44 protein-coding genes are annotated in these 46,607 nt (G+C 67.0%); 18 read left to right on the top strand and 26 right to left on the bottom strand.

Annotated features, from left to right (window positions below; genetic code table 11):
• Positions 1–1,505, bottom strand: a 1,505-nt coding sequence (gene pepN / locus AB1634_00740; GenBank protein ID MEW6218045.1) for an aminopeptidase N, incomplete at its 3' end; no start/stop codon positions are given.
• Between the two features lie 146 nt (positions 1,506–1,651).
• Here pepN and AB1634_00735 point away from each other — a divergent pair.
• Positions 1,652–2,086, top strand: coding sequence for a hypothetical protein (locus AB1634_00735; GenBank protein MEW6218044.1), 435 nt, complete (start codon positions 1,652–1,654; stop codon positions 2,084–2,086).
• Here the strand turns inward: AB1634_00735 and AB1634_00730 are convergent, their stop codons facing one another.
• From AB1634_00730 to AB1634_00720, 3 genes are read right to left on the bottom strand one after another with little or no spacing between them, the layout of a single operon-like run.
• A complete protein-coding gene (locus AB1634_00730; GenBank protein ID MEW6218043.1) occupies positions 2,087–3,076 on the bottom strand; it encodes a methyltransferase in 990 nt (329 codons plus the stop codon). It abuts the gene before it with no gap.
• Positions 3,077–3,091: 15 nt separating this feature from the next.
• Complete coding sequence (locus AB1634_00725) at positions 3,092–3,397, bottom strand: cytochrome c (protein ID MEW6218042.1); 306 nt, start codon at positions 3,395–3,397, stop codon at positions 3,092–3,094.
• The gene (locus tag AB1634_00720; protein MEW6218041.1) at positions 3,394–4,143 is read right to left on the bottom strand and encodes a DUF72 domain-containing protein; all 750 of its coding nucleotides are present in this window, start codon (positions 4,141–4,143) and stop codon (positions 3,394–3,396) included. The genes AB1634_00725 and AB1634_00720 overlap by 4 nt, the downstream gene beginning before the upstream one ends.
• 380 nt (positions 4,144–4,523) lie before the next feature.
• Between AB1634_00720 and AB1634_00715 the strand changes: the two genes are divergently transcribed.
• Genes AB1634_00715 through AB1634_00680 form a run of 8 tightly spaced genes read left to right on the top strand, consistent with a single transcriptional unit; the run spans position 4,524 to position 12,805 of the window.
• Positions 4,524–5,192 carry a PTS sugar transporter subunit IIA gene (locus tag AB1634_00715; protein MEW6218040.1) on the top strand — a complete coding sequence of 223 codons (669 nt, stop codon included), beginning with the start codon at positions 4,524–4,526 and terminating at the stop codon, positions 5,190–5,192.
• A 24-nt stretch (positions 5,193–5,216) separates the two neighbouring features.
• The gene (hyfB, locus tag AB1634_00710; protein ID MEW6218039.1) at positions 5,217–7,265 is read left to right on the top strand and encodes a hydrogenase 4 subunit B; all 2,049 of its coding nucleotides are present in this window, start codon (positions 5,217–5,219) and stop codon (positions 7,263–7,265) included.
• Positions 7,262–8,206, top strand: a complete 945-nt coding sequence (locus AB1634_00705; GenBank protein MEW6218038.1) for an NADH-quinone oxidoreductase subunit H — start codon at positions 7,262–7,264, stop codon at positions 8,204–8,206. Before hyfB ends, AB1634_00705 begins: the two co-directional genes overlap by 4 nt.
• Positions 8,207–8,209: 3 nt before the next feature.
• A complete protein-coding gene (locus AB1634_00700; GenBank protein MEW6218037.1) occupies positions 8,210–8,875 on the top strand; it encodes a formate hydrogenlyase in 666 nt (221 codons plus the stop codon).
• 15 nt (positions 8,876–8,890) lie between these two features.
• The gene (locus AB1634_00695) at positions 8,891–10,339 is read left to right on the top strand and encodes a hydrogenase 4 subunit F (protein ID MEW6218036.1); all 1,449 of its coding nucleotides are present in this window, start codon (positions 8,891–8,893) and stop codon (positions 10,337–10,339) included.
• The gene (locus AB1634_00690; protein MEW6218035.1) at positions 10,336–11,916 is read left to right on the top strand and encodes an NADH-quinone oxidoreductase subunit C; all 1,581 of its coding nucleotides are present in this window, start codon (positions 10,336–10,338) and stop codon (positions 11,914–11,916) included. Before AB1634_00695 ends, AB1634_00690 begins: the two co-directional genes overlap by 4 nt.
• Positions 11,913–12,422 carry an NADH-quinone oxidoreductase subunit NuoB gene (gene nuoB / locus AB1634_00685; protein ID MEW6218034.1) on the top strand — a complete coding sequence of 170 codons (510 nt, stop codon included), beginning with the start codon at positions 11,913–11,915 and terminating at the stop codon, positions 12,420–12,422. Before AB1634_00690 ends, nuoB begins: the two co-directional genes overlap by 4 nt.
• A 47-nt stretch (positions 12,423–12,469) precedes the next feature.
• The gene (locus AB1634_00680) at positions 12,470–12,805 is read left to right on the top strand and encodes a TusE/DsrC/DsvC family sulfur relay protein (GenBank protein MEW6218033.1); all 336 of its coding nucleotides are present in this window, start codon (positions 12,470–12,472) and stop codon (positions 12,803–12,805) included.
• A gap of 284 nt (positions 12,806–13,089) precedes the next feature.
• On the opposite strand, the gene ettA is transcribed toward AB1634_00680, so the two are convergent.
• From ettA to AB1634_00665, 3 genes are all read right to left on the bottom strand, one after another.
• Positions 13,090–14,775, bottom strand: a complete 1,686-nt coding sequence (gene ettA, locus AB1634_00675) for an energy-dependent translational throttle protein EttA (protein ID MEW6218032.1) — start codon at positions 14,773–14,775, stop codon at positions 13,090–13,092.
• A gap of 117 nt (positions 14,776–14,892) precedes the next feature.
• Complete coding sequence (locus AB1634_00670) at positions 14,893–15,375, bottom strand: hypothetical protein (GenBank protein MEW6218031.1); 483 nt, start codon at positions 15,373–15,375, stop codon at positions 14,893–14,895.
• A 43-nt stretch (positions 15,376–15,418) separates the two neighbouring features.
• Positions 15,419–16,429, bottom strand: a complete 1,011-nt coding sequence (locus AB1634_00665; GenBank protein ID MEW6218030.1) for a glucosaminidase domain-containing protein — start codon at positions 16,427–16,429, stop codon at positions 15,419–15,421.
• A 221-nt stretch (positions 16,430–16,650) separates the two neighbouring features.
• Between AB1634_00665 and AB1634_00660 the strand changes: the two genes are divergently transcribed.
• The 3 genes from AB1634_00660 to AB1634_00650 all read left to right on the top strand — a co-directional run bounded on the left by AB1634_00660 (position 16,651) and on the right by AB1634_00650 (position 18,306).
• On the top strand, positions 16,651–17,676 hold the full coding sequence (locus AB1634_00660; protein ID MEW6218029.1) for a tRNA-dihydrouridine synthase family protein: 1,026 nt from the start codon (positions 16,651–16,653) through the stop codon (positions 17,674–17,676).
• 74 nt (positions 17,677–17,750) lie between these two features.
• The gene (locus tag AB1634_00655; GenBank protein ID MEW6218028.1) at positions 17,751–18,020 is read left to right on the top strand and encodes an AbrB/MazE/SpoVT family DNA-binding domain-containing protein; all 270 of its coding nucleotides are present in this window, start codon (positions 17,751–17,753) and stop codon (positions 18,018–18,020) included.
• A gap of 28 nt (positions 18,021–18,048) precedes the next feature.
• Positions 18,049–18,306: a hypothetical protein gene (locus AB1634_00650; protein ID MEW6218027.1), complete on the top strand. Its 258-nt coding sequence runs from the start codon at positions 18,049–18,051 to the stop codon at positions 18,304–18,306.
• A 4-nt stretch (positions 18,307–18,310) separates the two neighbouring features.
• On the opposite strand, the gene AB1634_00645 is transcribed toward AB1634_00650, so the two are convergent.
• Complete coding sequence (locus tag AB1634_00645; GenBank protein ID MEW6218026.1) at positions 18,311–19,231, bottom strand: hypothetical protein; 921 nt, start codon at positions 19,229–19,231, stop codon at positions 18,311–18,313.
• A 106-nt stretch (positions 19,232–19,337) separates the two neighbouring features.
• On the opposite strand from AB1634_00645, the gene AB1634_00640 reads away from it, so the two are divergent.
• The 3 genes from AB1634_00640 to AB1634_00630 all read left to right on the top strand — a co-directional run bounded on the left by AB1634_00640 (position 19,338) and on the right by AB1634_00630 (position 20,501).
• Positions 19,338–19,745 (top strand): amidase family protein, encoded by a 408-nt coding sequence (locus AB1634_00640; protein MEW6218025.1) that lies wholly within the window; start codon positions 19,338–19,340, stop codon positions 19,743–19,745.
• Positions 19,746–19,915: 170 nt separating this feature from the next.
• On the top strand, positions 19,916–20,125 hold the full coding sequence (locus AB1634_00635) for a type II toxin-antitoxin system VapB family antitoxin (protein ID MEW6218024.1): 210 nt from the start codon (positions 19,916–19,918) through the stop codon (positions 20,123–20,125).
• A complete protein-coding gene (locus AB1634_00630) occupies positions 20,112–20,501 on the top strand; it encodes a PIN domain nuclease (protein ID MEW6218023.1) in 390 nt (129 codons plus the stop codon). The genes AB1634_00635 and AB1634_00630 overlap by 14 nt, the downstream gene beginning before the upstream one ends.
• Positions 20,502–20,673: 172 nt before the next feature.
• On the opposite strand, the gene AB1634_00625 is transcribed toward AB1634_00630, so the two are convergent.
• The 18 genes from AB1634_00625 to AB1634_00540 form a co-directional block, all read right to left on the bottom strand.
• Positions 20,674–21,813 carry a cytochrome c3 family protein gene (locus tag AB1634_00625; GenBank protein ID MEW6218022.1) on the bottom strand — a complete coding sequence of 380 codons (1,140 nt, stop codon included), beginning with the start codon at positions 21,811–21,813 and terminating at the stop codon, positions 20,674–20,676.
• A gap of 263 nt (positions 21,814–22,076) precedes the next feature.
• Positions 22,077–22,622 (bottom strand): DUF3782 domain-containing protein, encoded by a 546-nt coding sequence (locus AB1634_00620; GenBank protein MEW6218021.1) that lies wholly within the window; start codon positions 22,620–22,622, stop codon positions 22,077–22,079.
• 219 nt (positions 22,623–22,841) lie between these two features.
• Positions 22,842–24,164, bottom strand: a complete 1,323-nt coding sequence (locus tag AB1634_00615; protein MEW6218020.1) for an ATP-binding protein — start codon at positions 24,162–24,164, stop codon at positions 22,842–22,844.
• Positions 24,165–24,482: 318 nt separating this feature from the next.
• Positions 24,483–25,028, bottom strand: a complete 546-nt coding sequence (locus tag AB1634_00610; GenBank protein MEW6218019.1) for an AAA family ATPase — start codon at positions 25,026–25,028, stop codon at positions 24,483–24,485.
• Positions 25,029–25,086: 58 nt separating this feature from the next.
• Complete coding sequence (locus tag AB1634_00605; protein ID MEW6218018.1) at positions 25,087–27,072, bottom strand: DNA topoisomerase IV subunit A; 1,986 nt, start codon at positions 27,070–27,072, stop codon at positions 25,087–25,089.
• A complete protein-coding gene (locus tag AB1634_00600; protein ID MEW6218017.1) occupies positions 27,069–28,904 on the bottom strand; it encodes a toprim domain-containing protein in 1,836 nt (611 codons plus the stop codon). Before AB1634_00600 ends, AB1634_00605 begins: the two co-directional genes overlap by 4 nt.
• A gap of 85 nt (positions 28,905–28,989) precedes the next feature.
• Entirely contained in the window at positions 28,990–29,985 is a 996-nt protein-coding gene (locus tag AB1634_00595; protein ID MEW6218016.1) for a diguanylate cyclase, read from the bottom strand.
• Between the two features lie 223 nt (positions 29,986–30,208).
• Entirely contained in the window at positions 30,209–31,372 is a 1,164-nt protein-coding gene (locus AB1634_00590; protein MEW6218015.1) for an ATP-binding protein, read from the bottom strand.
• Between the two features lie 75 nt (positions 31,373–31,447).
• Positions 31,448–33,232, bottom strand: coding sequence for a V-type ATP synthase subunit A (locus AB1634_00585; protein ID MEW6218014.1), 1,785 nt, complete (start codon positions 33,230–33,232; stop codon positions 31,448–31,450).
• Positions 33,207–33,863 carry a hypothetical protein gene (locus AB1634_00580; protein ID MEW6218013.1) on the bottom strand — a complete coding sequence of 219 codons (657 nt, stop codon included), beginning with the start codon at positions 33,861–33,863 and terminating at the stop codon, positions 33,207–33,209. The genes AB1634_00585 and AB1634_00580 overlap by 26 nt, the downstream gene beginning before the upstream one ends.
• A gap of 23 nt (positions 33,864–33,886) precedes the next feature.
• Positions 33,887–36,091, bottom strand: a complete 2,205-nt coding sequence (locus tag AB1634_00575) for a TonB-dependent receptor (GenBank protein ID MEW6218012.1) — start codon at positions 36,089–36,091, stop codon at positions 33,887–33,889.
• Between the two features lie 146 nt (positions 36,092–36,237).
• A complete protein-coding gene (locus tag AB1634_00570) occupies positions 36,238–36,909 on the bottom strand; it encodes a hypothetical protein (GenBank protein MEW6218011.1) in 672 nt (223 codons plus the stop codon).
• Positions 36,910–36,919: 10 nt separating this feature from the next.
• Positions 36,920–37,381, bottom strand: a complete 462-nt coding sequence (locus tag AB1634_00565) for an ATP synthase subunit C (GenBank protein ID MEW6218010.1) — start codon at positions 37,379–37,381, stop codon at positions 36,920–36,922.
• The gene (locus tag AB1634_00560) at positions 37,369–39,168 is read right to left on the bottom strand and encodes a V-type ATP synthase subunit I (GenBank protein ID MEW6218009.1); all 1,800 of its coding nucleotides are present in this window, start codon (positions 39,166–39,168) and stop codon (positions 37,369–37,371) included. The genes AB1634_00565 and AB1634_00560 overlap by 13 nt, the downstream gene beginning before the upstream one ends.
• Complete coding sequence (locus AB1634_00555) at positions 39,150–39,770, bottom strand: V-type ATP synthase subunit D (GenBank protein ID MEW6218008.1); 621 nt, start codon at positions 39,768–39,770, stop codon at positions 39,150–39,152. The genes AB1634_00560 and AB1634_00555 overlap by 19 nt, the downstream gene beginning before the upstream one ends.
• Before the next feature lie 72 nt (positions 39,771–39,842).
• The gene (locus tag AB1634_00550) at positions 39,843–40,262 is read right to left on the bottom strand and encodes a DUF6516 family protein (GenBank protein MEW6218007.1); all 420 of its coding nucleotides are present in this window, start codon (positions 40,260–40,262) and stop codon (positions 39,843–39,845) included.
• Positions 40,249–40,545, bottom strand: coding sequence for a hypothetical protein (locus tag AB1634_00545; GenBank protein ID MEW6218006.1), 297 nt, complete (start codon positions 40,543–40,545; stop codon positions 40,249–40,251). Before AB1634_00545 ends, AB1634_00550 begins: the two co-directional genes overlap by 14 nt.
• Before the next feature lie 307 nt (positions 40,546–40,852).
• A complete protein-coding gene (locus AB1634_00540) occupies positions 40,853–42,220 on the bottom strand; it encodes a V-type ATP synthase subunit B (protein MEW6218005.1) in 1,368 nt (455 codons plus the stop codon).
• Positions 42,221–42,888: 668 nt separating this feature from the next.
• Here AB1634_00540 and AB1634_00535 point away from each other — a divergent pair.
• The 3 genes from AB1634_00535 to AB1634_00525 form a co-directional block, all read left to right on the top strand.
• Complete coding sequence (locus AB1634_00535; protein ID MEW6218004.1) at positions 42,889–43,314, top strand: peptidylprolyl isomerase; 426 nt, start codon at positions 42,889–42,891, stop codon at positions 43,312–43,314.
• 122 nt (positions 43,315–43,436) lie between these two features.
• Positions 43,437–45,152, top strand: coding sequence for a bifunctional sulfate adenylyltransferase/adenylylsulfate kinase (locus tag AB1634_00530; GenBank protein MEW6218003.1), 1,716 nt, complete (start codon positions 43,437–43,439; stop codon positions 45,150–45,152).
• Between the two features lie 88 nt (positions 45,153–45,240).
• Positions 45,241–46,607 (top strand): carbohydrate binding domain-containing protein (locus AB1634_00525; GenBank protein ID MEW6218002.1); only part of this gene is annotated, 1,367 nt, incomplete at its 3' end.

Raw genomic sequence — 46,607 nt, 5'->3', positions numbered from 1 at the left:
TCCTGGCCCTGGCTGCCCACCAGACCCACCGCCACCGGGATGAGGAAAGGGGCCTTCCTCCTCTGGCCCGGGCTGGGCGGGCAGTCCTGCTCCAGGACCAGACGCAGCCGGCGGCGGCGCGGATCATAGGTGTGCTCGACCCGCACCTCCGGGGTGCCAGCCTGGGTGTACCAGCGCCGGAACTGGCCGAGATCCTGGCCAGAGGTCTCGGCCATGGCGGCCAGGAAGTCGTCGATGGTCACCGCCTGTCCGTCGTGGCGGCGGAAAAAGAGGTCCATGCCGGCCATGAAGGCCGCCTCACCGACCACCAGGCGGAGCATGCGCGCCACCTCCGCGCCCTTCTGGTAGACGGTGCTGGTATAAAAATTGTTGATCTCGATATAGGACTGGGGCTGGACCGGGTGGGCCAGGGGGCCGGCGTCTTCCGGAAACTGGCTGGTGCGCAGATGGCGCACGTCGTTGATCCTCTTCACCGGCCGGCAGACGGTGTCAGCGGTGAATTCCTGGTCCCGGAAGATGGTGAGCCCCTCCTTGAGGCTCAGCTGGAACCAGTCCCGGCAGGTGATGCGGTTGCCGGTCCAGTTGTGGAAGTACTCGTGGGCGATGACGGCGGTGATGCTCTGGAAATCGGCGTCGGTGGCGGTCTCGGGCTTGGCCAGCACATACTGGGCGTTGAACAGGTTGAGGCCCTTGTTCTCCATGGCGCCCATGTTGAAGTCATCGATGGCCACAATCATGTAGAGGTCGAGATCGTATTCGCGGCCAAAGACCCGCTCGTCCCAGGCCATGGCCTTCTTCAGGCTGGCCAGGGCGTGGTCGGTGCGGTCCAGGTGCTCGGGCCGCACATACAGCTTCAGCTCCACCCGCCGGCCGGAGGCGGTGACGAAGGCGTCCTCTGCCGCGACCAGGGGGCCGGCCACCAGGGCGAACAGGTAGCAGGGCTTGGGGAAGGGATCGTGCCAGCGGGCATAGCTGCGGCCATCCGGCCAGGAGCCGGCTGCCGCCAGGTTGCCGTTGGCCAGCAGCACCGGCCAGCGCTCGGGGTCGGCGACGATGGTGGTGGTGAAGACCGACAGCACATCCGGGCGGTCCAGAAAGTAGGTCAGGCGGCGGAAGCCCTCCGGCTCGCACTGGGTGCAGAACAGGCCCCCTGAGGTGTAGAGCCCTTCCAGGGCGGTATTGGCCGCAGGGTTGACCCGGGTGCTGACCTCGAGCAGGAACCGCTCCGGCGGCTCCTGCACCGTGAGCTGTCCGGGGCGGACCTGAAAACGGTCCGCTGCCAGGGGCTCGCCGTCCAGGGACAGCCCGGTGAGCACGAGGTCCCGCCCCGCCAGGACCAGGGGCGTGGGGCCCGCGGTCAGCCTGCGGAACTGAAGCCGCGCCCTGATGCGGGTCGCGTCCGGATCCAGCTCCACCAGAAGGTCCGTGGTGTCGATGGCAAACGCCGGCGGGCGGTAGTCCCGAAGGCGGACCGGCCGCGGCCGGGCGGTTGCGGTGCGTGGCATGTCGTCCTCCTGGTACAAGACGGAAAGGAGGGCGGACCGGACGCCCTCCGGGATGACAGACTTCTTTGTTCCGTGCTACAAGGAATCACCCTGCCGGCGGGCGTCGCCGGCAGCCGCATCCCTCACCCATGCCACAGGAGACCGTCATGGACAAGCTGACCCACAACGCGCATGCCCGCCTGCAGGAGATGTGTGACTGCTACACCGACACCGATTTCGCGGCCGAGATGGCCCGTGCCGCCGCCGAGCCCGGCGCGGACCTCACCGAAGGCGGCCTCAAGTACCTGGCCCTGGCCCTGCTCCACGCCCTGAGCGAGAAAGCGGTCAAGCTCAGCTTCAAAAGCAAGAAGGGCACGGTGACGGCCAAGCTGGTCACCGAGGACGGTAAATCCACCCTGCCGGCCCCCTCCCCTGCCCTCTTTGCCGAGCTGGTCGCCACCCTCCGGTCCATCCTGCACCTGGAAGACTCCGGTGCGTCCCCCCTGGTCCTGGGCCTGCGCAGCGGCCAGGTGGACGTGGCGGTGAAGATCAAGAAGGACAAGGACAAGGAGTCGGTGAAGATCACCTTGCCGCCGCTGTAGCTATACCGTGCCGGCCACGATCCCTGAGTCGTTGGGGCCCACAAAGGCCAGGCGGCGGATATCCTTCAGGCCAGCCTCCTGGAGCATGGCCCGGAGATCCCCCTCCGAGTAGGAACGGCCGTTGCCGTTGTTGACCAGCATGTTGAGGGAGAACAGGGCCGGGAAGAGCGGCGCGGCGTGGCTGTCGTCCAGCAGGAACTCGTGCACCATGACCAGGCCGCCCGGGGCCAGGGCATCGCGGGTCTTCCTGATCAGCCGCTGGCAGGCCTCGGGGCCGTTGCTGTGCAGGATCTGGGACAGCCAGGCCACGTCACACCCGGCGGGCAGGGGCGTCTGGTTGAAATCGCCGGCGGCAAAGTCGATACGGCCAGCGAGCCCGAAGCGCTCCACCGTAGCCCGGGCAAAAGGCTCGGTGGTCGGCCGGTCGAAGATGACCGCGGTCAGGCCCGGGTTGGCCAGGCAGAAGTGGATGGCGTAGGTGCCAGGCCCTCCTCCCAGATCCAGGAGCCGCCGCCGGCCGGCGAGGTCGATCTCCGCGGCCAGCCGGGGGGCAATGGCCATGGCCAAGTTGAACATGCCCAGCTGGAAGCTCTCCCGCTCCCGCTCCTCGCCGTAGCTCCGCTTCTCCACCGCCTCGCCGGTGCGCACCGCGGTGTCGAGCTGGGCCCAGCCGTCCACCAGATGGTGGTGGTGCAAGATGATGTAGCCGATGTAGCCAGGGGTGCCCTCGACCAGAAAACGGGCCGCGGCCGGGCCGTTGGTGAAGCGATCGCCGGTCTTCTGCAGCAGGCCCATGGCGGCCAGGGCATTGAGGAGCACGGTGGTGGCCCGGGGATGGGCGCCGGTGGCCGCCGCCACCTCTTCCCCGCTCCGGCCACCCTCGTTGAGGACGGTGAACACCCCCAGCCGGACGCCGGCGTGGAGGGTCGAGGCCTGCCAGTAGCCGGTGGACAGGCTCAGGATCTGACCTGCGCTGGTGATTTCGCCCATGGGGGGTGTCCTCCTTCACTGGGGGTTGACACTGGCCCGGTGGCGGGCCAGGAAGGCGGCGATCCGATTCGCCTCCTCGGCAGAGATCCAGTTGGGATCCTTGCCCCGCATGCGCTGCACAGTGGCCTGCCAGGCCGCGGCGGAGCGGCGCTCGCCCAGGGGCCGGCTGGCGCTGTGGCAGTGGGAGCAGCGATTGGCGAACAGGCTGGCATCAGGGTCCTTGCGCCAGGCGTCCTCCTGGGGGCCGGAGCCGCAGCCGGCAGCCAGAACAGGGATCAGGATCGCCAGGAAAGCCAGGCCGCTGCGCTGTCGGGTGGTCATGGAGAGCCTCCGGGGTCAGTGAGAGGGCCGGCCACCAGCTCCGCCAGCCGGCGGGCGTTGGCAAAGGCATGGCCCTGGGCGTCGTTGTCGAAATAGACATAGCCGGGCCGGCCCCAGGCGGCCAGCTTGCCGGCCCAGGCCGCCAGCTGCTCCTCGCGGTAGAGGGAGCCGTAAAGGGATTCGGCCCCGTGCAGGCGCAGATAGACAAAGTCCGCGGTCAGCTCCTCGTGGTACGGGTAGCGGCCAGCCGCGTCGGCGATGCACAGGGCCAGATTGTGGTCGGCCATGATCTTCCGGGCCAAGGCTCCCAGCCAGCTGGGGTGGCGGACCTCCAGGGCGTGGCGCCGCCGGCCGTCCAGGGCCTGGCAGAAATCGACCAGCAGCTGCTCGGCGAAAACGAGGCTGGGCGGCAACTGGCAGAGGATGGGACCCAGCTTCTCCCCCAGCTCATCCACCGCCTGATACAGCCGGGCCAAAGGCTCCGCCGGATCAGCCAGCCGCCGGACATGGGTGAGATAGCGGCTGGCCTTGACCGCCCACAGAAAGGCGGCCGGCGTCCGCCGCCGCCAGCCGGCGAAGGTGGCCGGCTGGGGCAGCCGGTAGAAGCTGGCGTTGAGCTCCACGGTGTCCAGCTGGCCGGCGTACCACTCCAGCCACCTCGCCGGGGGACAGTCCGCTGGGTATACTGTCTCCCGCCAGTGGGGATAGCTCCAGCCCGAGGTGCCGACGCGGATCAGGGCGGTCATGGCCTGGCCATTCTATGAGGTCAAAGCCGGGGCCGTCAATCGGCAAGACGGCTGTCCAGAGGGGGCCAAAGGGAGCCATGCTCAAAGAAGCCGCATTCCTGCTTGTCTCCCTGGCCGCCGGCGGCCTGGGCCTCTGGGGACTGAAGCGCCTCCTCGGCGACTCGTGTACCCCTTGACTCCTCCCCCCGGGGAGCTTTCCGCCCCCTGCTTCGTCCGGCTGCGCCCGCATTGGCAAACGCCGGTCCGCGGTGACACGGCCCCCCTTTCCTGGCTCCAGACATTGGACGGCACGGGGGTTTGCCATTGACATCCGTCCGTTGTCTGGGTAGAGTCCCGGTTTGTCCAAACGAAGGGAGACATGTCAGGCGCTGGGGGCAGATGTGAATCTTTCGGTCAAGGATGCCGCGAATCTGCTCGCGGTGTCCGAAAAGACGATCTACCGCTGGATCAAACGGGGGGTTCTGGCGGCCTATCGGGTGCACGAGCAGTACCGGTTCAACCGGGCGGAGCTCCTGGAATGGGCGACATCGCAGCGCATCAACGTGGCGCCGGAGATGCTCGACGAGCCGGAGGAGCCGCCGCCGCTCATGCCGTCTCTCGCCGAGGCTCTGGAGGCGGGCGGCATCCACTACCGGGTGGAGGGCGACAGCCGGGACGCCGTCCTGGCCCAGGTGGTCCGGCACCTCGCCCTGCCCGAGACAGTGGACCGGGAGTATCTCACCCGGCTGCTCATCGCCCGGGAGCGGTTGGCGTCCACCGGTGTGGGCAATGGCGTTGCCGTGCCCCACGTGCGCAACCCCTCGGTGCTCCACGTCACCCAGCCTCTGGTCGCCCTCTCTTTCCTGGAGCACCCCGTTGACTTCCACGCCATCGATGGCGTACCCGTGCACACCCTCTTTTGCACCATCTCACCGACCCTGCGCTCCCATCTGACGCTCCTGTCCCACCTCGGCTTCGCCCTGCGCCATCCGCAGGTCAAAGCGGTCCTGGCCCAGCAGCCGAGCCGCACAGAAATCCTCGCCGCCATCCGGCAGCTTCCCTGGAGCTGAACCTTCCCAACAAGGTGACTGGCAGTGAATGTCCTCCCGGTGAACGTCGCCGCAGCATCGGTGCTGCTGCTCCTGGTCTTCAGCCTGCTGGCAGCGATTCTGCGCCGCTGGCAAGCCGTTCTGGTCGTGGTCTCCTTCCTGACCAGCGCGCTGGCCTCGCTGCTGGCGGTCGCGGCCGGGGTGTGGAGTGTGGGCGCCAACTCCACCGGCCGGATCGTTCTCCCCATCGGTCTGCCGGATTTGCCGTTCCATTTGCGCCTCGACCCCTTGGCCGGCTTCTTTCTGACCGTGGTCGGCCTCTTGGCCTTCTTCGTCTCCCTCTACTCCATCGGCTATGTCCGGGGCTATCTCGGCCGCCGCTCGATCACCAGCCTGGTCATCTTCTACTGTCTGTTCCTGGCTGGGATGTTCATGGTGGTCCTGGCCGACGATGCCCTCTTCTTCCTCGTTTCCTGGGAGATCATGGCCGCCGCCTCCTACTTTCTCGTGCTGTTCGAGAACGAGCGGGTCGAGAACCGGCGGGCTGCCTTCCTTTATATGGTCGTGGCCCACGTGGGCGCCATCGCCATCCTGCTGGCCTTTGGCGTTTTGGCCGGCTGCGCCGCCGGCTTCGGCAGCTTTGTCGGCTACACCTTCGACGCCATGCGGCAGGCCACCTTTCCGGTTCCATGGGCGACCGCCGCGTTCCTGCTGGCCTTTTTCGGCTTTGCCGCCAAGGCCGGCGTGGTGCCGCTCCATGTCTGGCTCCCCGAGGCGCATCCGGTGGCGCCGTCCAATGTCTCGGCCCTCATGAGCGGTGTGATGCTCAAGACCGCCATCTACGGCATCATCCGGGTGACCTTCGATCTCATCGGCACCTTCCCCTGGTGGTGGGGAGCGCTGGTGCTGGTCTTCGGCCTCCTGTCCGCGGTCATGGGGGTGCTCTACGCCCTTATGCAGCATGATCTCAAGCGCCTGCTCGCCTACCATTCGGTGGAGAACATCGGCATCATCCTCATCGGTCTTGGCCTGGCCATGATCTTCACCTCCTTCCAGCTGCCGCTCCTGGCCGCCCTGGGGCTCATTGCCGGGCTCTACCACACCATGAACCATGCCCTGTTCAAGGGGCTCCTGTTCATGGGCGCCGGTGCCGTGCTCCACGCCACCGAAGAGCGGAACATGGAGGAGATGGGCGGCCTTATCCACCGGATGCCCTGGACCGCCGCCCTCTTCCTGGTGGGCTGCGTTTCCATCTCGGCCCTGCCGCCTTTGAACGGCTTTGTCTCCGAATGGCTCACCTTCCAGGCCTTTCTGCTGTCACCCTCCCTGCCCAGCCAGGTGATGAAGCTCCTGATCCCGCTGGGCGCTGCCCTCCTGGCGCTCACCGGCGCCCTGGCAGCGGCCTGCTTCGTCAAGGCCTTCGGTGTCACCTTCCTCGGCCACTGGCGGGGCCACCGGCGACCCACCGAAATCCGGGAGGCCGGCTGGACCATGCGGCTGGGCATGCTGCTGGCTGCCCTCTCCTGCCTGGGGCTGGGGGTTATGCCCACCCTGTTCATCGAATGGATGGACATCCTGGCCGAGCAGCTGGTGGGTGCCAGGCTGGCCGCCACCGCCAGCGAGCACGGCTGGATGTGGCTCACCCCGGTCTCGTACGAACGGGCCTCCTATTCCGGCGGCATCGTCTTTTGCGGCATCCTGGTGGTGGTCTCGGCGGCCTATCTTCTTTTGCATGTGAAGCCCGGCGCCATCCACCGGGTGCCGATCTGGGATTGCGGCTTCGAGAAGCTCACCGCCCGGATGCAGTACAACGCCACCTCCTTCGCCATGCCGATCCGGCGGATCTTCGGCTATCTGTTCAACATCAAGGAGCAGGCTATCCTCGCCCCGCAGAGCGGCCACAAGGCCTTCCCGGTGCGGATCCGCTACCGGCTGCGCATCCGGGACCGGGTCTGGGGCTGGATCTACAAGCCGATCGTCGAGGTGTCCTTCTGGCTGTCCCGCAAGGTGGGGCGGCTCCAGCAGGGCCGGATCCAGGCCTATCTCATCTACTCCTTTGTCACCATCCTGGTCCTTCTGGTGTTCATGCGATGAAGCCCTCTGCCTTTGTGGTCGAGCTGCTGCAGATTGCCGCCGTCGTCGGGCTGGCGCCGGCCTTCGTCGGCTGGGTGCGCATGCTCAAGTGCTGGTCCCAGGGCCGCACCTCGGCCAGCCTCTTCCAGCCCTACCGGGACCTCGCCAAGCTCATCGGCAAGGACGTGGTGCTGGCGGAGAACGCCTCCTGGATCTTCCGCTTCACCCCGTACCTCCTGTTCGGCACCGCGGTCCTGAGCGCCGGCATCATCCCGATCCTGTCCGTGGACCTGCCCATGGCGCCGGCGGCGGACATCATCGTCATCGTGGCACTCTTTGCCATCGCCCGTTTCTTCACCGCCCTGGCCGGCATGGATATCGGCACCGCCTTCGGAGGCATGGGCGCCAGCCGGGAGATGATGATCGCCTCCCTGGCCGAGCCGGCCATGCTGATGGCGATCTTCACCGTCTCCCTCACCAACCGCTCCACCTCCCTGGCCCAGATCGTCATGGTCATCACCAGTGGCGAGACGGTGGTCCGGCCTTCCCTGGCCTTTGCCCTGCTCGCCTTCGTGATGATCGCTCTGGCCGAGACAGGCCGGATCCCGGTGGACAACCCGGCCACCCATCTGGAGCTGACCATGGTGCACGAGGCGATGATCCTGGAATATTCGGGCCGCCACCTCGCCCTCATCGAATGGGCCGGGATGATGAAGCTCTTCCTCTTTGTTGCCATGGGGATCGCCGCTTTCCTGCCCTGGGGCATCGCCACCGAAGGCCACCTCCTGGCGCTGCCCGCAGCCTTCGGCATCCTCTTCGCCAAGCTCGGCCTGGCCGGTATTGGCATCGTCTGGATCGAGACCGGGCTGGCCAAGATGCGGCTCTTCCGGCTGACCGAGTTCCTGGGCTCGGCCTTCCTCCTGGCCACCCTGGGCATGATCTCCTTCTTCATCCTGGACTGACCCATGACCACCGCTCTCGCCGCCCAGACCAACAGCTTCCTGGCCGCCCTCGTGCTGCTCACCGGCTTTGGCATGCTGGTGCAGAAACGGATCTACGGGCTCATCCACATCTTCACCTGGCAGGGCCTCTTTCTGTCGGTGAACACCGCCATTGTCGGCTACGTGGCGAACCGGCACCACCTCTACATCTCCTCGGTGCTGACCCTGGCGCTCAAGGTGGTCCTCCTGCCCTATATCCTCCACGTCCTCATCCACCGGTTGCGGATCCGCAAGGAGGTGGAGACCGTCGTCAACATCCCCATGACCATGCTGATCGGCATCGCGCTGGTCATCTTCTCGTACCACCTCATGGCCCCGGTGCGGGAGCTGTCCACCCTCATCACCCGCTCGACCCTGGCGGTGGCCATGGCCACGGTCATGATCGGTCTTCTCATGATGATCACCCGCCGGCACGCGGTGAGCCAGATCATCGGCTTTTTGGCCATGGAGAACGGCCTGTTCTTTGCCGCCACCAGCGCCACCTACGGCATGCCCCTGGTGGTGGAGCTGGGGGTGGCCCTGGATATCCTCATCGCCGCCTTCATCTTCGGCATCTTCTTTTTCCAGATCAATACCGCCTTCGACAGCCTCAATGTCGAGCAGATGGCCAGACTGAAAGAGGGGGACTGACCCGTGAACAGCAGCATGGCACTTCTGGTGCTTCTCGGCGTCCCCCTGTTTGCCGCCGCCATTCTCGCCCTGGTGGGCGACCGGCGGTTTGCGCCGGAGGTCAACATCGCCGGCTCCGCCGCCACCTTTGTCGCCGGGCTCGGCCTGGCCTGGGAGGTCTGGGCCGCCGGCCCGATCCTGGCGGCCGGCCGCTTCTTCTTCGTCGATGCCTTCAACGTCTATCTGGCCGTGCTCACCGCCTTCGTCTCCATGACCACCGCCATCTTCAGCCGCCGGTACATGCGCCGGGAGCGGAAGCACGGCCGGGTCGGCTCGGTGGGGATGCGCTTCTACCACGCCATGTTCCAGATGTTCATCTTCGCCATGCTCCTGTGCCTTCTGACCAACAACGTCGGCATCCTCTGGATCGCCATGGAGCTGGCCACCCTGTCCACCGTGCTGCTCGTCTCCCTGTACCGCACCCCCACTGCCATCGAGGCGGCCTGGAAGTATTTCATTCTCTGCGGCGTCGGCATCGCCCAGGCCCTGTTCGGGACGGTGCTCCTCTACTTCGCGGCGGAGAAGGTCCTGGGAGAGGGGGGCGAGGCCCTGCTCTGGACCAACCTCTACCGGGTGAGCGGCAGCCTGGAGCCCACCGTGCTCTCCCTGGCCTTTGTCTTCCTCATGGTCGGCTACGGCACCAAGGTGGGCCTGGCGCCCCTGCACAACTGGCTGCCGGACGCCCACAGCGAGGGTCCCACCCCCATCTCGGCGGTGCTCTCGGGCCTTCTTCTCAACATCGCCCTCTATGCCCTGGTCCGCTGCAAGGTGCTGGTGGATGGCTCCACCCACACCCATCACGCCGGTGACATCATGATGGGCTTCGGCATCCTCTCCGTCCTGGTCGCCTCCTTCTCCCTGCTGCGGCAAAAGGACATCAAGCGGATGTTCTCCTATTCCTCCATCGAGCACATGGGGATCGCCACCTTTGCCTTCGGCCTGGGCGGCCCCATCGCCACCTTCGGCGGTCTCCTGCACATGCTGGTCCACAGCCTGGCCAAGTCGTCGATCTTCTTCACCGTCGGCCATGCAGCGCAGATGCACCGCACCCAGGAGATGGACCGGATCAAAGGGCTGTTCAAGGGCAACCCCCTGGTGGGCTGGGGGCTGATGTTCGGGGTCATGGCCATTGTCGGCCTGCCGCCTTTCGGCATCTTCACCAGCGAGTTTCTGATCCTGACCGCGACGATCAAGGATGCGCCGCTCTGGACGCCCTTTCTGCTGCTCGGCCTCGGGGTGGCCTTCGCCGCCCTGCTCCGCAAGGTCCAGCCCATGGTTTCCGGAGAGATCCCGTCCCATCAGGCGCCGGTGACCGCGGCCCATCTGCCGGTGCTCCTGCACATGGTGCTCGTCCTGGCCATCGGCTTCTCCATGCCGGACTTCCTCAATGCGTGGCTCCAGGCCACGGTGGAACTGCTGCAATGAGCCTGCTGCACGATGCCATCGCCACGGCGCTGGACGCCGAGATCCGCCTGGACCCCAGCCAGCACCCGGCTTCGGTGCTGCTGTGCCAGGTGCCCCGGGAGAAGTTCGTCGAGGCGGCGCGGCTGCTCAAGAAGGCCTATGCCCTGCTCGCTGCCGAGTGGGCGACCGACGAGACGGCGTTCGGCCGGGGCTACGGGATCTACGCCTGCTTCCGGTGGGGGCCCGAGTACCTGATCGTCAAGACCGAGGCGCCGGCAGAAGACCCCACCTTCCCCAGCCTGACCAGGAAGTTTGTGCCGGCCTACCGCTTCGAGCGGCAGATCCACAGCCTCATGGGCGTAACCCCGGTCGGCCACCCGGATCTCAGGCCCTGGATCAAGTTCGAGGACTGGCCGCCGGACGCCTGGCCGCTCAGGAAATCCTTTGACCCCTCCCGGCCCCTGCCCCGGGTGCCCGGCGAATACGCCTGGGCCAGGGCCGAGGGCGAGGGCGTCTACGAAATCCCGGTGGGCCCGGTGCATGCCGGCATCATCGAGCCGGGCCATTTCCGCTTCCAGGCGGTGGGCGAGAGCATCATCAACCTGGAAGAAAGGCTGGGCTACGTCCACAAAGGCATCGAGAAGCGCTTCGAGGGCCTCTCCTGGCAGGAAGGCTGCCGGCTGGCGGCCCGGATCTCCGGCGACACCACCGTGGCCCACAGCCTGGCCTACGCCATGGCCCTGGAGTCGATGACCGCCTGCCAGCCGCCGCCCAGAAGCCAATGGCTGCGGGCCCTGTTCCTGGAAAGGGAGCGGATCGCCAACCACCTGGGCGATATCGGTGCCATCGCCAACGACGCCGCCTTCGCCTTCATGCTCTACCAGATGATGCGCCTCAAGGAGATGCTCCTGCGGACCAACCACCAGCTCTTCGGCCACCGCCTCCTCATGGACCGGGTACAGCCCGGCGGGGTGACGGCGGATATCGACGCCGCCGGCCGGGCGGAGATGCTGGCGGAGCTGGACATCCTGGCCAGGGAGTTCGAGCGGCTGGTGGTCATCTACGACGAAAGCCCCTCCCTGGAGGACCGGGTCAAGGACACCGGCGTGCTCCTGCCGGAGACGGCCCGGGAGCTCTGTGTGGTGGGTATCGTGGCCCGGGCGAGCGGCATGAACCTCGACTGCCGGATCTTCAACCCCTTCCCGCCCTACGACCAGTACGAGAGCCTGGAGCTCAATGTGCCGGTCATGGTCACCGGCGATGTCCATGCCCGGGTCTGGGTGCGGATCAACGAGATCCGGGAGTCGATCCGGATCATCCGCTGGCTCTTGGACAACCTGCCGGCCGGGGAGATCACCGCGCCGGTTGGCCGGCCGGGACCCGATGGCGCCGGCTTTGCCGCGGTGGAGGGCTGGCGGGGGGAGATCATCTGCTGGCTGCAGTCAGGGCCGGCCGGGGAGGTGAGCCGGGTCATGGTGCGGGACCCGTCCAGCGTCAACTGGCTCGGGCTGGAGCAGGCCATTCCGGGCAACATCGTCCCGGATTTCCCCCTGTGCAACAAGAGCTTCAACCAGTCGTACTCGGGACACGATGTATGATCAGGATCGCCAGACAGATACTGCGCACCGGCATCGTCACGGAGCCTTTCATCCCTGAGGCCCGGGACCAGATCCGGGAGATCGGCAGCCGGCTTACGGCCAGGATCCGCAAGCGCTTCCGGGGCAGCCTCACCATCCGGCAGGTGGATGCCGGCTCCTGCAACGGCTGCGAGCTGGAGATCCACGCCCTGAACAACCCGATCTACAACTGCGAGCGCTTCGGCATCCATTTCACCGCCTCGCCCCGCTTTGCCGACCTGCTCCTGGTGACGGGCCCGGTGGCGCACAACATGGAGATCGCCCTCCGCCGCACCTACGACGCCACCCCGTCCCCCAAGCTCGTGGTGGCGGTGGGCGATTGCGGTGTGGATGGCGGCGTCTTCGGCCGAGGCTACGCCTCGCTCGGCGGCATCCACCAGGTCATCCCGGTGGATGTCGCCATCGCCGGCTGCCCACCGACCCCCTGGGCATTGCTCACCGGCATCCTGCAGGCCATCGAGGGGTGAAGGGTGCTCCCGGTTCGGGAGCACCGCGAGGAGAGGCTTACCGCGTTATGCCAGCAATCGAATTCCAAGGGAAAAGGATCGAGGTTGACGACAACGGCTTCATTCTCAACCTCAGTGACTGGAGTGAAGACCTGGCCAGGCATCTGGCGGCCCAGGACGGCATCACCTTGACCGATGCCCACTGGGAGGTGATCAACTTCCTGCGGGACTATTACCGCAAGTACCAGATCGCCCCGATCATCAAGACCCTGGTCAAGGAGATCGGCACCGTGCTGGGGCCGGAAAAGGGCACCACCCGCTACCTTTACGAGCTCTTTGCCGGCGGCCCGGCCAAACAGGCCTGCCGCTACGCCGGCCTGCCCCGCCCCACCGGCTGCGTCTAGCTCCGGGGAAGGTGTGCTGCCGGTAAAGCTTCGCCACCTCCTCCGGGCCACGCCTCCCTCCAAATTCCCTCCCTGCCCGCCGGATTGTCCACTATAATCGGGTATCGTCCGTATTCTCTTCCCCTGTTGCTACAGAGCTCGCCGGCTGGGAAGGTTGTTTTGTCGTCCTCACCGAACATAAAATTCGAGTCAAGCGTCCTTGACGACCAGTAGCCAAAACTTCGCTTACGGTCACTTGCCCCCTCACCCCACGACGACTCGAGCAGCCAGCCGACCAGGCCGGGCTAGACCCGGGTCAGCTGGCGGTACTTGATGCGGTGCGGCTGGTCGGCGGCGGTGCCCAGGCGGGCGTGGCGGTCCTCCTCATACTCCGAGTAGTTGCCATCGAACCAGACGACCCGGCTGTCGCCCTCGAAGGCCAGGATGTGGGTGGCGATCCGGTCCAGGAACCAGCGGTCGTGGCTGATGACCACGGCGCAGCCGGCAAACGCCTCCAGGGCCTCCTCCAGGGCGCGCATGGTGTTGACGTCCAGGTCGTTGGTGGGCTCATCGAGGAGGATGACGTTGGCGCCGGACTTGAGCATCCTGGCCAGGTGCACCCGGTTGCGCTCGCCACCGGAAAGAAGCCCCACCTTCTTCTGCTGGTCCGGGCCCAGGAAGTTGAAGCGGGCCACGTAGGCCCGGGAGTTGACCTGGCGGCTGCCCAGCTGGATCGTCTCCTCGCCGCCGCTGATGCACTGCCAGATGGTCTGCTCCGGGTCCAGGGCCTCCCGGCTCTGGTCGACATAGGCGAGCGTCACCGTCTCCCCGATCCGGATCTCGCCGCGGTCCGGCTGCTCCTGGCCGGTGATCATCCGAAACAGGGTGGTCTTGCCGGCGCCGTTGGGGCCGATGACGCCGATGATGCCGCCCGGCGGCAGGGCAAAGCTCATCCCCTCCACCAGCAGCCGCTCTCCGTAGGCCTTGCTCACCTCCTTGGCCTCGATCACCACACTCCCCAGCCGGGGGCCGGGCGGGATGTAGATCTCCAGATCCCGGGCCATGGCCTCCCCTTCCTGGGCCAGGAGCTTCTCGTAGGCGGTGATGCGGGCCTTGGCCTTGGCGTGGCGGCCCTTGGGGGACATGCGGATCCACTCCAGCTCCCGCTCCAGGGTCTTCTGGCGCTGGGTCTCGGCCTTCTCTTCGGTTTCGAGCCGTTTTCGCTTCTGCTCCAGCCAGGAGGAGTAGTTGCCCTGCCAGGGGATGCCCTGGCCCCGGTCCAGCTCCAGGATCCAGCCAGCGACGTTGTCCAGGAAGTAGCGGTCGTGGGTGACGGCGATGATGGTGCCGGCGTAGCGCTGGAGGTGGTGCTCCAGCCAGGCGACGGTTTCGGCATCCAGATGGTTGGTGGGCTCATCGAGGAGCAGGATGTCCGGCTTCTGGAGCAGGAGCCGGCACAGGGCGACCCGCCGCCGCTCGCCGCCGGAGAGCACCTTGACCGGCGTGTCGCCGGCCGGGCAGCGCAGGGCGTCCATGGCCATCTCCAGACGGCTGTCCAGGTCCCAGGCGTCCAGGGCGTCCAGCCGCTCCTGGACCTCGGCCTGGCGGGCGATGAGCTTGTCCATGGCCTCGTCGTCCATGGGCTCGGCGAAGCGCTCGTTGATGGCATTGAACTCGGCCAGAAGATCGACCGTGGCCTGGACGCCCTGGGAGACGATCTCCCGCACGGTCCTGGTGTCGTCGAGCTGCGGCTCCTGTTCGAGAAAGCCGATGGTGTAGCCCGGGGAGACGGCGGTACGGCCGCTGAAGTCCTGGTCCACCCCGGCCAGGATCCGCAAAAGGCTCGATTTGCCGGAGCCGTTGAGGCCCAGAACGCCGATCTTGGCGCCGTAGAAATAGGACAGGGAGATGTCCTTCAGGATGGGCTTCTTGTTGTAGTGCTTGCTCACCCGGATCATGGAATAGATGACTTTGTTGGGCTCGGTGCTCATGGGAAAAATCGTCCTTGCGGCTGGGGTTGGGAACAAAAGCAGGCCCCGGCCGGGGGTGCCGAAGCGGCTTCCCGGTCGGGGCCTCTGTGTCGGTGGGCGGGGAAGGCTTGCGACTTTCTAGTAGAGTCTCTTGTGGGGCCTGGTCCGGATCGGCGTGAAGATGACGGCTTGACCGTCCGCCTCCAGGCGCACCGTGGTCCAGTCGGTGACCGCATACCAGACGCCGATCCGGTTGCCGGCCTGGTCCAGGATCAGGGCGCCGTAGGCATCCGCCTGCAGGTCCTGCCAGCGGTCGTCCATGCGGCTCACCCAGGCCCCGAGCTGCGCCGGGGTGGGCTGCACCGGCTTCCACAGGCTGGGGGCCAGCTGGTACCGGCGGTCCACGGCCAGGATCGCCACCGGCTCGGCATCGGGGCCAAAGATGTAGTACTGATGGTCAGCCAGAACCTGTTGGCTCCGGAACTGGCGCGTGATCTCAGTGTCCGGACGGACCTGCCCGTAGCCGGCCAGAGCGCAGGCAGCCAAGAGGACCAGGCAGAAGCCGGCCAGCCCCGGACCTGCCCCAAACGGCATCCGTCGCGATGGGAAAGGGACGCGCATGTGCTTGTCCTCCGACCAGGATCGGTACGAAACCGCCCCCGGCTCAGGTGGCACGCTCATCCGGCAGGCTCGCCTGGCCGCGGGGCGTGAACCGGTCGTAAGCCTGGAGCCGGTTGCCGGCGATCAGCCGCCGGACGTCCTGCACATACTCGGCACCCCGCTGGGAGTACCCGGCCAGCCCGGTGGCCAGGACCAGAGGATCACGGGACTTGGCCCGGATCTGCCGGAAACGGCGGTAGGCGGGGTGGCTGTTCAGAAGATGCACGAACTCGCTCACCGCCTCCGGGATGGAGCCGAAAGAGGCGGCCCGGCTGCCCACCATCATGCCGAAAGGATTGTGGTGGCTCAGCGCCAGCTTGGATCGGCCCCAGTCCGACTCCAGGGCACCCTGGCCCAGGATGAGGCTGGGCGGCACCACATCCACCCGCAGGAGCAGCTCGGCCGCCTGGTCGGTGTTGTACTTGGCGACGAGCTCAGCGAGGAAGGCGGTCTCCCAGGGCCGGAGCCGCTCCCGCCACGGGGCCTGCTCGCCGAAGCGCACCGTCTCCGGCGGCGGGCTGCCCAGCCGCTCCAGGATGCCTCTGAGCACCTGGCGCTCCCCGGCCACCTCGTCCAACGTGGCCAGTGCAGCCGGCAGCAGGGTGTGGAAGAAGACCCGCTTGCGAATCCTGCCGTCCTCCAGGGAGGCCAGATTGGGCGGATAGGCGGCGAAGAGCACCTGGAGCGGATCCCGCTCCTGCTCCAGCACCTCCCAAAGATCATAGGCCTTGAGCAGATCCACCAGCTCCTCGGCGGTGTTGGCCTTGAGCACCGGTGCCGGCACCGGCTCCAGGAGGGGACTGCCGGTGGCGAAGGCGCCGCCATCGGCGATCGTGGGGTGGCACACCAGGGCCACCCGCTGCGGGAGGTCGAGCCAGACACGCGGGGCTGCTGCCAGCATGGCGACCGGGATACCGGCCACCAGATAGAAGAGCACCCGGGCCTTCCAGCCCTGGTCGTTGCCACTGGCCGTTGGCTGCATCGTGGCCCCAGAGTCGTCTGCCGATCCGTTCATTATCCACCTCCCGTTGCCGTCGCCAGGTTGCGGCCTGGGCTTGAACCCCTTCTTGAACCCCTTTGCCAGGAAGGACGGAACCGTTTATGGTAGTGCCCCGGCACAAGGGAGCACCCGCGGCTCCCATTGCCAATGAGGCCTGTCATAGCAGAGGTCGAGCCCCAAAGGCAACCTTTCGTTTTCGTCGAGCTTCGCTCCGGGATCGCCCCGCGCCTTCGCCCATGGCTTCTGTCCTCCGCATCCGCGACCTGGTCATCGACCCGCCGCTGGTCCTGGCGCCCATGGCCGGCATCACCCATTCGGCCTTCCGGCGCCTGGTCCTGGAGCTGGGTGGGGTGGGCCTCCTCACGAGCGAGATGCTCTCTGCCCGGGGCCTGCCCCAGGATCGGCCGGCCACCACCCCGGCCCTGGTGCGCACCCCGGCCGAGCGGCCCCTGGCCTTCCAGGTCTTCTTCGCTGCGGCCGCCGATATCGGCCCGGCCTTCGAGGTGCTCCATCGCCTGGGGGCCGATGCCATCGACCTCAACCTGGGCTGCCCGGCCCCCCAGGTGCGGCGGCATGGGGCCGGCAGCCGCCTGGCCGGCGATCTCGACCACGCCCGGGGCCTGGTCCGCCATGCCCGGGTCTGCACCCACCTGCCCCTGTCTGCCAAGATCCGGCTGGGCGAGCGTCTGGAGGAACAGCCCCTGGCTGATCTGTGCCATATGCTCGAGGACGAGGGGGTCGAGATGATAACCGTTCACGCCCGGCTGCGCAAGGAGCCCTACGGCCGGCCGCCCCGCTGGGACTGGATCGGCCGGGTGAAGAGCTGGGTGGGCGTGCCGGTGATCGGCAATGGCGGCATCTTCAGCGTCGAGGATGCCCGCCGGTGTCTCGCGATCTCCGGCTGCGACGGCCTGATGCTGGGTCGCGGTGCGGTGGTCAGGCCCTGGCTCTTCGCCGAGCTGGCCCGGGAGATCCATGGCCGCAAGATCCCCGTGCCGGCGACGGACCGCCCTGCCCTCTACCGGCGCTTCGTGGATCTGCTGGAGGAAAGCTTCCTGCCGGAACGGCGGCTGGGGCGGTTGAAGGAATTCACGCACTACTTCGCCAGCACCTACACCTACGGCCACTGGCTGGCAAGGGCGGTGCAGGCCAGCCGCACCGTGGAGGAGGCCCGGGAGCGGGCCGCGGCCTTCTTCGCCAGCGCCGGAGCGGACGAGCCCAGCCCTGGTCCCTCCGACCACCGCCCAGAACGGCATCCATAAGGCACAATGCCCACAATGGGAATTGCCCCCAATGCCCACGGGCTGGTACCCTGAAGGTCAAGGAGGACGCCGGTATGCTCGTACAGACAGATGCCAGAAGAAGGATCACCCTGCCCCCGAATGTCGGGATCAAGCCAGGAGATGCCCTGGAGATGGAGGTGCTGGAGGACGGCCGGATTCTGCTCGTGCCGGTGGAGCCGGTGCCGCGCCACCAGCTTTGGGCCTGGACGGCCGAGGCGAAGGAGGCCATTGCCGTCTCCCTCAACGATCCCCGCCCCTCGGCGGTGATTGCCACCGCTGGCGAGGCGAAGGCGGCAGCCAAGAGGTGGGCCGGTGAGGATTGAGGTCCGGCCCGCTTTCGAGGAGGCGGTCATGGCCGCGGAGCTGCCTGTCCGCAAGGCTGCAGCCAAGATGCTGGTGCTCCTGCAGTCCCTTGACTCTGAGGGTTTGTGGCGCCATCCAGGGCTCAACTTCGAGAAGCTGCACGGCATGGTCGAGCCCGGGACCGGCGAACAGCTTTACTCTCTCCGCGTCACAGGCCGTGTCCGTGCCGTTGCCTGCCTGGCTTCCGGGCCAGCCCTGGTCCTGGTCAGCCTCCATATCCAACAGGACAAGGCATATCGACGCTGAGCCCTCACCCGATCGGCTCGGCCAGACACATGAACATGATCTTCCGTTTTATGAGCGAGGCGACGAAGGGCAGGGGCGATGTCTCAAGGCCGGAACTGGCCCCCGCCGGAGCTCCTCCCCCTTTTGCCGCTGTCGGCGACGCCCCCTGGTCCCGGAGTGCCGTCACCCGGGTGGAAACAAGATCCAGGCAGCGGAGGAAGTCGGCGGTGCTCTGCATCTGCATGACGAAGTGGGTGTTGGAGTAGACCCCCAGCCGGTGGCGGTCGAGGATGGCCACCTCCTGTCTGGCCTTCTTGAGGAAGGCCATAACCTGCCGCCATTCGGCCTCCCCTGGAGCAGGGGTGACATCCCAGACCAGGGTGGCCAGGGCCAGCCGCAGGTTGGGCTTGAAGCCCTGATTCAGGACGGCTTTGCTGAAGACCTCCATGGCCTGGCCCAGGCGTTGCCTGAGATAGACCGATGCGGCTGCCGCGGCATCGGTCTCGGTGGCGGAAGGGACAGGGGGCTGCAGCCAGCCCCGTTGCCGAAAGAGATAGGCGGCCACCCCGGGATAGGGGTCGAAGGCGGCAATCTCCCCGGCGCCGGCGGCCCCGGCCTCCTGTTCCTTCACCACCGTGGCGAGCAGGGCGCGGGTGTGGATGAGCCAAAAGCCCGACCGGTAGCCGGTGGGTGAGACCGCCTCTCCGGTGGCGAAGGCGGTCTCCGCCTCCTGCAAGGCTTGTCGAGCCCGGGGCAGCAGCTCGTCCCGAGAGCCATCCCGGTCGAGGATGCTGCGCAGCAGCCGTACCCCCCTGCCCGCCCAGCCGATCCCCAGTTCGCAGAGGAGCTCCTCGTCGTCATCGTGATGGCGACGAACGATCTCGACCTCTTCCAGGGCCCGCCGATGGAAGGCCTCGGCATCCCTGGTCTCTTTTCCCTCCTCCATGGCCAGAAGGAAAAAAAAGCATCATCCGCAGGGGCCAGGGGCCAGGGGCTGGGGGGGGCAGGGTCGGGCCCGGGCCCTGGCGGCCGGCGATGGCATCGGGCGGCGGATGGAGCGCTTCTTCGCCGACCACGATCTGCTCCTGACCCCCACCCTGGAGCAGCCGCCGGTGCCGGTCGGCTCCCAGCGGCCGGCCGCTCTCGACCGCCTGGCCATGCAGGTTCTCTGCACGGCTGCAGGGGGCCAACTCCTTCGTGTCGACCGGACCCGGGACGCCATCCTGGCAAGCCTGGTCGGCAAGAGCATGGCCGGCCAGATGCCCTATACCCCGGTCGCCAACCTCACCGGCCAGCCGGCCATCACCCTGCCCCTCCACTGGACCGCGGAAGGGTTGCCCATCGGCGTGCAGTTCCTGGCGCGCTCCGGCGACGAGGCCGGTCTCGTGCGCCTGGCCGGTCAGCTCGAAGTGGCCAAGCCCTGGGGGGGGCGTCGGCCGGGGAGAACAGGTATGCGGTGACGGGCCGGGTTGGCCGTGACCATGGCCGGCCCATGGGCCAAGGAGGCAGCGGTCTGCCCCGGTGATGATGGGTGGCCGGGCGGAACGGGGCGGGCCATTCTCCTTGCTGGAGGCACGAGAAACGATATACTCTGGACATCATAAAGATATCCTTTTCAAGGAGCATGGCTATGGCACGGACCGTCTTGAACATCGACGATGCCCTGTATGATCGGGCCAAGCGCCTCACCGGCCTCAAAAAAAAGGTGGATGTGGTGACCTGTGCCCTCAAGCACCTGATCGAGCAGAAGGAGCTGGAGGGGATTCTCGAGCTCAGGGGCAAGGTAACCTGGGAGGAAGATCTGGAAGGGATGCGGCGAGGCCGGGATGGTTCTTGTTGACACCTCCATCTGGATCGACTTCTTCCAGGCCCCGGAGTCCGACGCCGCGACCCTTCTTTCGTCCCTCATCAAGGATCACAACCGGGTCATTCTGTGCGGCATCGTTTTGCAGGAGATCCTGCAAGGGATCCGGGAGCGACGCAGCCACGACTTGGTCCGGGAGCATCTGCTCCGCTTTCCCTTTCTGGAAACCGACCGGGAGACGTGGCTGCTGGCTGCCTCCCTCTATCGGGATCTGCGCAGCCACGGCATCACCGTGCCGCCGCTGGATGTCACCATCGCGGCCCTGGCGATCCAGCATGGGACGAAGCTCTTGACCCGGGATGACCATTTCCGGGCCATTGCGGGACATACGGATCTGAGTCTGTATGCCTGACCGTGGGGCACGACCCCTCCACCCGGAAGAGCCATCAGGGGTCAACGGGCGTACCGGTGAGACCAGGCCCGATTGACCGGCGCACATGACCCCTGCCTCGTCCCCACGCGAACGTGGGGGGACGGCCTCCTTCTGCAGAGAAGCATGAGGGCTGAGGCCAAGGCAGGCGGCCCTACACGCCGTCCTTGGCGGAATGGCACGTGAAGCAGCCGGTGCCGGCTGCCGCGCCCGAGGTATCCAGCACCATCTCCCCGTACGGCCAGCGCAGAAGGTCCGGGTTCGGGCTGCCGTGTGCCCGGTGGCAGGACAGGCAGATCACCTTGTCGGTGCCCGGGCGTACCGCACTCCCGACGAAGCCGGTCAGGCTCGCCTCCGGTCGCCCCACCGGCACCTGGGGATCGTAGACCGTGTAGGCGGTGTACTCGGAGCCGGGGTCGTTGGGGATCACCGCATCGGCGGGATGCCGGAGCCAGGGGTTGGCGCCGCCGCCGTTGTCCACGTCCATGAGGGTGGTGGGCGAGCCGGGGGAGTGGAAGTTGTAGTGGCAGCCGGCGCAGAACTTGCCGATGGACTGGGGCGACTCGGTGTCGGTGCCGTCGCCGCCGTAGTAGGTGTTGTGCACAGCGCTGGTAGCGTGCTGCTCCCAGTCCGGATCCTCGATGCCATTCACCCCGGCCCCACCCAGCAGGTCGTGGCCACTGGGCGCCGCCAGGAAACGGTACCAGCCGCCTGCCGCCCCCACCGGCTGCCCGGCTGGATCCTCACCGTGGTGCCTGACACTGTTGTGGCAGCCCTGGCAGCCGTTCTTGCGGCCGCCCGAGGTCTGGGCATCGCTGAGGGTCAGGGAGGTATGGCAGCTGTTGGCACAGGCCACCGCCCCCGGCGCCGCCGCCAGGGCGGCATCCTGGTCCGAGATGCCCCGGACGTTGTGCCCATAAGCGTCGCCGGTACTGGCCACCCAGTAGAAGTTGCCGCCTGCCAGCGGGGAGGCCGGCGGCACCGTGTTGTAGACAATGGGGATCCGGGATCCGGCAACGGTGACGATGGTGTCGCTGGCGCCGCTGGTATGGCAGCCCACACAGTCGGTGACCAGCAAGCTCTCCTGAACGCCGCTGCCGGTGCCGCCGGTCACCGCGCCACCGCTCCAGCCGGCTCCGGTGCCGCTGGCCACCAGGGCCGACCCGTTCTGGCTGTTGTGCATGGTGTGGCAGTTGCTGCACACCCCCACCACCCGGGCCTGGGCTGGGACCGCGCCAGCCAGAAGGAGGAGCGCTGCCGCGACCCCCAGCCGTAGCCTTCTTTGCGTATCCATGATCCACCTCGCGTGTTCCGTTGCCGACAGGGTGGCAGGCTATTGGCCTGAGCCCTCCCCGGAGGTGGCCTCAGCCGGCACGAGCCTGCCCATAATTTCATGCTAGAGAATGCGCCTCCTGCCGGACAATGGAATTTCTTTCTAGAGACATCCCCTTCTTGGGGATTGATTTCACATCGGATGGGCGGAAACGGAAGGATGAAGGAGGAAGGAGGAAGGCGACCGGCAGGGGGCGACCTGCGGCCGGGCAAAGGGGGGCGGAATCACCAGACGTGCGGCACAAAGCCGGTATCGTTTTGGATCGTCACCGTCTCACCGCTCTGGGCCAGGACAAAGAGCCCCTGGCGGTGCGCGTGCCGGGCCACCTCGTCAGGCAGCACCATGGCCGCCACCGCCCCCATGAGCTGGAGGGAGGCATACTGCGGCGCCAGGCGCTTGAAGCGGGACAGGCGGTCCAGGTGCTCGGTGACGTCATCCACGGAAAGCACGCTCTTGCATTCCACGGCCACCGCGTCATTGGCGTTGACCACCAGAAGATCGATCTCCATGGCCTCGCCGTCCCGGTCGACACTGACCCCGCGGATGACCTGATGCACCTCGATACCCCGCTCCCGGAACAGGCGTACCACCGCCGGTCGCACCATCTCCTCCACGAAGTCGCCCAACCGGTTGCCCAGCCGGCCGATGGAGGCGGTGACCTCCTTGATCCTCCGGTCTGTTTCCTGGAACTTCCGGTCTGTCTCCTGGAACTTCCGGTCTGTCTCTTGGAACAGCTTCCAGACCTCCTCCAGGGTGATCTCCTGGCCCATGGCGACCTCCTTTGTCCAACGAACAGGTCCGGCACCGGCGCGGTCTCCTGGTGGCTGTGGCGCCAGGAAAGGACCGATTGTGCCGCATGATTGTCTCGGTTGTCCCAGCCTACCAAAACCGTGCGCGGGAGTCGAGGAACAGGGAACAGCGGGGCTGGGCCTTCGCCGCATGCGTGTCGGCTCGTACCGGGTCGTCTACTCGATCAACGAAGGCATGCTTCAGGTTCCGGGGTGGGAAGGCCCCATCAGCGTTGCCCACAGATCGTCCACCTGGAGCGGATTGAGAGCACGGACGCCCCGGACATGAAAGGGCTGCGCACCGTTGTAAAGAACCGTTCCGGCGGCGAGACGTTTGATCCCTACGGTCTGGAGCCATTCAAGATTCTTGACGAAGTCCGGGGAAAAGGTGGCGGCGGATTTGATCTCCACCGGTGTGAGCACGCCCCTCTCGTTGATCAGCAGATCGACCTCGTTGCCGTGGGAGTCCCGGAAGAAGGAGAGGTCCGGCCTGATTCCCTTGTTGAGCGCGCCCTTCATCACGTCGGCCATCACCAGATTCTCATACAGGCTTCCCCGCAGGGGATCGCGGGACGCCTGGTCCGGCGTGTGGATGCCCAGCAGGAAGGCGGCGAGGCCCACATCGGTGAAGAAGATCTTCGGCGATTTGATCACCCGCTTCCGGATATTCGCGAAGAAGGGGGGCAGCTCGAACACGACATGGGAGGCCTTCAGCACCGAGAGCCAGCTCCGGATCGTGGTGCCGGAGGCCCCCACATCGCTGCCCAGGGAGGCAAGGTTGACGACCTGCCCCACTCGTCCGGCCAACAGGGTGAGGAACTGCTGGAACTGGGACAGATTGCGCAACTGGATCAAGGCCCGGACATCCCGCTCGACGTACGTCTGCAGATAGCCATTGAAGAACCGGCGCGGCTCCAGTCCCTCTTCGTGCAGCCGGGGAAAGAAGCCGCCTCTGATCAGGTCGAAGGGATCGTACGCCTTCTGGTAGCCACGAAGCTCGGCCAGGGAGAATGGCCACAAGGTCAGCATGGCGGTGCGGCCCGCCAACGATTGGCTGATCGCCTCGTGCAGCCGCGGCTGATGGCTGCCGGTGAGGATGAACCGGCGTTGTCTGCTCTGGTCGACCAGGCCCTGGATATAGGACAAGAGCGCCGGCAGCCGCTGCACCTCGTCGAGGATGCCGCCACGATCCATTTCGCCCAGGAATCCCCGGGGATCCGCTTCGGCAGCCATGCGGACATCCGGGTCTTCCAGCGAGCGGTACGGCATTTCCGGAAAGGTCATCCTGGCCAGGGTGGTCTTGCCCGACTGCCGCGGCCCAAGGATGGTCACGACCGGATACTCAGCGGCGGCTCGGTTGAGCTCGTCTGTTATGGCGCGCGTGATCATGGCTGTGATGATGGCCGGCGCTTGTGCAATAGTCAAACAAAAAGTTCGATTTGCACGGGCTACGCGAATAGCGGCCTTTCTGCCCAATTCAAGGCCATGATCCGTCTCGACGATCCGCGGAAACGCGACTTCCATGCCGAGACGTGCAGAAAAGGCCCGTTGCTACCGAGTGCAATACCGACACCGGCACGGTCGCTCTTCACCCTCACTCACGCACCAACAACATCCTGGGGCAGTTCTTCCGGGGCCTCCGGCGTGCGCACCGGAGAAGGACCGGCAACGACTCCATGTGCCGGACGCTCCAGAGGCTACATGGAGATCCTGCTCGCCGGCAAGGCCACTCTCGAAGAGCGGTTCGCTGAGCTTGATGCCACCGCTGCCAGCAAACAGGCCGCGGATTCCCACGCCAACACCGACCGGATGCTCCCCGGCTTCCGGCCGCTTGTGACCCCGTCAACCCTCCCCCAACAACTCGTCCAGGCGGTCAACCGGTTGTCGACCTTGGCCAAACCCAACTGAATATTGTGACCATAGCTCGATCCGGTAGCGCAGGTGGCGCTCGCGCACCGCTGCCTTCTTCGCAGCATCGCCGTTTCCCGTCAACCGGTTGGCACCGGGATTCTCCTCTGCCGTCGAGGGTGCTTCCGGCTCATCCAGCGCCGGCCGGCGCATCTCGCTGATCTGACGGTTGACGGCCTCCACCGCCGCCGCCGACAGCCGTACATCGACCTCGATGGAGAAGGACAGCTGCTCCTGCTCGACCAGCCCCCTGAGACCTCTTTCGCCAAAGGTGAACGATTCCAGAGGCTTGCCACGGTAGGGTGGCTCGAAGGCGTCCTTGAGGGTGCGGCTGGTGACCAGGCGGGAAAGGAGCTGCAGGGCGTCGAGGAAGTTGCTCTTGCCAGCCGCGTTGGGTCCGAAAAGGACGGACAGATCGGCAGGCCTGACCTCGACGTCCTTGAGAGATTTGTAGCCCTTGATGCGGACCCTGGTCAGCATGAGCGAAGGCCTCCTTCCGTGAGGGTCTGGTGGCCGCGCCTCGAAGCCCGGCCCGGCCTCAATCCCCGGCGGGGGGCTCGAAGAGGGTGGGCGCTGGCGCTGGGGGGGGCGCCTCGTCCTCCTGTTCGACGATCCGTCGCACCACCCGGGTGGAGACCCTCTTTCCCAGGGCGGCCGGGGCCCGGAGCGGCAGCTCGGCGCAGTCCATGAGGATCTGGTTGCCCTTGCCGCGGCGCAGGGCCACCAGGGTCAGGCGCAGGCGGCAGTCCGGCCCGGCCTTGAAGAATTCGACCGTGGAGCCGGCGACCTCCGGCAGCATCCGGTACTCCTTGTCCAGGATGAACTTGGGGGTGCCGAACCTCTTGGCGTAGGTGAGGTTGTCGGTGCCGTGGCGGTAGAGGAGGTTGAAGATGAGGCCCTCCTCCAGCCGGCCGGCCCACAGGAGGTCCGGACCGACGTAGAGCTTCTCCGGCGCTGCGATCACCTTGTAGCGGCCGTCCCGGAAAAAGAGGAGCACCCGGTCATACTCCGAGCAGGGAAAGCCCTCGCCGCTGGCTGCCTTGATGCCGTGGCCCAGGAGGCCGTGCTCCCGGTCGTAGCCCACCGTCAGGTTGGCTGGCGCCACCTCCCGGGCCACCACCTCCTCGAAGCTGGCGATCTCGCTGCGGCGGGGATGGGCGGCGGCGTACTTGTCCAGAAGATGGTCCAGGTAGGTCAGGGCGACGCCGACGAGGTCGGTGAGCTTTTTTTCCACCAGGGCGATCTCGTCCCGGGTGGCTTTGATCTCCCGCCGCCGCTTGTCGATGTCGTAGCGGCTGATGCGGCGGATGCGGATCTCCAGGAGCCGCTCCAAATCCTCGAAGGTCGCCTCCCGCACCAGCCGCTCCCGGAAAGGGGCGATGCCCTCGGCAATGGCCGCCAGGGCCGCCTTGAGGCTGCCGCTCTCCTCGATCCCCTTGTAGAGCCGCTCCTCGATGAAGATCTGCTCCAGGGTCTGGGCCTGCAGCTGGTCCAGAAGCCGGCCCCGCTCGATGGTCAGCTCCCGCTCCAGATCTTGTACCAGTTTTTTTGTGTTGTGGCGCAGCACCTCCGTAACCGTCAGGATGACCGGGGTGTTGTCCCGGATCACCGTCAGGCTGGGAACGATGGCCAGCTCGCAGTCGGTAAAGGCAAAAAGGGCCGGGATGGTGTCCTGGGCGGAGACGCCCCGGGCGAGGCGGATCTCGATCTCCACCGTCTCGGCGGTGTAGTCGTTGATGGCGCCGATCTTGATCTTGCCGGCCCGGGCCGCCTTCTCGACGCTGTCGATGAGGGATTCCGTGGTGGTGCCGTACGGAATCTCCCGGATGACGATCGTACGCTCGTCCTTTTTCTCCAGCCGCGCCCGGCAGCGTACCCGGCCGTTGCCGGCGTCGTAGCCGGCCACGTCCACCAGGCCGCCGGTGGGGAAGTCCGGATAGAGGACGAAGGGCTCGCCGCGCAAAATCGCCTTCTGGGCGTGGAGCAGCTCGCCAAAGTTGTGGGGCAGGATCCTGGTCGCCATGCCGACGGCGATGCCTTCGGCCCCTTGCATGAGCAGCAGCGGCAGCCGGGCCGGCAGGGCCACCGGCTCCTCGGTGCGGCCGTCGTAGGAGGGGACGAATTCGGTGAGATCCGGGTTGAAGAGGGTCTCCCGGGCCAGGGGCGAGAGCCGGCACTCGATGTAGCGGGCCGCCGAGGCAGCGTCTCCGGTGTAGATGTTGCCGAAGTTGCCCTGGCGGTCGATCAGAAAGCCCTTGTTGGCCAGGTTGACCAGGGCGGCGTAGATGGAGGCGTCGCCGTGGGGATGGAGCTTCATGGTCTCCCCCACCACCCCGGCCACCTTGTGGAAGCGGCCGTCATCCATCTTGTACAGGGTGTGGAGGAGCCGGCGCTGCACCGGCTTCAGGCCGTCCTCCAGCTCAGGGATCGCCCGGTCCCGGATGACGTAGGAGGAGTACTCGACGAAGTTTTTTTCAAAAAGCCTCTTGAGCCGGCTGGCCTGGGGGCTGGCCTCGGCGGTCATGCATTCACCTCAGCTACCAGGTGCTCCATGATGTACTGCCGCCGCTCCGGCGTGTTCTTGCCCATGTAGAAGGTGAGCAGCTCCGGCACCTCGGCCATCCGGTCGATGTCCACCTGTCGGAGGCGCATCTCCGGGCCGATGAAGCGGCGAAACTCCTGGGGCGAGATCTCGCCCAGGCCCTTGAAGCGGGTGATCTCCACCCCGGCGCGGCCGGTCTTGCCGCGGCCCAGCTCCTTTTCGCTCTGGCGCTTCTCGGCCTCCGAGTAGCAGTACCGGCTCTGGTCCCGGTTTCGCACCCGGAAGATCGGCGTCTCCAGGATATAGAGATGCCCTTTTTTCACCAGCTCCTCGAAGAAGTGCAGAAAGAAGGTGAGCAGGAGGTTCCGGATATGCAGGCCGTCCACATCGGCGTCGGTGGCCAGGATCACCCGGTCGTAGCGCAGCCGGCTTACCGATTCCTCGATGTTCAAGGCCCGCATGATGTTGTAGAGCTCTTCATTGCGGTAGAGCAGGGTCAAGGGCTTGCCCTGGACGTTCAACGGCTTGCCCTTGAGGGAGAAGACCGCCTGGGTCAGGGGGTCCCGGGCGCTGACGATGGAGCCGGAGGCGCTCTGGCCCTCGGTGAGGAAGATCATGTTCTCCCGGCCTGGCGGGGAAGGCTTGCCGTGCTCCGGGTGGTGCTTGCAGTCTCTGAGCTGCGGAATCTTGATGGCCGCCTTCCTGGCCCGGGCCCGGGCCTCGGTGCGCACCTGCCGTACTTCTTTCCGCACCTTCTCCGAGTGCTCGATCTTCTCCTTCAAAACGCCAGCCGTCTCGGGGTGGCGATAGAGGTGCTGGCTCACCGCCTCCCGCACCGCGTTCACCACCCAGGTGCGCAGCTCCGGGTTGGCCAGCTTGTTCTTGGTCTGGGATTCGAAGACCGGGTCGGTGATCTTCACCGCCACCGCGCCGACCATGCCGTCCCGGACGTCCTCACCCAGGTATTTCTTGTTCAGGACCTCGTTGACCCCTTTGAGGATCCCTTCCCGGAAGGCGGACAGGTGGGTGCCGCCCTCGTTGGTATAGGTACCGTTCACAAAGGAGAAATAGATCTCTCCGTAGCCCTCGGTGTGGGAGAAGGCAAATTCAAAAAGCTTGTCCCGGTGGTGGATGGGCTCATAGAGACCGGTATCCGCCACCTCCGCCCGCAAAAGATCCAGGAGGCCATCTTTGGAATGGAAGAGCTCCTTGCCCAGGTAAAGGCGCAGGCCGGCATTGAGATAGGCGTAGCGCCAGAAGCGGCGGCGCACCAGATCGAGATCAAAGGCAAACTCGGGGAACACCCCCGGGTCGGGCCGAAACTCGATGAGGGTGCCGTCCTTGTCGCTGGTGTCGCCCTCCGTCTCCTCCTGCAGCACCCCCTGGCGGAAGACCGCCCGGGCAAAACGGCCCTGGCGGCAGGAGGTGACCGCAAACTGCTCCGACAGGGCGTTCACCGCCTTGGCGCCGACGCCGTTCAGGCCCACCGAGAACTGGAACACGTCGGTGTTGTACTTGGCGCCGGTGTTGATCACCGACACGCAGTCCACGAGCTTGCCCAACGGGATGCCCCGGCCGTAGTCCCGCACCCGCACCAGGCCATGATCATGAATCTGAACGTCGATGCGGCGGCCTGAGCCCATGATGAACTCATCGACGGCGTTGTCGACAATCTCTTTGAGCAGAATGTAGATGCCGTCGTCCGGGTGGGAGCCGTCCCCCAGGCGGCCGATGTACATGCCCGGCCGCAGGCGGATGTGCTCCAGGGAGCTTAAGGTCTTGATCTTGTCTTCGTTGTAAAGGGCGGAGGTCATGGGGGTCACGAGGTGGGGCTGGCGCAGCCTCTGCCGGCCAGATCGGCGAAGGCAGCGCAGGGATGGATGGGGGGTGGAGACCGCTTCAGGCGGGACCGAGCTCGTCGCTCACCATCACCCGGTTGCGGCCTGCCTGCTTGGCCCGGTAGAGGGCCCGATCGGCGGCACTGACCAGGATGGATGGCTGGTGCAGGCGGCTGGGGGTCACGGCAGCCACCCCCAGGCTCACCGTCACCACCGGCCCGGCTGTCGAGCCCGGATGCGGGATGGCCCGGGCCTGGACCGACTCCAGCATGGCCTCGGCGACGTGGCGGCCGCCGTCCAGGGGCGTGGCCGGCAGCACCGCCACGAACTCCTCGCCACCGTAACGGGCCAGGAGATCACCGGGCCGGTGGATGACGCCTTGCAGGGCGCCGGCCACCTGGATCAGGCAGTCGTCCCCCTGGCGATGGCCGTTGGTGTCGTTGTACGCCTTGAAGAAATCGATGTCGATCATGATCAGGCCCAACGGGCTCTGGTAGCGCACCGCCCGCCGCCACTCCAGATCGTACAGCTCCTCGAAATGGCGGCGGTTGGTGATGCCGGTGAGCCCGTCGATGGCCGAGCGGCGCTGGAGGATGCGGTTGGCCTCCAGGAGCTGCTTGTTGCCTTCGGCCAGCTCCCGCTCCCGGGCCTTGCGGCGGTCGGTCTCGTACTTGAGGCGCAAGGCGGCGCGCACCCGGGCCAGGAGCTCGGCCTCGTTGATCGGCTTGATCAGATAGTCGTTGATGCCGGCGGCAAAGGCGAGATGGAGATCCTCCGAGGTGGCCCGGCTGGTGACGGCAATCACCGGCAGGTCGGACCAGCGCTCCTTCTCCCGGATGCGGGCGCACAGGTCCAGGCCGCTGGCGTCCGGCAGCACCACGTCCAGAATCACCAGATCCACGGCCACCGACGGCTGCAAAGAATCGTCAAGGCCCAGACAGGATGCCACCTCCTGGGCCGTGGCCCTGGTCAGGATGCCCGTGTAGCCGCCCTGTTCCAACAGTTGGCGGATGAGATCCGAGGTGGTGGGATCCTTTTCGACGATGAGGATGCTCATGGCCCCTTCCCCTGCAGCGTGTACGTCCCGGCTGGCCGCTGCCGGCAGCCGGACCGGAGACGATCCGGCATTCTAACGTGGGAGGGGGGAAAAGGAAAGGGGGCGGCCGGACCCGGTGCTGCCCCCGCACCATGATGGGATGGCGAGCCAAGGGGAGGCGAGACCGGCTTGCCGGGACTCGGGGTCCAACCCGGCCGCACGTCCCTCTCGCTGCAGCAGAGCATCATTCCAGAACAGCGTCGACGGATTGGACCCGCTTCCCTGGGGCAAAGGGATAGGAACGATCCGTCCGTGCGACAACCACCCTCTCGTCCACCCAAGGGGAGCCGAGCTTCTCGGCCGCGGCATCCATGGCCTGGAAGTCCCTGAACGTCGGCGTTTCGGTCCACTTGGCCTCCATCAGGCGGAAGCGACCTCCCCGATGCAGCAGGAAATCCACCTCTCCTGTCCGGTCGCGCCAGAAGAAAAGAGAGCCGGTGCCCTCCGCGGGGGCCAGCTGCTTGCGCAGCTCGGCATAAACCGCCGTTTCCCAGACAGCGCCGGCCAGAGGGCTGACCAGCAAGTCCCCTTCGTTGCGGATCCCGAGAAGGAAGCAGAGCAATCCGCTGTCGTTGAGGTAGAGCTTGGGGCTCTTCACCAGGGACTTGGTGCGGCTCGAAAACCAGGGCTCCAGCAGACTGACCTGATTGGAGGCGACCAGAACTGAGAGCCATTGATCGGCCGTGGAAGGACTGACGCCGACGTCCCGTGCCAGCTCAGCCTTGTTGAGAAGCTGGGCGGAGCGTAAAGCGCAGGCGCGGATGAAGCGCTCGAAGTTGCGCAGGCTGCCCACTTGCAGCAGGGCCCGCACGTCCCGCTCAATGTAGGTCGCCAGATAGGACCGGTAAAAGAAGGAAGCCTCAAGCTCAGGCTTCTCGTACAGCTCGGGGAACCCACCGCGAACGACCAGTCGCAGGAGCGAGGCTTCTTCTGGCGCTTGCTTCAGCTCACGATGGGACAAAACTTCGAGCTCGAAGATCCCCACCCGGCCGGCGAGCGAGTCAGCCACCCCTTTCATGAGCGGGAATTTCTGCGAGCCGGTGAGAAGGAAGAGGCCGTTTTCCTGACGCCGCTCATCCACCCACCGCTTCAGGTGCCGAAAGAGGCCAGGGGCGTACTGAACCTCGTCAGTGACCAGGGGTGGCGGATACTGGATGAGGAAGGAGACGGGATCCAACTCCGCCGTGTGGGCATCGGCAGGGAGATCGAGGGGGACATACCGGCGGTCGCCGAACAGCTTGCGGACGAGCGAGGTCTTGCCGCTCTGACGGGCCCCGGTCAGAACGACGACCGGCCGCTCCTGGGCCGCCCGTGCAAGCTGGCTTTCGATGAGGCGAGGGATCCACATGTTTCGTGCATAACCTACGATACAATCGAATATTTTGTCAACTAACCAGAATACATGAATTTTTCTGATCGACTCCTAGCCAACGGCTGCTACCAGGGCCTCGATCTCCCTTTTGAGGCGCTCGGCGTCCGGGGAGCCCTGGGCGGCATAGTTGAGGTTGCGATAAAGGCCGGTGAGGCGCAGGAAGAAGGCCCGGGCCTCTTCCCGGCCGGGGAAGACATAGTCCCGCTCCACCAGGTCGCAGACGAACAGGAAGCTCTCCTTCTGCCTGGCCGGTGCGGTGGAGACGTCCACGGCATCGAAGGCATCCTGCTGCAGATAGGCCATATCCACAAAGAGGGCCTTGTGGTAGAGAACGAAATCCGCCGGGCTGACCCCCTCCTCGCCGGTGACCTGCATCATGCGACGCACCGCGTCTCCGGCGTGCAGGAGAGAAAGGATCCGCTGCACCCGGTCGCTCCAGCCTGGCGCCAGGGCCTGGTCGAAGTGGGCGGCCAGCTGTTGGCGGTAACGGGACCAGGAGGCCAGGGGATCCACCGCCGGGTAGAAGCGGCGGTAGGCCCGCTCCGCCGACAGGCCCAGAAAGGCCTTGACCGTGCCCAGGGTGCTCTGGGTGACCGGCTCTTCGAAGTTGCCGCCAGCGGGTGACACGGTACCGATCAGGGTCAGGCTGCCGGTTGCGCCGCCAGCGGTCCGGATCTGGCCGGCTCGCTCGTAGACCTCCTTGATGGCAGCGTCCAGATAGGCCGGGTAGGCCTCCTCCCCGGGGATCTCCTCCAGATTGCCGGAGGTCTCCCGCAGGGCCTGGGCCCAGCGGGAGGTGGAGTCCGCCAGCACCAGCACCTGATGGCCCATGAGGCGATAATACTCGCCGATGGCCAGACCGGTGTAGATGGAGGCCTCCCGCGCCGCCACCGGCATGGAGGAGGTGTTGCAGATGATGATGCTCCGGTCCATGAGCGAGCCGCCGCCCTGGGGATCCTCCATGCGGCCGAAATCCTCGATCATCTCCACCACCTCGCCGGCCCGCTCGCCGCAGGCGATGACGATGACGATGTCGGCGAAGGCGTAGCGGGCGAAGAGCCCCTGCAGAACGGTCTTGCCGGCGCCGAAGGGTCCGGGGATGCAGGCGGTGCCGCCCCGGGCGATGGGGAAGAAGGTGTCCACCAGCCGAATGGTGGTGGTGAGGGGCTCTTCAGGGAAGAGGCGCTCGGCGCGCCCGGACCGCAACAGCGGCTCGGTCAGGCTGCGGCGTACCGGCCAGCGCCGGCTCAGGCGCACCATCTCCTCGCCCCGGCCGGTCCGGATCCGGGCCACCGGATCGAGGACCGTAAACGAGCCGCCCTGGATCCAGGTCACCTGCACCTCCTGGGCAACGTCGACCGGTACCAGGATCGTGTGCCGGAGCCGGCCCTCCTGCACCGTGCCCAGGGCTTCCCCTGGCCGCAGCCGGTCGCCGGCCCGCACCGCCGGCACGAAGGACCACTTGTGCTCCGGATCCAGGGCCGGCACCTGGACGCCCCGGGGCAGGAAGAAGCCGTGCTGCGCCGCCAGCACGGCAAGCGGGCTCTGCAGGCCATCGAAGATCCGGCCCAGGAGGCCGGGCCCCAGGCTCACCGACAAAAGCTCGCCGGAAAGCTCCACCGGGTCTCCCACCCGAATGCCCGTGGTGTCCTCGAGCACCTGAAGATCGGCCTCCGCACCCCGGATCCGCAGGACCTCGGCCAGGAGGCGGCGGCTGCCGGTGAGGATGGCGGCGGTCTCGTTCTTGCGCACCGGCTCTGGCCCCAGGCGCACGGTGACGATGTTGCCCTTGACCGCCACCACCTGGGGCTTACGGGAAGAGATGGACGTATTCACCGAGGGTCGCCTCCACCAGCTCTGCAAGCCGTTCGCCGCCAGCCGCCGTGTCCCGTCCCGCCCAGGCGGCCACCACCTGCCAGCGCACCACATAGAGCAGGACCGCCTCCAGGTGGAAGGGATGGGCCGGGCGCAACCGGTCCAGCTCCTGCCACAGCACCTGGCAAGCCAACTCCTGGGCGGCGCCGGTTGCGCCGGCTTGCAGGAGGGCGGTCAGCTCCAGGAGCCAGGGGAAGCGCAGGCCGAGGCCGAAGCCCGGCTCCTGCCAGTGCATGGCCAGCCAGCGGCCCCAGGTGCCCGCCGCTGGCGGCGGCTCCTGGCCCCGGTTCTGGCGCCGCACGCCGGCCACGAGCAGGCGGTGATCCACGATCAGGAGCGCCAGCTGCCGGCCCAGACCTGGCGCCAGCCGCTGGGTCAGGTCGTCCAGAGCCGCCAGCCAGGCCAGGTCATCCCCTTGGGCCTCGTCCCGGGCCAGCCGGCCCAGGGTTATGGCCAGCTCGGCCGATGCCGGCGGCAGCAGCCCCAGGCGCTCTTCCAGCCGGGGCTCGCTCACCGGCAGATGCTCCTGCCGCCAGTCGACCGGCATGGCCGGCAGGCTGGCCAAGAGGGCGTACGCCGAAGGGCTGGTCACATCCCGGCCTCCTCTTGGATTCCCTACAAGCGGTATTGCAGCTCGAGCATCAGGCTGCGGCCGGCCAGCGGGACGTCCCCGGGGAGCGCTGCCCCCTGGCGGCCCCAGGGGCTGGGCTCCCGGGCATCGGTGTCGAAAAGGTTGCGCGCCGCTACCGCCGCCTGCCAGGGGCGGTGCCGTGGCTGCCACCGCAGCACCGCATCCACCAGGGCGTAGTCCGGCACCTCGTCCCGGTTGTCGCCAGCGACGCGGTCCCGATCCCGGTTGCCGATCCAGTTGACCTGGCCGTTCACGGACCAGTCCGCCAGAAAACGCCAATGGGCATCCGCCGAGGCGGCCAGGCCCGGAACCCCGGCTGCCGGCGCACCGGCAGCGTCGTCCGCGGCAGCCTGCCAGGCCACATTGGCCCGCAGCCGCCAGGCAGCCGCGGGCCGCCATTCCACCTCGGCCTCCACCCCGTGGCCGTCCTGTCCCCGGGCGTTCTGGGAGACAAAGGCCGGGCTGCCGGGGGTGGTCTGGATAAACTCGATGAGGTTGTCGACCTGGTAGGCGTACAGGGTGACCATCCCCCGCAGAGCCGCCGCCGCTTGCCAGTCCAGGGCCAGCTCCAGGCTGTCGATGGTCTCCGGATCCAGGTCCGGGTTGCCGGTGGTGGCCGGGTTGTTGCGGGTGTAGAGCTCCAGGAGGGACGGCGGCCGGAAGGCGCGGCCATAAAGGAGCTTGCCGGTCAGATCGGCGGCGAGATCCCAGATCAGCCCCAGCCGCGGATTGAAGGTCGAGCCGAAGTCTGAATAGCGGTCATAACGGCCGCCCAGGACCAGCTCCCAGTTCCGGCTCAGGGTCCATTCATCCTGGAGGGAGATGAAGCCCTGCTGCCGCCGCTGGTCGTTCATGAAGATGGCGTCCGTACCGGTGACGCCGGTGAGGTCCACCGGCCCGGGATTGATGAACGGCGGCGGCAGCAGGGTCACCGTGCGGGCGTCCAGGATGCCAAGGCCGAAGTTCTGCTCCGCCGCCGCGTCCTCATCCACATAGCGGAAGCCGGCGCCGTAGCGCAGCCGGTGGTCGGGCCAGCCGGCATAGGCCATGACCAGATCGAAGCCGATGGCCCGCTCGGTTCCCGATGGCCAGCCGTTGACCCCGGCCGGAAAGCGGACGTATCCCGCCAGCGGGGTCGTGCCGATGTTGCCATCGGTGCCAATGGGCAGGATGCTGCCGGGCGGAAAGAGCTGGAAGTGGGGCTGCCGGCGGTAGGAGCTGCCGACCAGGCGCAGGCTGCCGTCCAGATGCGGCGCCAGATCCTCGAAGCGGTAGGCCAGCTCGCCCCGCAGGTAGGCGACCTGGATCTCGTTCTTGGCCACCGTCTGGGTGGCACCAGCGCCCATGCCGCCGTGATCCTGCAGCCAGCCCCAGAGTCGGCCGGTCCAGCCGCCGTGCTTGACGGTGAGCTGGCCGTTGCCGATCCGGTAGAAGGAATCCAGGGCGGCGGGCGTCAGGCTGGCGGCCGGGTAGCCGTTGGGAATGTTGAAACGGGTATCGAAGAGGCTCTGCTGGTCGCTCTCCAGGATCCGGTGGCGATCCCCCTGGCTCTCCAGGAGCTCGAGACTGGTGGCCAGATGCCAGTCGCCATAGGAATCCCCGTGCTGGAGCCAGGCCTCGCTGGTGTCAAAGGAGCCCAGCCGCAGCCCGGTCCGGGTGCCGTCCAGATCCCAGGACTCCCTGGTGACGACGTTGATGGTGCCGGCAAAGGCATCGGCGCCGTACACCGCCGAGCCCGGCCCCCGCACCACCTCGATGCGGCTGATATTGGCCACCGGCAGCCGGAAGCTCTCCGGCCGCGAGCCGGTGTAGGTGGCGGTGACCGGTACCCCGTCCACCAGCAGCAGCACGTGGGGATTGGTCTGGGTGGCCATGCCCCGGATGGCATAGGTGGCATTCATGCGGTTGAGGACCGACAGCCCCACGTGCAGTCCGGGCACCATCTCCAGGGCCTGGGCCAGATCGGTAGCACCCATGTCGGCGATGTCCTGGGCCGTAATGACCGTGGCGGTGGCCGGTGCCTTGTGCAAAGGCCGCATGGTATCGGTAGCGATGAGCAGCAGCCGGTCGGTGCGATAGACCATCTCCTCGCCGTAAGGGGAGGCGAACATGGCCTCCACCTCGGCCAGCTTCTCCTCGTCGGTGCGAGCCTGGGCCAAAGTGGCCAGGGCCAGGGCCGCCAGAAGCACCAGCCGTGCCGCCCAGCGCTGCCACCTGCCCTGCCCTTCACGCCCGCACGGAAGTGCCCATCCTTCCCCACTCACGCGTGTGCTCCCTTTGTCATCCTTCCAGACAACCTCGCGGCGGACCGGCGCTTGCTTCCCGCCCAGTCCTCTCAGCCGATGCTGCCCTCGAGCAGCGCCCGGAAGCGGGGCTGCAGGTGGACGAGCAGAAGGTCGGTGATGGCGCTGGCCGACAAATCGATGACCAGGTCCTCGTCTTCCAGCCGCACCAGGATGCCGGCCTCGCTGCCGGGCCGGGTGGCGATGTGCACCCCCTCCCGTAGCGTTCCTTGGCTGACGGCCAGGGTCAGGGAGCCCAGCGCGCCCTCCCTGACCCGCTCCGGGGCCCGGCGCAGCTCGTCGAGCCCGACCACGTCTTCCGGCAGAAGAATGGTCACCGGACCCTGGGCGGCCAGTGGCGCCGCCTGGCGGCCGATCTCCAGAATGAGCTTCTCCAGCAGGCCCTCGTCGGCCAGGGCGGCCGACACCATTTCGCCCACCCGGCGGCCGAACTCCCGGCCCAGCCGCTCCTTGAGATCGATGACCGTATCCCGGGCCGCCTTGCTCAAGGCCTCGCTGGCGGCGGCCCGGGTGCGCTCCGCCTCGGTCCTGGCCTGGCGGCGGATGGCCTCCGCCTCCTGCCGGGCCTGGTGCAAGAGCCTCGTTGCCTCGGCTCGCGCCTCCTCCAGGAGCCGCTCCGCCTCCTCCTGACCGGACCGGATGCCCTCCTCCCGCAAACGGTCGATGAGGGCCTGAACCCCGGACGCCAGCTTGCGCTCGCTCACGATCGTCTCCTCATGGTGCGGTCGACCCGGCTGGGATGCCGCCACCGATCACCAGGGCGAAGATGAAGACAAAGACCGCAAAGCCCTCGACGATGGCGGCCGGCGCTACCGAGATGCCGAAGATCTCCGGCTTGTGCTTGGATACCTGGATGGCGGAGGCGCAAGCGTCGCCCTGCAGCACCGCCGAGACCAGGAGGGCAAGGCCAGCCAGCCCCCCCACTGCGAACAGGCCGGGCGCCGACGCCAGGCTCACCGGCCGGTTCAAGGACAGCATGACCACGATGCCGTAGATGGTCTGGGAGGACGGCATGGCCGAGACGCCGATGTAGCGGCCGTGGTTGGCCTCGGTGTCGAGCAGGGCACCACAGGCCGCCTGCCCGGCCCGGGCACAGCCGATGATGCTGCCCATGGCGGCCAGGGCCATGGGGGCGTAGATGCCCAGCCAGCCCAGGGTGAGGATCACAGAGTCCATGGCTTGCCCTCCTTGCGGGAAAAGGCCTGAAAGGATCGTCCCTCATCGGTGAGGGTCCAGCCGAAGAGCTCGATGAGGTTGAGCCTGAGGCCGTGGATGACGCCGCCCATCACCGCCAGCCCGGCGTTCAGGCTGTGACCGGCCACCGCAATGACGGCGGCCACCAGGCTGCCCAGGACCGGCAGCGCCCGGCTGGCGCTGGCGGCCAGCTCGTTGAAGGTCATGGCCAGCTGGGCCGAGGCCAGGCCAAGGGCAAAGAGCCGCAGGTAGCTCAAGACATCGCCGAAGGCCCGGCTGAGGTTGGTGAGCGCCAGGGCGCCATCCAGCAGGCGGCCCAGAAGATCCCGCCAGCCGGCCTGCCGGAAAGGCCGGCTGCTCGAGAACACCAGGACCGTCAGGCTGCCGGCTGCCAGGAGCGGCCAACCCGCGGCAGCCAGCCCGGTCCAGGCCGGCTGCCACCAGCCGCCGGCCGCCGCCAGGCCGCCGGCGAGGATCATGATCCAGCCGCCAGCTGCCAGCCGTTCCCCGGCGGTCCGGGCGCGGGCGAGGTTGATGGCTTGCCCCAGCAGCAAATGGCCGGCGCCGATGACAACGGAGACCGCCATCATCGCCGGCCGCGCCGTCAGGTCCAGGATGACGAGGCTGGCCAGCGGACCCGCCGGCGGCGGCAGGCCGAAGTAGGAGCCCACCAGGGTGCCGTAGCCGACTGTCGCCAGGATCATGAGCCCTGCCAGCTGGCAGAGCCGGGGCTGGCGGCAGCCCCAGCGCCGGCGGCCGGCCAGCCACAGGAGGCCCAGCGCCAGGCCATAGCCGGCATCGGCCACGATCATGGCAAAAAAGAGCACGAAGGAGGCAGCGACCAGCCGGGAAGGATCCCACAGGTGGTAGGCCGGGGTGGTGTAGAAGCGCACCAGGAGCTCGCCGCCGGCCAGGACGCCCTCGTTGGCCAAGAGGGTCGGCGGCCGATCCCCGGGCTCCACCGGTCGAGCAACAAGCACGATGCCCTGCTGCCGGCAGAAGGCGGCCAGCGCCCCCACCCGGTCCTCGGGGCTCCACGCCTCCAGCACAAAGAGGCCGCCCTGGTCCGAGGTCAGGCGCAAGGCCTCGGCCAGGGCCGCGGCATCATCCGCCGCCGCCAGCACCTGGCCGAACAGGGACAGCCAACGGGTGAGCCCTGCCCGCCGCCAGTGGAGATCCTCCTGCTCCGCCTCCACCTCCTCCAGCCGCTGCCGCAGCTCGGCCAGAGAGCGGCTGCCGGTATGGACCCGCGGCACCGGCAGCCCCTGGGGCTCCTCGCCGGCGATCACCACCACATAGGCATCCAGGCCGTCCTGGTGCACCACCTGCCAGACGAGGTCCAAGGCCGCCACCTCGGCCAGGCGGTACAGGGGCACGATATAGAACCACAGCCGCAGCTCGCCCAGAAGGAAGGGGTCGTCGAAGGCGAAGTCACCCCAGGGCGCCAGGGCCCGGATGTGCATGGTCAGATGGTCCCGCTCCTCGTCCAGGACCCGCAGGCGCTCCTCGATGGCCAGGGCCTCGGCCTCCACGGTCCGGGGATGGAAGCCGGCCGGGTCCAGGACCTGCCGCCGGCGGTTCGGACAGCGGGCCAGATACTGGAAGGCGCGGTGGGCGGTGGGCGACAGGAAACGGTCTGCCCCGGCCTGCTCGTGGGCGGGCGCCCCTTCCAGATGGCAGCAGCCCAGATCCTGGAGGCCGGCCAGCACCGCCTCCTTGTCCGCAGACGGACCGCAGAGGGTGACCCGGGCTAGGGGGACGATGGCCATGACCTCCTCCCCCGGCCGGCTTTGGCCTTGGCCTGCTTGCCCCGCACCACCGCCGAGCGCTCCGCATCCCCCAGGAAGATGGTGATGCGGCGGATGGCCGCCTGGGCGCTGGGGATCAGCACCTGCTCGAAGAGGTTGACCCGCTGGGTGATCTGCCGCAGGCCCGCAGCCAGAAGGCTGGTGCGCCTGCCGGCCACCTGCCGGGCCACCTCCAGCTCCGCCGCCCGGGCCAGATAGTCTGCCAGGGCGTCCACCCACAGGGGCAGCACCAGGAACGGGTAGTCAGCCCGCGCTACCTCCACACTGGCCAGGCGGGGCAGCCGCAGCCCCAGAACGCTCTCCTCCTCCAGCTCCACCCCGGCCACCCGCACCAGACCGCGGAGGTCCTGCCGGCAGCCGCCAAGACAGGCCAGCCAGTCCGACGCCTGCTGCCGCAACGCGGCCAGGGCCGCTGCCAGCTCCGCCTCCGCTGCCCGCGCCCGGTTCAGCTCCCAGAGAAACTGGCGCCGCTTCAGCTCCAGGGAGGGCAGATACTGGCGGTACAGGGCCAGCCGTTGCCGCTCTTCCCGCAAGGTTGTCTTGCTGGCACCCTGGCCGATCACCCCTTCCCTCCTGCTGCCAGCCGGTCCTCAGCCGGGAAGTATATGTCCACCAGAGACTCCTCTACTCATAGCTCATCCGATACAGGGATGTTTGCCCTCTGGGCAGCGGATATCCATGAAGTCGTCCATGATCTCGACGAGAATGGTTTCCAGCTCCGGAGGCCTGGCAATCACTGTGCTGCCGTCCCCAAGATGCTTGTGATCAGGACACGAGAGTGCCGGCTTATGCCGTGCATTGTCGTAGCGGAAGCGTAGCGCTCCCTGCCCGTCCTGATACTGGAAGGCATACGAGAGCTTCTCCGGCCTGTACCTGAGGTCGAGGTACTCCGTGAGGAAGAGCCGGGACTCATCCGCAAAGGTTATGGCGCCACGAACGACCCCGATCTTGGGGGCTCGACTATCAACGGCGATAGAGGAATCCACGATGAGACCCGTCCGGGAGAAATCGTCCACGATCCTCGCCAGCCTGGCCGCGTACTCAGTGAGCAACATATTCGATGGCCTTGAGTCGTCGCAGGTCGTCGGTGATTCGCGCCAGGATCTGCACCTCTCCCGCCCATTCCATGTACTCCTGATCTCCTCCTGCCAGGTCCTCCGCCGCATATTGTTCCAGGAAGAGCTCGGAGGATATGCCGTATTTCTTCTCCCTCTCGGCCAGCAGACGCTCCGTTCTGAGCAGACCGATTTCCAGCCGCTTGATCTCCGCCGCAATGGCCTCCTTGACCATATCAAGCACAGCCCCCTGGGCGTCCGCCTCAATCTGTATTCGTGCCATCTCTGTCAGCCTCCTGTACTGTTTGCCGCAGGCCTTCTTTTCTCCCCCCCCAGCAGGGTAGGATGGGTGGAGCGCAGCGCAACCCATCTCGCTCCGGCCGACTGATGGGTTGCGGCGGTCGCCTCCACCCATCCTTCATCTGCGCTTCCGATTGAATGGCATGACCGCCGGAAGTCCGCTCTGGGGCTGTTGTTTCTCAAGAGTCTCTCATGCTCTTGAACTTCTTGTAGATGGGCTGGGTTGGAGCGTGACCGGACCATCCCGCCAGCATGAGTTATTTTCTCCTTCTTGCCCACCCCGGGCCAGACTACTCCACCCGGTCATGCTTAATCTGGGCCTCTGTGCCTTCGCGGCCCTCAGCCGGGAAGTACTTGTCCACCAGGGATTCCTTCATGAGGAGCTCCTCCGGCGAAAAGCACTCCGCCATGGTCTGCCAGGCCAGGTTGAGGGCGGAATCCAGATCGAGATCCTGATCGATGGCCATGAAGCGCTGGACGAACAGCTTGCCGAAGCGCAGGGCCTGGCGGTCGTAGGGCGACAGCTCGAAGGCCATGGCCTCCTTGCGCTGGGCCTCCTGGCTGTCGGCGTAGAGGCGGACCATGGTGTTCATCACCTGGCCGTGGTCCTCCCGGGTGGTCTTGCCGATCACCTGCTGCTTGAGGCGCGACAGGGAGCCGAAGGGGTCGAGGATGCCGTCGTGCAGGTAGAACTGGCCCTCGGTGATGTAGCCGGTGTTGTCCGGGACCGGGTGGGTGACATCGTTGCCCGGCATGGTGGTGACGGTGAGGATGGTCACCGAGCCGGCCCCTTTCAGCTCGCAGGCCCGCTCGTAGCGCTGGGCCAGCTGGCTGTACAGGTCTCCCAGGTAGCCCCGGTTGGCCGGCACCCGCTCCATGGCGATGCCGATCTCCTTCATGGCGTCGGCATAGGCGGTCATGTCGGTCATGAGGACCAGCACCCGCCGGCCTTCCTCCACCGCCAGCCGCTCGGCGACCTTCAACGCCAGGTCCGGGGCCAGGAGCCGCTCCACCACCGGGTCCGAAGCCAGGTTGACATACATGATGGTGCGGCCCAGGACCCCGGCGTCCTGGAACACGGTGCGGAAATGGTGGAAGTCATCGAAGATGAGGCCCAGGCCGGCAAAGACCACCACGTCGGCGTCGGCCTGCACCGCAATGCGGGCCAAGAGGGCATTGTAGGGCTCGCCGGACACGGAAAAGATCGGAATCTTCTGGCCTTCGACCAGACAGTTGAAAAGATCGATCATGGGGATGCGGGTGTGGATCATCCGCTTCGGCAGCACCCGCAGCAAGGGATTGATGGTGGGGCCGCCGATGGCCACCACCGGCTCACCGGCCAGCTCCGGACCGCCGTCCCGGGGTCGGCCGGCGCCGTCGAAGATCCGGCCCAGGATATGGGGGGAGTAGGTCACGCCCATGGGATGGCCCAGGAAGCGCACCGTGGCGCCGGTGGACAGGCCGCGGCCGCCGGCAAAGACCTGCAGCGAGACCCGCTCGGCGTCAAGCTCCACCACCTGGGCCAGGGAGCGCTCGCCGTCCGGGTTCTCCACCATGGCCAGCTCGCCGTAGCCCACACCCGAGGCCCGCACCGTCAGCAGGTTGCCGACGATGGCCAGCACCCGGGTACGGATGAGCATGCGGGACGGCAGGGGCATGATTGATCTCCGGAGCCGGCACAGGAGGAAAGAACAGCGAATATCGAATGTCGAGCAAGGAATGTCCAACCGCAGAAGGAACCGGCAGGACTGATCTGGAACGTCAAGGCCGGTCCCTTCTCCCTTCGAAATTCCTTGTTGGACATTCTGCGGTTCGTTTCTTCATGGCAAGGCCGGCTGCTCCCGTTATGCCGTGACCAGCCGCGGCTTGTCAACCCGGTCTCACGGTCCACGAAGGTGCCGCGCACCGGGCGGCCGGCGCATCCGGGGGAACTGCCCCTGCTTGGCACCGGGAATCAGCCGTGTTAGGGTGCTACCGGATCGGCGGCGGCGCCGGGTGCCGCTCGGCAACAGCTCCTGGCCGGGGCGCGCGTGGCGACAGTCGCCATGGGCGGGGCGCACCCAACTGGATGAAACGCCGGAAGTCCGCCATGGTGGTCTCCCACAGGTCCCACAGGTCCTATTGGTCCTATAGGTCCTATAAGTCCCAGGGGTCCATGGGAGTCAGGGGACATGTAGGTTGCCATGGGCGGGGCGCGTCACGATGGGTGCCCGAAAACCCGCCCTGGTGACCGATGTTTCTTCAGAGCAGACCAGGCGGCCACTCACGCGGCGCGTTTTTCGCCACACCTTCGGGATGTTCCAGCAAAGACAAAAGGAGATGCTTCATGCACGCGAAGTCAGGTGACAAGGTCAAGGTGCACTACACCGGCCGGCTGGATGATGCCACGGTCTTCGATTCCTCCCTGGGGCGGGAGCCCCTGCAGTTCACCATCGGCAGCGGCCACGTCATTGCCGGGTTCGACCAGGCGGTCACCGGCATGCAGATCGGTGAGAGCCGGACGGTGCGGCTGGCCCCGGAACAGGCCTACGGCCTTCGCCATCCTGAGATGGAGATGGCCGTGCCCCGGAGCCAGTTCCCGCCGGACATCGTACCGGAGATGGGCATGCAGCTGCAGATGGGCAGCCCGAACGGTGAGATCATTGTCGTCACGATCACCAGCGTCGGCGAGCAGCAGGTAACCCTGGATGCCAACCCTCCCCTGGCCGGCAAGCACCTCAATTTCGAGATCCAGCTGCTGGAGATCGCCTAGCCGCGGCCGGGGCCGTGGACAGCCCCGCCTGAACCGACTACCATAGGATCTGTGGTCGGCGTCCCCCCGGGGGGCGTCGACCTCTCCTTTTCTTCCACCCCTTCGTGCTCAGGATCGCCATCATGGGTCATCTCGTCGAGCCCCACGGCGGCCGGCTGGTCAACCTGCTGGTCGATGCCGAGGAACAGGCCCGCCTCAAGGCCGAGTCGGTCGACTTCCCCTCCATCGATCTCAACCAGCGGCAGCTGTGCGACCTGGAGCTGCTCGCAACCGGCGCCTTCTCCCCCCTCACCGGCTACATGGACCGGGCGACCTGCCAGCGGGTGCTCACCGAAAGCCGGCTGCCGGACGGCCTGGTCTGGCCGCTGCCGGTCTGCCTGGACGTGAGCGCCGCCACCGCCCGTGAGCTGGCCCCGGGCACCCGGGTCGCCCTCCGGGATCTGGAAGGCTTCATGCTGGCGGTGCTGACCGTCACCGAGGTCTGGCAGCCGGACAAACGGGCCGAGGCGCGGCTGGTCTTCGGCACCGACGACATGACCCACCCCGGGGTGGCCGCCCTTCTTACCGAGCACGGCGACTGGTACGTGGCCGGCGCGGTGGCCGGCCTGCAGCTGCCCATCCACTACGATTACAAGCTCCTGCGCCTGACCCCGGCCGAGACCCGGGCCTATTTCCAGAAGCTGGGCTGGCGCCGGGTTCTGGCCTTCGACACCACCAAGCCCTTGCACAACGCCCACAAGGAGATCACCCTGGTCGCTGCCCGGGAGCACAACGCCCACATCTTCTTGCAGCCCATCGTCGGCCTCACCCACCCGGGCGATATCGACCACTACGCCCGGGTGCGCTGCTACGACGCCATTGTCGGCACCTACCCGCCGGGCTCGGTGCTCCTGGGGCTCATTCCCCTGGCCAGGCGCAGGGCCGGGCCCCGGGAGGCGCTGTGGCACGCCCTCATCCGCAAGAACTACGGCTGCAGCCACTTCATGGTGGCGGCTGACCATGCCGACCCCCACGCGGTCTCGGACCAGCCCCGGCACTACCCCCGGGGGGCAGCCCTCGCCCATATCCGCCAATTCCAGGAGGAGATCGGCGTCCAACCGGTGCCGCTCAGACCCATGGTCTTCCTGCCGGCCCGGGCCCAGTACGTGCCGGTGGACGAGATCAGCGAGGACGACCACCCCCTGGAGGCCCTGGCCGCCGGCGAGCTGCGGCGGCGTCTCACCCATGGGCTCGATATCCCGGCCTGGTTCTCGCCGCCGGCGGTGGTGGAGGTCCTGCGCCGGGCCTATCCCCCCCGCTCCCGCCAGGGCTTCACGGTTTTCATGACCGGGCTTTCCGGCTCCGGCAAGTCCACCATCGCCCGGGTGCTCCTGACCCGGTTCATGGAGCTGGGCGAGCGGCCGGTGACCCTCCTGGACGGCGACGTGGTGCGCAAGAACCTGTCCTCGGAGCTGGGCTTCTCCCGCCGGGACCGCAACCTCAACATCACCCGCATCGGCTTTGTGGCCTCCGAGATCACCAAGAACGGCGGCATCGCCCTGTGCGCGCCCATCGCCCCCTACCGGGAATCCCGGCGGGAGAACCGCCGGCTCATCAGCCAGTACGGCGGCTACATCGAGGTGCATGTGGCGACGCCGCTGGCGGTCTGCGAAGGCCGGGACCGCAAAGGCCTGTACGCCAAGGCCCGGGCCGGCATTGTCCGCGGCCTGACCGGCATCGACGACCCCTACGAGCTGCCGGAAAGCCCGGAGGTCCGCATCGACACCTCGGAGAACACCCCCGACGAGGCGGCCGAGGAGGTGCTCCTCTACCTGCGCCGGGAAGGCTACATCCGGTAGGGACGGACGGACGGGCTGACAGACACCAAGCGGCACCACCGGCCCACCGGGTCCTGACTGCCGCCAGCCTTCGGCAAAGGAGGGGCGTATGGGATCACCGTGCAAGGGGGCTCTTGTTCTCTTTGTCCTCGTCATCCTCGTCGCCGGTCCTGACCTCCGGACCGGTGCCTGGGCCGCCACCTACTATGTGGACGCCTTCCACGGCTCCGACGCGGCCGCGGGCACCTCTCCCCAGTCCGCCTGGCAGACCATCGGCAAGGTGAATACCACCCCGCTTTCGCCCGGGGACACCGTGCTTTTCGCCCGGGGCGGGGTCTGGCGGGAGTGGCTTGCCCCCCAAAGCGGCAGCGAGGCGGGTGCCATCACCTACGGCGCCTATGGCACCGGTGACAAACCGCTCTTTCTCGGCTCCATGGCCAAGAGCCAGGAAGGCCATTGGCGCCACGAGGGCGGCGCTATCTGGGCCACCACCAGGCCGCCCCTCCTGGACGGGGAGCATCTGGCCAATCCGAGCTTCGAGACCAGCGCCGAGGGCTGGCATACCCATTTTGCCGCCGAGGGCGGGGCGAGCGGCAGCGCGGGCCGGGATACAGATGTCTTCGCCAGCGCGCCGGCCGGCTACTCCATAGCCTGTGCGGCCAGCGGCACCGCGGCCACCGACATCCAGCTTTTCACTACGGAGAGGTTCGCTGTCCAGGCCGGGACCTCCTATGAGCTCTCCTTCCGGGCCAGGAGCAGCGCCGATTTTACGGTCCACAGCATTGTGCTCATGCCGGATGCCCCGCCCTGGGAGCGCATCGTCTACGCCAATTCGGCCTTTTCGCCCACCATCACCGGCGACTGGCAGACCTACCGGGTGCTCTACCGGGTGGAGCGGACCACCGCCGATGCCCGGATCACCTTCTATCTGGGCGGCGCCCTGCCGGCTGGCGCGACGTTTTTTGTGGACTCCCTGAGCGTCAAGGAATTCTCCGCCAAGGATCTGCTCTTTGCCGATGTCGGCAACATCATTGTCGGCCAGAGCCGGTCCAGTGGCCTGAAGCGCTGGCAGGAGAGCGAGCTGTCCAGCCAGGGGGAGTTCTGGTACGACGAGGACAACTGGGAGCTGAAGGTCTATTCCGCCGAGAACCCGGCCCGTCATTACGGCGACCTGGAGTGTGCCTTGAGCCGGCATATCATCGACGAGACCGGCCAGCACCATATCGTCTACCAGGACCTGGACCTGCGCTACGGCGGGGCGCACGGCATCGGCGGCGGCGACACCCACCACATCGTGGTGCGCAACTGCGACTTCTCCTTCATCGGCGGCGGGGATCAGATGGGGGGCGACGGCGAGCTGCGCTACGGCAACGGGGTCGAGTTCTGGAACAACGCCCACGACACCCTGGTCGAAGGCTGCCGGCTCTGGGAGATCTACGACGCCGCCCTCACCACCCAGGGGATCGGGGAAAGCAC

The sequence above is a fragment of the Thermodesulfobacteriota bacterium genome (assembly GCA_040755095.1).
GTDB lineage: Bacteria > Desulfobacterota > Desulfobulbia > Desulfobulbales > JBFMBH01 > JBFMBH01.
The sequence above is the reverse complement of the archived record's forward strand: the minus strand, read 5'-3'. Positions and strand labels throughout refer to the sequence as shown.

What these genes read in the sequence shown, in the direction of transcription:
- AB1634_00605 (MEW6218018.1), bottom strand. Translation starts at nt 27,072, where the DNA reads ATGACCGCCGAGGCCAGCCCCCAGGCCAGCCGGCTCAAGAGGCTTTTT.
- ettA (MEW6218032.1), bottom strand. Translation starts at nt 14,775, where the DNA reads ATGAGCACCGAGCCCAACAAAGTCATCTATTCCATGATCCGGGTGAGC.
- AB1634_00590 (MEW6218015.1), bottom strand. Translation starts at nt 31,372, where the DNA reads ATGTGGATCCCTCGCCTCATCGAAAGCCAGCTTGCACGGGCGGCCCAG.
- AB1634_00725 (MEW6218042.1), bottom strand. Translation starts at nt 3,397, where the DNA reads ATGACCACCCGACAGCGCAGCGGCCTGGCTTTCCTGGCGATCCTGATC.
- AB1634_00550 (MEW6218007.1), bottom strand. Translation starts at nt 40,262, where the DNA reads ATGTTGCTCACTGAGTACGCGGCCAGGCTGGCGAGGATCGTGGACGAT.
- AB1634_00625 (MEW6218022.1), bottom strand. Translation starts at nt 21,813, where the DNA reads ATGGATACGCAAAGAAGGCTACGGCTGGGGGTCGCGGCAGCGCTCCTC.
- AB1634_00730 (MEW6218043.1), bottom strand. Translation starts at nt 3,076, where the DNA reads ATGGGCGAAATCACCAGCGCAGGTCAGATCCTGAGCCTGTCCACCGGC.
- AB1634_00645 (MEW6218026.1), bottom strand. Translation starts at nt 19,231, where the DNA reads ATGGAGGAGGGAAAAGAGACCAGGGATGCCGAGGCCTTCCATCGGCGG.
- AB1634_00650 (MEW6218027.1), top strand. Translation starts at nt 18,049, where the DNA reads ATGGCCGCGGAGCTGCCTGTCCGCAAGGCTGCAGCCAAGATGCTGGTG.
- AB1634_00635 (MEW6218024.1), top strand. Translation starts at nt 19,916, where the DNA reads ATGGCACGGACCGTCTTGAACATCGACGATGCCCTGTATGATCGGGCC.
- AB1634_00630 (MEW6218023.1), top strand. Translation starts at nt 20,112, where the DNA reads ATGGTTCTTGTTGACACCTCCATCTGGATCGACTTCTTCCAGGCCCCG.
- AB1634_00595 (MEW6218016.1), bottom strand. Translation starts at nt 29,985, where the DNA reads ATGAGCATCCTCATCGTCGAAAAGGATCCCACCACCTCGGATCTCATC.
- AB1634_00640 (MEW6218025.1), top strand. Translation starts at nt 19,338, where the DNA reads ATGGAGCGCTTCTTCGCCGACCACGATCTGCTCCTGACCCCCACCCTG.
- AB1634_00720 (MEW6218041.1), bottom strand. Translation starts at nt 4,143, where the DNA reads ATGACCGCCCTGATCCGCGTCGGCACCTCGGGCTGGAGCTATCCCCAC.
- AB1634_00665 (MEW6218030.1), bottom strand. Translation starts at nt 16,429, where the DNA reads ATGAACGGATCGGCAGACGACTCTGGGGCCACGATGCAGCCAACGGCC.
- AB1634_00670 (MEW6218031.1), bottom strand. Translation starts at nt 15,375, where the DNA reads ATGCGCGTCCCTTTCCCATCGCGACGGATGCCGTTTGGGGCAGGTCCG.
- AB1634_00620 (MEW6218021.1), bottom strand. Translation starts at nt 22,622, where the DNA reads ATGGGCCAGGAGATCACCCTGGAGGAGGTCTGGAAGCTGTTCCAAGAG.
- AB1634_00600 (MEW6218017.1), bottom strand. Translation starts at nt 28,904, where the DNA reads ATGACCTCCGCCCTTTACAACGAAGACAAGATCAAGACCTTAAGCTCC.
- AB1634_00545 (MEW6218006.1), bottom strand. Translation starts at nt 40,545, where the DNA reads ATGGCACGAATACAGATTGAGGCGGACGCCCAGGGGGCTGTGCTTGAT.
- AB1634_00700 (MEW6218037.1), top strand. Translation starts at nt 8,210, where the DNA reads ATGACCACCGCTCTCGCCGCCCAGACCAACAGCTTCCTGGCCGCCCTC.
- AB1634_00610 (MEW6218019.1), bottom strand. Translation starts at nt 25,028, where the DNA reads ATGCTGACCAGGGTCCGCATCAAGGGCTACAAATCTCTCAAGGACGTC.
- AB1634_00615 (MEW6218020.1), bottom strand. Translation starts at nt 24,164, where the DNA reads ATGGAAGTCGCGTTTCCGCGGATCGTCGAGACGGATCATGGCCTTGAA.
- AB1634_00660 (MEW6218029.1), top strand. Translation starts at nt 16,651, where the DNA reads ATGGCTTCTGTCCTCCGCATCCGCGACCTGGTCATCGACCCGCCGCTG.
- AB1634_00560 (MEW6218009.1), bottom strand. Translation starts at nt 39,168, where the DNA reads ATGGCCATCGTCCCCCTAGCCCGGGTCACCCTCTGCGGTCCGTCTGCG.
- AB1634_00530 (MEW6218003.1), top strand. Translation starts at nt 43,437, where the DNA reads ATGGGTCATCTCGTCGAGCCCCACGGCGGCCGGCTGGTCAACCTGCTG.
- AB1634_00535 (MEW6218004.1), top strand. Translation starts at nt 42,889, where the DNA reads ATGCACGCGAAGTCAGGTGACAAGGTCAAGGTGCACTACACCGGCCGG.
- AB1634_00690 (MEW6218035.1), top strand. Translation starts at nt 10,336, where the DNA reads ATGAGCCTGCTGCACGATGCCATCGCCACGGCGCTGGACGCCGAGATC.
- AB1634_00680 (MEW6218033.1), top strand. Translation starts at nt 12,470, where the DNA reads ATGCCAGCAATCGAATTCCAAGGGAAAAGGATCGAGGTTGACGACAAC.
- AB1634_00735 (MEW6218044.1), top strand. Translation starts at nt 1,652, where the DNA reads ATGGACAAGCTGACCCACAACGCGCATGCCCGCCTGCAGGAGATGTGT.
- AB1634_00540 (MEW6218005.1), bottom strand. Translation starts at nt 42,220, where the DNA reads ATGCCCCTGCCGTCCCGCATGCTCATCCGTACCCGGGTGCTGGCCATC.
- AB1634_00695 (MEW6218036.1), top strand. Translation starts at nt 8,891, where the DNA reads ATGGCACTTCTGGTGCTTCTCGGCGTCCCCCTGTTTGCCGCCGCCATT.
- nuoB (MEW6218034.1), top strand. Translation starts at nt 11,913, where the DNA reads ATGATCAGGATCGCCAGACAGATACTGCGCACCGGCATCGTCACGGAG.
- AB1634_00655 (MEW6218028.1), top strand. Translation starts at nt 17,751, where the DNA reads ATGCTCGTACAGACAGATGCCAGAAGAAGGATCACCCTGCCCCCGAAT.
- AB1634_00705 (MEW6218038.1), top strand. Translation starts at nt 7,262, where the DNA reads ATGAAGCCCTCTGCCTTTGTGGTCGAGCTGCTGCAGATTGCCGCCGTC.
- AB1634_00565 (MEW6218010.1), bottom strand. Translation starts at nt 37,381, where the DNA reads ATGGACTCTGTGATCCTCACCCTGGGCTGGCTGGGCATCTACGCCCCC.